57 protein-coding genes and 1 tRNA gene (1 of these 58 running past the window's edge) are annotated in these 56,759 nt (G+C 53.0%); 40 read left to right on the plus strand and 18 right to left on the minus strand.

Annotated features, from left to right (window positions below; all coding sequences use genetic code 11):
* Positions 1-262: 262 nt before the first annotated feature.
* Both B2U47_RS11125 and trxC read left to right on the plus strand, forming a co-directional pair.
* Positions 263-1,855 (plus strand): peptide chain release factor 3, encoded by a 1,593-nt coding sequence (locus B2U47_RS11125; protein WP_296675834.1) that lies wholly within the window; start codon positions 263-265, stop codon positions 1,853-1,855.
* A gap of 242 nt (positions 1,856-2,097) precedes the next feature.
* Positions 2,098-2,529: a thioredoxin TrxC gene (trxC, locus tag B2U47_RS11130; protein ID WP_296675837.1), complete on the plus strand. Its 432-nt coding sequence runs from the start codon at positions 2,098-2,100 to the stop codon at positions 2,527-2,529.
* On the opposite strand, the gene B2U47_RS11135 is transcribed toward trxC, so the two are convergent.
* Complete coding sequence (locus B2U47_RS11135; protein WP_296675841.1) at positions 2,526-3,305, minus strand: sulfite exporter TauE/SafE family protein; 780 nt, start codon at positions 3,303-3,305, stop codon at positions 2,526-2,528. The two genes, trxC and B2U47_RS11135, sit on opposite strands and share 4 nt — an antisense overlap.
* A 124-nt stretch (positions 3,306-3,429) precedes the next feature.
* On the opposite strand from B2U47_RS11135, the gene B2U47_RS11140 reads away from it, so the two are divergent.
* The 3 genes from B2U47_RS11140 (at position 3,430) to B2U47_RS11150 (ending at position 6,732) form a co-directional block, all read left to right on the plus strand.
* Entirely contained in the window at positions 3,430-4,173 is a 744-nt protein-coding gene (locus tag B2U47_RS11140; protein ID WP_296675844.1) for a Crp/Fnr family transcriptional regulator, read from the plus strand.
* Between the two features lie 370 nt (positions 4,174-4,543).
* A complete protein-coding gene (locus tag B2U47_RS11145) occupies positions 4,544-5,371 on the plus strand; it encodes a universal stress protein (RefSeq protein ID WP_296675846.1) in 828 nt (275 codons plus the stop codon).
* Positions 5,372-5,436: 65 nt separating this feature from the next.
* Positions 5,437-6,732 (plus strand): MFS transporter, encoded by a 1,296-nt coding sequence (locus tag B2U47_RS11150; protein WP_296675848.1) that lies wholly within the window; start codon positions 5,437-5,439, stop codon positions 6,730-6,732.
* Here the strand turns inward: B2U47_RS11150 and B2U47_RS11155 are convergent.
* The 3 genes from B2U47_RS11155 to B2U47_RS11165 form a co-directional block, all read right to left on the minus strand.
* Positions 6,713-7,594, minus strand: a complete 882-nt coding sequence (locus tag B2U47_RS11155; protein WP_296675851.1) for a glycosyltransferase family 2 protein — start codon at positions 7,592-7,594, stop codon at positions 6,713-6,715. The two genes, B2U47_RS11150 and B2U47_RS11155, sit on opposite strands and share 20 nt — an antisense overlap.
* Before the next feature lie 8 nt (positions 7,595-7,602).
* On the minus strand, positions 7,603-9,240 hold the full coding sequence (locus B2U47_RS11160) for a GMC oxidoreductase (protein WP_296675854.1): 1,638 nt from the start codon (positions 9,238-9,240) through the stop codon (positions 7,603-7,605).
* Positions 9,241-9,570: 330 nt separating this feature from the next.
* Positions 9,571-9,658: transfer RNA gene (locus B2U47_RS11165), tRNA-Ser, on the minus strand.
* A gap of 176 nt (positions 9,659-9,834) precedes the next feature.
* On the opposite strand from B2U47_RS11165, the gene B2U47_RS11170 reads away from it, so the two are divergent.
* From B2U47_RS11170 to B2U47_RS11295, 26 genes are all read left to right on the plus strand, one after another.
* The gene (locus B2U47_RS11170; RefSeq protein ID WP_296675857.1) at positions 9,835-10,893 is read left to right on the plus strand and encodes a PilN domain-containing protein; all 1,059 of its coding nucleotides are present in this window, start codon (positions 9,835-9,837) and stop codon (positions 10,891-10,893) included.
* Positions 10,883-11,488 (plus strand): type II secretion system protein GspM, encoded by a 606-nt coding sequence (gene gspM, locus B2U47_RS11175; RefSeq protein WP_296675859.1) that lies wholly within the window; start codon positions 10,883-10,885, stop codon positions 11,486-11,488. Before B2U47_RS11170 ends, gspM begins: the two co-directional genes overlap by 11 nt.
* Positions 11,472-12,311 (plus strand): hypothetical protein, encoded by an 840-nt coding sequence (locus tag B2U47_RS11180; protein ID WP_296675862.1) that lies wholly within the window; start codon positions 11,472-11,474, stop codon positions 12,309-12,311. Before gspM ends, B2U47_RS11180 begins: the two co-directional genes overlap by 17 nt.
* A gap of 122 nt (positions 12,312-12,433) precedes the next feature.
* Positions 12,434-14,665 carry a type II secretion system secretin GspD gene (gspD, locus tag B2U47_RS11185; protein WP_296675865.1) on the plus strand — a complete coding sequence of 744 codons (2,232 nt, stop codon included), beginning with the start codon at positions 12,434-12,436 and terminating at the stop codon, positions 14,663-14,665.
* Positions 14,655-15,065 (plus strand): hypothetical protein, encoded by a 411-nt coding sequence (locus B2U47_RS11190; RefSeq protein ID WP_296675867.1) that lies wholly within the window; start codon positions 14,655-14,657, stop codon positions 15,063-15,065. The genes gspD and B2U47_RS11190 overlap by 11 nt, the downstream gene beginning before the upstream one ends.
* Positions 15,066-15,213: 148 nt before the next feature.
* On the plus strand, positions 15,214-16,764 hold the full coding sequence (locus B2U47_RS11195; RefSeq protein WP_296675870.1) for a hypothetical protein: 1,551 nt from the start codon (positions 15,214-15,216) through the stop codon (positions 16,762-16,764).
* An 83-nt stretch (positions 16,765-16,847) separates the two neighbouring features.
* Positions 16,848-17,633, plus strand: a complete 786-nt coding sequence (locus tag B2U47_RS11200) for a peptidylprolyl isomerase (RefSeq protein ID WP_296675873.1) — start codon at positions 16,848-16,850, stop codon at positions 17,631-17,633.
* Positions 17,630-18,409, plus strand: a complete 780-nt coding sequence (locus B2U47_RS11205; protein ID WP_296675876.1) for an ABC transporter permease — start codon at positions 17,630-17,632, stop codon at positions 18,407-18,409. The genes B2U47_RS11200 and B2U47_RS11205 overlap by 4 nt, the downstream gene beginning before the upstream one ends.
* Positions 18,334-19,611 (plus strand): ABC transporter ATP-binding protein, encoded by a 1,278-nt coding sequence (locus tag B2U47_RS11210; protein WP_296675879.1) that lies wholly within the window; start codon positions 18,334-18,336, stop codon positions 19,609-19,611. Before B2U47_RS11205 ends, B2U47_RS11210 begins: the two co-directional genes overlap by 76 nt.
* Positions 19,595-20,503 carry a lysophospholipid acyltransferase family protein gene (locus B2U47_RS11215; protein WP_296675882.1) on the plus strand — a complete coding sequence of 303 codons (909 nt, stop codon included), beginning with the start codon at positions 19,595-19,597 and terminating at the stop codon, positions 20,501-20,503. The genes B2U47_RS11210 and B2U47_RS11215 overlap by 17 nt, the downstream gene beginning before the upstream one ends.
* Positions 20,496-21,392, plus strand: a complete 897-nt coding sequence (locus B2U47_RS11220) for a class I SAM-dependent methyltransferase (RefSeq protein ID WP_296675885.1) — start codon at positions 20,496-20,498, stop codon at positions 21,390-21,392. Before B2U47_RS11215 ends, B2U47_RS11220 begins: the two co-directional genes overlap by 8 nt.
* A gap of 52 nt (positions 21,393-21,444) precedes the next feature.
* Entirely contained in the window at positions 21,445-22,725 is a 1,281-nt protein-coding gene (locus B2U47_RS11225) for a glycosyltransferase family 2 protein (RefSeq protein ID WP_296675888.1), read from the plus strand.
* Positions 22,710-24,779 (plus strand): HAD family hydrolase, encoded by a 2,070-nt coding sequence (locus tag B2U47_RS11230; protein ID WP_296675891.1) that lies wholly within the window; start codon positions 22,710-22,712, stop codon positions 24,777-24,779. Before B2U47_RS11225 ends, B2U47_RS11230 begins: the two co-directional genes overlap by 16 nt.
* 13 nt (positions 24,780-24,792) lie before the next feature.
* Positions 24,793-24,975, plus strand: a complete 183-nt coding sequence (locus B2U47_RS11235; RefSeq protein WP_296675893.1) for a hypothetical protein — start codon at positions 24,793-24,795, stop codon at positions 24,973-24,975.
* Between the two features lie 2 nt (positions 24,976-24,977).
* Positions 24,978-25,883, plus strand: coding sequence for a glycosyltransferase family 2 protein (locus B2U47_RS11240; RefSeq protein ID WP_296675896.1), 906 nt, complete (start codon positions 24,978-24,980; stop codon positions 25,881-25,883).
* Positions 25,884-25,900: 17 nt separating this feature from the next.
* Positions 25,901-27,001, plus strand: a complete 1,101-nt coding sequence (locus tag B2U47_RS11245; RefSeq protein WP_296675899.1) for a glycosyltransferase family 2 protein — start codon at positions 25,901-25,903, stop codon at positions 26,999-27,001.
* Between the two features lie 295 nt (positions 27,002-27,296).
* Positions 27,297-27,725, plus strand: a complete 429-nt coding sequence (gene rplM / locus B2U47_RS11250) for a 50S ribosomal protein L13 (RefSeq protein WP_296675901.1) — start codon at positions 27,297-27,299, stop codon at positions 27,723-27,725.
* A gap of 16 nt (positions 27,726-27,741) precedes the next feature.
* A complete protein-coding gene (gene rpsI / locus B2U47_RS11255) occupies positions 27,742-28,134 on the plus strand; it encodes a 30S ribosomal protein S9 (RefSeq protein WP_296675904.1) in 393 nt (130 codons plus the stop codon).
* A gap of 121 nt (positions 28,135-28,255) precedes the next feature.
* The gene (locus tag B2U47_RS11260) at positions 28,256-28,654 is read left to right on the plus strand and encodes a nucleotidyltransferase domain-containing protein (RefSeq protein WP_296675906.1); all 399 of its coding nucleotides are present in this window, start codon (positions 28,256-28,258) and stop codon (positions 28,652-28,654) included.
* Positions 28,651-29,034 (plus strand): HEPN domain-containing protein, encoded by a 384-nt coding sequence (locus tag B2U47_RS11265; RefSeq protein WP_296675908.1) that lies wholly within the window; start codon positions 28,651-28,653, stop codon positions 29,032-29,034. Before B2U47_RS11260 ends, B2U47_RS11265 begins: the two co-directional genes overlap by 4 nt.
* A gap of 275 nt (positions 29,035-29,309) precedes the next feature.
* A complete protein-coding gene (locus B2U47_RS11270; RefSeq protein WP_296675911.1) occupies positions 29,310-30,365 on the plus strand; it encodes a porin in 1,056 nt (351 codons plus the stop codon).
* A 137-nt stretch (positions 30,366-30,502) separates the two neighbouring features.
* Positions 30,503-30,757 carry a type II toxin-antitoxin system prevent-host-death family antitoxin gene (locus B2U47_RS11275; RefSeq protein WP_296675924.1) on the plus strand — a complete coding sequence of 85 codons (255 nt, stop codon included), beginning with the start codon at positions 30,503-30,505 and terminating at the stop codon, positions 30,755-30,757.
* Between the two features lie 265 nt (positions 30,758-31,022).
* The gene (locus B2U47_RS11280; RefSeq protein WP_296675913.1) at positions 31,023-31,454 is read left to right on the plus strand and encodes a hypothetical protein; all 432 of its coding nucleotides are present in this window, start codon (positions 31,023-31,025) and stop codon (positions 31,452-31,454) included.
* 81 nt (positions 31,455-31,535) lie between these two features.
* Positions 31,536-31,772: an antitoxin gene (locus B2U47_RS11285; RefSeq protein ID WP_296675916.1), complete on the plus strand. Its 237-nt coding sequence runs from the start codon at positions 31,536-31,538 to the stop codon at positions 31,770-31,772.
* Between the two features lie 2 nt (positions 31,773-31,774).
* Complete coding sequence (locus B2U47_RS11290; RefSeq protein ID WP_296675918.1) at positions 31,775-32,182, plus strand: type II toxin-antitoxin system VapC family toxin; 408 nt, start codon at positions 31,775-31,777, stop codon at positions 32,180-32,182.
* Positions 32,183-32,262: 80 nt separating this feature from the next.
* Positions 32,263-36,108 carry a DUF3683 domain-containing protein gene (locus B2U47_RS11295; RefSeq protein WP_296688377.1) on the plus strand — a complete coding sequence of 1,282 codons (3,846 nt, stop codon included), beginning with the start codon at positions 32,263-32,265 and terminating at the stop codon, positions 36,106-36,108.
* 62 nt (positions 36,109-36,170) lie between these two features.
* On the opposite strand, the gene B2U47_RS11300 is transcribed toward B2U47_RS11295, so the two are convergent.
* Both B2U47_RS11300 and B2U47_RS11305 read right to left on the minus strand, forming a co-directional pair.
* Positions 36,171-36,614, minus strand: a complete 444-nt coding sequence (locus tag B2U47_RS11300) for a PGPGW domain-containing protein (protein ID WP_296674544.1) — start codon at positions 36,612-36,614, stop codon at positions 36,171-36,173.
* Between the two features lie 76 nt (positions 36,615-36,690).
* Positions 36,691-37,896 (minus strand): ammonium transporter, encoded by a 1,206-nt coding sequence (locus B2U47_RS11305; protein WP_296674542.1) that lies wholly within the window; start codon positions 37,894-37,896, stop codon positions 36,691-36,693.
* Positions 37,897-38,199: 303 nt separating this feature from the next.
* On the opposite strand from B2U47_RS11305, the gene B2U47_RS11310 reads away from it, so the two are divergent.
* Positions 38,200-38,646, plus strand: a complete 447-nt coding sequence (locus B2U47_RS11310; protein WP_296674541.1) for a hypothetical protein — start codon at positions 38,200-38,202, stop codon at positions 38,644-38,646.
* A 9-nt stretch (positions 38,647-38,655) separates the two neighbouring features.
* Here the strand turns inward: B2U47_RS11310 and B2U47_RS11315 are convergent, their stop codons facing one another.
* Both B2U47_RS11315 and B2U47_RS11320 read right to left on the minus strand, forming a co-directional pair.
* Positions 38,656-39,273 (minus strand): DUF302 domain-containing protein, encoded by a 618-nt coding sequence (locus B2U47_RS11315; protein WP_296674539.1) that lies wholly within the window; start codon positions 39,271-39,273, stop codon positions 38,656-38,658.
* Positions 39,274-39,360: 87 nt separating this feature from the next.
* On the minus strand, positions 39,361-39,765 hold the full coding sequence (locus B2U47_RS11320) for an SCP2 sterol-binding domain-containing protein (RefSeq protein ID WP_296674536.1): 405 nt from the start codon (positions 39,763-39,765) through the stop codon (positions 39,361-39,363).
* A gap of 448 nt (positions 39,766-40,213) precedes the next feature.
* On the opposite strand from B2U47_RS11320, the gene B2U47_RS11325 reads away from it, so the two are divergent.
* A complete protein-coding gene (locus tag B2U47_RS11325) occupies positions 40,214-41,395 on the plus strand; it encodes an acetyl-CoA C-acyltransferase family protein (RefSeq protein ID WP_296674535.1) in 1,182 nt (393 codons plus the stop codon).
* A gap of 62 nt (positions 41,396-41,457) precedes the next feature.
* Here the strand turns inward: B2U47_RS11325 and B2U47_RS11330 are convergent, their stop codons facing one another.
* From B2U47_RS11330 to lpxL, 4 genes are all read right to left on the minus strand, one after another.
* Entirely contained in the window at positions 41,458-41,946 is a 489-nt protein-coding gene (locus B2U47_RS11330) for a hypothetical protein (protein ID WP_296674533.1), read from the minus strand.
* 184 nt (positions 41,947-42,130) lie between these two features.
* Entirely contained in the window at positions 42,131-42,625 is a 495-nt protein-coding gene (tpx, locus tag B2U47_RS11335) for a thiol peroxidase (RefSeq protein ID WP_296674532.1), read from the minus strand.
* A gap of 33 nt (positions 42,626-42,658) precedes the next feature.
* Positions 42,659-43,156 carry an FKBP-type peptidyl-prolyl cis-trans isomerase gene (locus B2U47_RS11340; protein WP_296674530.1) on the minus strand — a complete coding sequence of 166 codons (498 nt, stop codon included), beginning with the start codon at positions 43,154-43,156 and terminating at the stop codon, positions 42,659-42,661.
* The gene (gene lpxL / locus B2U47_RS11345) at positions 43,147-44,076 is read right to left on the minus strand and encodes an LpxL/LpxP family Kdo(2)-lipid IV(A) lauroyl/palmitoleoyl acyltransferase (RefSeq protein ID WP_296674528.1); all 930 of its coding nucleotides are present in this window, start codon (positions 44,074-44,076) and stop codon (positions 43,147-43,149) included. The genes B2U47_RS11340 and lpxL overlap by 10 nt, the downstream gene beginning before the upstream one ends.
* A gap of 78 nt (positions 44,077-44,154) precedes the next feature.
* On the opposite strand from lpxL, the gene hldE reads away from it, so the two are divergent.
* The 4 genes from hldE to B2U47_RS11365 are packed head-to-tail and all read left to right on the plus strand — an operon-like array spanning position 44,155 to position 48,410.
* Positions 44,155-45,594 carry a bifunctional D-glycero-beta-D-manno-heptose-7-phosphate kinase/D-glycero-beta-D-manno-heptose 1-phosphate adenylyltransferase HldE gene (gene hldE, locus B2U47_RS11350; RefSeq protein WP_296674527.1) on the plus strand — a complete coding sequence of 480 codons (1,440 nt, stop codon included), beginning with the start codon at positions 44,155-44,157 and terminating at the stop codon, positions 45,592-45,594.
* Entirely contained in the window at positions 45,591-46,781 is a 1,191-nt protein-coding gene (locus B2U47_RS11355) for an FAD-dependent oxidoreductase (RefSeq protein ID WP_296674525.1), read from the plus strand. Before hldE ends, B2U47_RS11355 begins: the two co-directional genes overlap by 4 nt.
* A gap of 49 nt (positions 46,782-46,830) precedes the next feature.
* A complete protein-coding gene (locus tag B2U47_RS11360) occupies positions 46,831-47,625 on the plus strand; it encodes a hypothetical protein (RefSeq protein WP_296674523.1) in 795 nt (264 codons plus the stop codon).
* A complete protein-coding gene (locus tag B2U47_RS11365) occupies positions 47,622-48,410 on the plus strand; it encodes an aldo/keto reductase (RefSeq protein WP_296674521.1) in 789 nt (262 codons plus the stop codon). Before B2U47_RS11360 ends, B2U47_RS11365 begins: the two co-directional genes overlap by 4 nt.
* Here the strand turns inward: B2U47_RS11365 and B2U47_RS11370 are convergent.
* The 5 genes from B2U47_RS11370 to B2U47_RS11390 are packed head-to-tail and all read right to left on the minus strand — an operon-like array spanning position 48,407 to position 52,643.
* Positions 48,407-49,213: a glycosyltransferase family 2 protein gene (locus B2U47_RS11370; RefSeq protein WP_296674520.1), complete on the minus strand. Its 807-nt coding sequence runs from the start codon at positions 49,211-49,213 to the stop codon at positions 48,407-48,409. The genes B2U47_RS11365 and B2U47_RS11370 overlap by 4 nt on opposite strands.
* Entirely contained in the window at positions 49,210-50,415 is a 1,206-nt protein-coding gene (locus B2U47_RS11375; RefSeq protein ID WP_296674518.1) for an O-antigen ligase family protein, read from the minus strand. The genes B2U47_RS11370 and B2U47_RS11375 overlap by 4 nt, the downstream gene beginning before the upstream one ends.
* Positions 50,416-50,423: 8 nt before the next feature.
* Entirely contained in the window at positions 50,424-51,137 is a 714-nt protein-coding gene (locus B2U47_RS11380) for an FkbM family methyltransferase (RefSeq protein ID WP_296674516.1), read from the minus strand.
* A 16-nt stretch (positions 51,138-51,153) separates the two neighbouring features.
* Positions 51,154-51,861: a class I SAM-dependent methyltransferase gene (locus tag B2U47_RS11385; protein WP_296674515.1), complete on the minus strand. Its 708-nt coding sequence runs from the start codon at positions 51,859-51,861 to the stop codon at positions 51,154-51,156.
* Positions 51,858-52,643, minus strand: coding sequence for a glycosyltransferase family 2 protein (locus B2U47_RS11390; RefSeq protein WP_296674514.1), 786 nt, complete (start codon positions 52,641-52,643; stop codon positions 51,858-51,860). Before B2U47_RS11390 ends, B2U47_RS11385 begins: the two co-directional genes overlap by 4 nt.
* A gap of 99 nt (positions 52,644-52,742) precedes the next feature.
* Between B2U47_RS11390 and waaA the strand changes: the two genes are divergently transcribed.
* A complete protein-coding gene (gene waaA, locus B2U47_RS11395; protein WP_296674512.1) occupies positions 52,743-54,023 on the plus strand; it encodes a lipid IV(A) 3-deoxy-D-manno-octulosonic acid transferase in 1,281 nt (426 codons plus the stop codon).
* Here the strand turns inward: waaA and B2U47_RS11400 are convergent.
* Complete coding sequence (locus B2U47_RS11400; protein WP_296674510.1) at positions 53,996-54,715, minus strand: 3-deoxy-D-manno-octulosonic acid kinase; 720 nt, start codon at positions 54,713-54,715, stop codon at positions 53,996-53,998. The two genes, waaA and B2U47_RS11400, sit on opposite strands and share 28 nt — an antisense overlap.
* Positions 54,716-54,803: 88 nt before the next feature.
* Between B2U47_RS11400 and B2U47_RS11405 the strand changes: the two genes are divergently transcribed.
* Both B2U47_RS11405 and B2U47_RS11410 read left to right on the plus strand, forming a co-directional pair.
* Positions 54,804-55,862 carry a glycosyltransferase family 9 protein gene (locus B2U47_RS11405; RefSeq protein WP_296674508.1) on the plus strand — a complete coding sequence of 353 codons (1,059 nt, stop codon included), beginning with the start codon at positions 54,804-54,806 and terminating at the stop codon, positions 55,860-55,862.
* 1 nt (position 55,863) lies between these two features.
* Positions 55,864-56,759 carry the 5' end (the start) of an LTA synthase family protein gene (locus B2U47_RS11410; RefSeq protein WP_296674506.1) on the plus strand. It continues 940 nt past the right edge of the window, so only the first 896 of its 1,836 coding nucleotides appear in the window; the start codon lies at positions 55,864-55,866; the stop codon falls past the right edge of the window.

Below are 56,759 nucleotides of genomic sequence, written 5' to 3' on the forward strand. Positions count from 1 at the left end.
ATTATATTTTTACATATTATATAAAGAAGAAAACAGAGACAACGGGAGCAGGTGCACTGTGTCTTTCTTTTTTTTTTTTTCTTCCTCCCTCCACGAAAACCCCCCAAAAACACATAATGCGCCTTGATTTTTTGTAACTAGTTTTAAACTAAAGACCGAATGGTTTGTATAGAAGGCTCTCCCGCGAATTGTTCGAGTGTGTTTGCCGTCGATGTTTCCGCTATAATCTGCCCCTTTCCAACCATGTGCACAACCCGATACCATGACTGACCGCCTGCAAGAAACCGCCCGCCGCCGCACTTTCGCCATCATTTCCCACCCGGACGCGGGTAAGACCACCATGACCGAAAAGGTGCTGCTGTTCGGGGGGGCAATCCAGCTTGCGGGGACGGTCAAAGGCCGCAAGGCCGCCCGCCATGCCACCTCTGACTGGATGGCGATGGAAAAGGAGCGCGGGATTTCCGTCACCTCCTCGGTGATGCAGTTCCCCTACAACGGGCGCATCGTCAACCTGCTCGATACGCCGGGGCACGAGGATTTCTCGGAAGATACCTACCGCGTACTGACAGCGGTTGACTCCGCGCTGATGGTGATCGACGTAGCGAAAGGGGTCGAGGAACGCACCATCAACCTGATGGAAGTCTGCCGCCTGCGTGACACGCCGATCATGACCTTCATCAACAAGCTCGACCGCGAGGGCAAAGAGCCGATTGAACTGCTGGATGAGGTCGAAACCGTCCTCAAGATCAAATGCGCCCCGATCACCTGGCCGATTGGCATGGGCAAGCGCCTGAAAGGTATCTACCACCTGTATCAGGACAAGGTGATCCTCTACAAGCCGGACACCGAACGCCGTCAGGAATACGACGAAATCCACGGGCTGGACAACCCAGAACTGGATGAGAAACTCGGCACGCAGGCACAGGAATTACGCGACGAAATCGAGTTGGTACAAGGTGCCAGCCACGAATTCAACTTGCAGGAATACCTCGACGGTAAACTCACACCCGTCTATTTCGGCACAGCGTTAAACAGCTTCGGCATCCGCGAGTTGCTGGATGATTTCGTGGAAAATGCCCCCGCTCCGCAAGCTCGCCCGACTACCACTCGCAAGGTCGAAGCGGGTGAAGAAGCCTTTACCGGTTTCGTTTTCAAAATCCAGGCCAATATGGACCCGCAACACCGTGACCGTATGGCATTTATGCGCATCTGTTCCGGCAAGTTTGAAAAGGGTATGAAAGCCAAGCATGTGCGCATCGGCAAAGATGTGAAAATCCCTGACGCGCTTACCTTTATGGCATCCGACCGCGAACATGTGGAAGATGCTTACCCCGGCGACATTATCGGCATCCATAACCACGGCAGCATCCGCATTGGGGATACTTTCACCCAAGGCGAAAACCTGCAATTTACTGGCATCCCTAACTTCGCCCCGGAACTGTTCCGTCGGGCGCAACTGCGTGACCCGCTGAAAATGAAGCAGTTGCAAAAAGGTTTGGCAGAATTGTGTGAAGAAGGTGCAACCCAGTTGTTTAAACCGCTCAATAACAACGACTTGATCCTTGGTGCAGTCGGGGTGTTGCAGTTTGATGTGGTGGCACAGCGTCTGAAAGACGAATACAAGGTCGATGCCATTTTTGAAGGCGTGAATGTGCAGACGGCACGTTGGGTGACATCTGGCAACGAAAAAAAGCTGGAAGAGTTCAAGACCAAGGCAGCGCAGAATCTGGCTTACGATCATTCCGGTGAACTGGTTTATATCGCCCCGACCCGCATCAATCTGCAAATGGCGCAGGAAAAATGGCCGGACATCCAGTTCCATTCCACCCGTGAGCATGGCATCAATATTGCCTGAAAAGAAAAAGGCTACCCAGGGGAGCCGGATAGCCTGAACTTGCGAGGGTTAGTGTGATTTTTTAAGATTGACTATGTATTTATGGTAGTGTTGCGTGAATCACCATGAAGAATTGTAGTGCAACCTTGACGTAGCAGAGGGTATCTGTTTCCTGTTGTTTACCCTAGGCTTGTCAGGAGCTTTGAAATTCTGCCAGCAAGCCCCATATTGGTTGGGATGAAAAACAGCTTTGAGGACATCCCATGAGTAATCCGATCAATCTGGTGTGCCCGTCTTGTGGTGTCACCAACCGCGTGCCTGCCGAGCGGTCTGCCGAGGCCAAATGCGGCAAGTGCCACAGTCCCCTGTTCAATGCGCATCCTGTTGAACTGACGGGTGATAATTTCAGTAAACACCTCAGCCGCAATGACATCCCTGTCGTTGTGGATTTCTGGGCACCTTGGTGTGGGCCGTGCCGCATGATGGCTCCGGCATTTGCACAAGCGGCAGCGCAAATGGAACCGCAAGTGCGTTTCGCCAAGCTCAATACTGAAGACCATCAGATGATTGGGGCGCAGTACGGTATCCGCAGTATCCCTACCATGGCGGTATTCCGGGGTGGCAAGGAAATCGGGCGTATTTCCGGGGCAATGGGCGCGGCGGATATTGTGCGCTGGGTCAGCAGCCTGCTTTAGGTGGGTGTAATCTGTAGCGCCTTGTATATCAATACCAGCCCTGACAGTACTGCGGACAGCAGGAATATGTGCTTGAGGGGTTTGTTGCCTGCTTTGATACCTAGCGATGCACCCAAATAGGAACCTGTGACCGCGCCGAAGATCAGTCCTGGCGCAATTTCCCAGTGAATATGCCCCAAGGTTAGATGGGCAACCGCACCGATGGCATTCCAAACTAGCCCGTTGGCTGCCAGTGTCATGGCGGTGGAGTGCAACTGGTCGAAACGTAGCAGGTAGACATACAGCAGGGTAGTGAATACGCCGCTGGCTACCGAAATCCAGCCGGAATAAAATGCAATTGGGATCAGCAACAGGCTGCCAATGAGCACCTGCCTGCGCTGGATTTGTGGTGTGTGTTGCAGCCCGCTGGATTTTTTCAGCCATGAAACTGCCGCCATCAGCAGGATAAACACTCCTGCCAGCAATAGCATCAGGTTCTGGTCAAGTGCTGTCGCAAACAGCGTACCGGCTACCACGAATGGTGCACCCAGCAGCGCATTCCACCAGAAAACCTTCCAGTCGATCAGGTTTTCACGCGCATAGCGAAAAGTGCTGCCAATGCCGATGAAACCCACTGCCAGTTTGTGTGATGCCAGCGCGTTGATGAAGGGCAAACCGCTAAGGATCAGGATCGGCAGCAGGATCAAACCCGCCCCACCGCCTGCCAGTGCTGAAAAAAAGCACGCCACGAAACTGGCAATGGCACTGACTAGTATCACACCCCATGAAATGTCCAATATCCTGCTCCTGTCCATCAGATCGGGGCATATTGTGGCAGTTTGCCTGTCAAACGGACAAGCAATCAAATTTGTCGAAATATCTGCTAAAGTTAACAACATAAGTAGTGTTAGGGTTTGACAGATGCAGAATCATTCCGAGAGCAAGTGTTTGAATGTCCGCTGGGAAGGCAGGGCAAATTGCTTGCAATGTGCTATCCGCAAACAAACCCTGTTTGCCGATCTGAATGTGCAGGCAATGGAGCCATTGCTGCGCCCCATCCAGCAATACCGTTACCCGGCAGGCAAGCTGGTGTATGCCGAAGGTGTGGTGGCGCAACATGTTTTTGTGGTGCGTAAGGGCTTGCTCAAGCTGGAAGAAACCCTGCATGACGGCAACCTGCGGATTGTGCGGCTGGTCGAGCCGGGGCAGGTGGCCGGTATTGAAGCCCTGCTAGACCATTCCCACCGTTATGACCATAACGCAACAGCCTTGCAAGCGGCGGAAGTTTGCGAGATTCCCTATGTTATCTTGCACCGGTTGGCTGAACAGCATCCGGTATTTTTTGAAACACTGATGGAACACTGGCATCACCAGCTTCATGCAGCGGAGCAAGTGATCGTTGAGTTTTCAACCGGTACAGTACGGGAACGGGTCGCCAGAGCGTTACTCAAGCTGATTGCCTTGGCTGAAGCGGCAGGGGAGCAGCAAATACACTTACTGGGTGTGCGTGACATGTCGGCGCTGACAGGTGTTACCCGTGAATCCATCAGCCGGGTCATGGCAGAATTCAAGCGGACAAACATGCTGGTCAAACAGGATGATACTGGTATCAGCTATAACCGCGCAGGCTTGCAACGCTTTGCCTGGCAGGAAGACATTATCTGACTGATGATTTAATATTTTTATTAATTAATAATTTTAATTTACGAAATATATTTATCAGTATTATTTTCTGTAAATTCGCTGATAAGTGATAATTGTCAACATTGAATAATCTTGTTGCTATAAGCTGGTCTTGTTCTTAAGGGAAACGGATCAAGCGGTTTGGAAAGTGTTCCCCTGAAAGTGACGTACTAACACTACTTTAAGCAACTGACTAAGCAATGTTTAACAATAATCCCCATAGAACCCTCTGATCCGCCCTTTTCCAAGGGCGGATTTCTGTTTTTCAGGCTAAAACCTGATTTCTGTCAGGGAAAATGGATGGTGTAGCACGCAAAATGCCTGTACCAGCCAATATCGTAGAGGGTATTCAATGTCTGCACTGAAACGGATCTTTCATCCCACCGATTTGTCAGCCGCGAGCGAAACAGCGTTTTATCATGCTTTACGGATAGCCATGTCAGGGCACTCCGGCCTGACCATCATGCATGTGGCGGGTACTCATGGCAGTATCCACCGGGACGATTTTCCCAGTGTCAGTCACACCTTGGAGCAATGGGGCGTGATCCAGCCAGGTGGTGGGCGTGAGGCAGTCGACAAGCTGGATATGGCAGTCCGCAAGATTGTTTCACACAGCAAGAACCCGGCACATGCCTGCGAACATTATTTGCAATCCCATGCGGCTGATCTGGTGGTGCTGGCGGTGCATCAACATGCAGGTGTGATGCGCTGGCTGCATCACGCAGTGGGCACGCCGGTGGTCAGGAATTCCGGTGAGAAAGCCTTGATGATCCCGCATGGCATCAAGGGTTTTGTCAACCCGCAGGATGGCAGCATGGTATTGCGCAACATCCTGTTACCCATGACTCAGCATCCTCATCCGCAGGAAGCAGTTGGTGTGCTGCATTCCTTGCTGAACCAATTGGGGTTGGACGGTGGCACGGTGATATTGCTGCATGTCGGCAACGAGGCTGACGTACCCGTTGTGCACTTGCCTGCGGATAGCCGCTGGCAATGGCAGACGCAGGTCAGGCAGGGCAGTGTGGTCGACGTGATCCTGCAAACAGCCAGGGATACTGATTGTGATTTGCTGGTCATGCCAACTGAAGGGCGCAACGGCTTTCTGGATGCTTTGCGCGGTAGTACCACTGAGCAGGTTTTGCAAAAAACGGCATGTCCGTTGCTGACCGTACCTCTCTGATTTTCACTTTGCACAGCTAAACCGGGTATGATGTTGCTTTCAGAATAAAGACAGGAAGCCGCGTCGTGTCCAACACCACCCCCTACAGCAATACGCGCCAACGTTGGGCGTGGGCCTTTTATGACTGGGCCAATTCGGCGTTTGTGATGACGGTGATGGTGGTGTTTTTCCCTATCTTTTTCCGCGATTACTGGGCCAAGGGGCTGCCTTCCGAAGAAATTACCCTGAATCTGGGGATCGCAACTTCAGGGGCAAGCCTGCTGGTCATGTTGATGGCTCCCTTTCTGGGTGCGCTGGCGGATCAGGGCAACTTGAAAAGGCGTCTGCTGATAGGCTTTGCTACTTTGGGGATGCTGGCAACCTCCGGTTTGTACTGGCTGGCGGAAGGGCAATGGCAGTTGGCAATGCTGGTGTATGTGCTGGGTGCTATCGGTTTTCTGGGCGGGAACATTTTCTATGACTCGCTGCTGGTGGATGTGGCGAGTGAAAAGGAACTCAACCGTACTTCTGCGCTGGGCTACAGCCTGGGGTATTTGGGGGGCGGTTTGCTGTTTGCCCTGTGTGTTTGGATGACTTTGCAGCCAGAACTGTTCGGGTTGGCATCCAAGACGGATGCGGTGAAAGTGTCTTTCCTGCTGACAGCGTTATGGTGGGCACTGTTTGCCATTCCCTTGTGGTTATGGGTGGGGAAACAGCCGCAGAATGCCGTGCCACCAACGCGGGCGTTACCGTTGGGGCAACTGTTCCGCAATGCGCTGGCTGAGTTGCGCGATACCTTCCGGCATATCCGCCAGCAGCGGGTGGTGTGGTTGTTTTTGCTGGCCTACTGGTTCTACATCGACGGGGTGGATACGGTGGCTTTCATGGCGGTGGATTTTGGTAAGACGATGGGGTTTGATACTTCCAGCCTGATTACTGCTTTGCTGATTACCCAGTTTGTGTCTTTCCCGGCGGCGTTGGCCTTTGGCTGGATTGGCAACTGGCTGGGGGCAAAAAATGGCATTCTGTTGGCATTGGGCGGGTATGTGCTGATCATTGTTGGGGCAACTTTCATGCAGGATGTGGATGATTTTTACAAACTGGCACTGTCAGTTGGTCTGGTGCAGGGTGGGGTGCAGGCGTTGAGCCGTTCGCTGTATGCCAGCCTGATTCCGCCAGAACGTGCTGCCGAGTTTTTCGGTTTCTACAACATGCTGGGCAAGTTTGCGGCGGTGCTGGGGCCGTTGCTGGTCGGTTGGGTTGGCCTGATGACAGGATCGCCACGTATGGGGCTGTTGGCGATCCTGTTGCTGATCGGGCTTGGTGGTCTGCTGTTATGGCTGATGCCAAGCAGCAAACAGCCTAACCGGGCAGGGCAGTAACACTTTTGCCGTGCAGGAAGTTGCTCAGTGACCATACGGACGAGCTGAAAATTCTGCTGAACAGCTTAATCCTGACCCGCCAAGGTAAATCATTAAACAAAGTTGCCTTGCTCAGCAGCCAGCGTATTTCCAGCCCGCGCATCACTTTGTCAAACAGGCGTCTGTTGCTCATTTCCTTGACGTAGGTTGAGCCGCTATGTGAGCGGTAAATCTTGAGGGGAGGGGTTGGCAAGGTGGCAATGGAGCCTTTGGTTGCGACTTGTGCCAAAAAGGGGACTTCCAGATCAGCGACCATGTTTTTCCATGCCTTGGCCGGAAATTCGCAGCGTTTGGCAACATCGGTGCGGTACAGGCCGAAAATACAGTGATACAGGTGATTGGGGTCGCCGTAGTTAAAAAACAGCAGGCGGTTTTCCGCTTGTTTGCCCAGTACTTTGGGCAGGCGAATGGCATCCATACGGTCAACATGAATGACTTCCTGACGGTCGTTTATGGTTTTGACATCCGTCATGACCAATGCCAGTTCGGGGTTGGCTTCAAGGCATTCGACCATGCTGGCGATGAACTCGGGTTCACACAGGTCGTCAGAGGCTGTCCACATGAAATATGTGCCACGGGCTTCATCCTTGACGAAGCGGAAGTTACCGAAAACGCCCAGATTGCGTTGCTGGCGTATGTAACGGATGCGGGTATCCTTGCGGGCATATTCCTGGCAAATGGCTGCTGTGCCATCGGTGGAGCCGTTGTCTGAAATGATGATTTCAAAGTCTGTAAATGTTTGTGCCAACAGCGAATCCAGGGTTGTGGGGAGCAGTTTTTCGCGATTGTAAACAGGAAGGCCAATACTGACAGTTGGGTTCATGTTATTCCTCAACTTTGCGTAAAAGAGGATTTAAGATGGTCAGCCAAGCGTAAACACAAGGCTAACATGGTCATGGTTGGGTTTGCATAACCACCGGATGGAAAAACAGCGCTACTGGCAATGTAGCAGTTGTTAACGCCATGAATCTTACAATTGCTGTCAACCACCGAAGTGGTTGGATCATTGCCCATACGTGCGGTACCCATCAGGTGGTGGCAAGTGTGAGAGTAATAATTAAGTTTGTTGCCATTATGTTCATGGTAGGAATGAAATTCGCCAAAGCCTTGGGCTTGCAAACCTTCAACCAGCTTTTTTTCAGTCTTGATAATGGATTGGGTGTCTGTTTCATCCCAGTCCATATGCACGGCAATACGTGGCATACCCAGTGCATCCCGCGTATTGCTGAGCGTTACCCGGTTGGTCTTTTTGGGGCGTTGTTCTGCCAGCCCCATCAATTCAATAATCTGGTAACGTTTGTCCAGTTCTTTGGGGGAGAGCTTCGACCAGCCGCCAGTGGCAAGACCGGGCATTAGAACCATGCCATTGAAATACTTCTGGTAAGCGATGTGTATCAAATAAGGCAAGCCTTTGACAAGGTTAACCGTGTTTCGCCATAAAGAGTGTTCCATTGGTTTGGTTTGTTTTATTGCCCAGGCAAATTCCTGGACACTTTTGAAAGCGTTATAGTTCTTCTCATTGGGTTTGGGAAATAACATGGCTTCAAGGTTTTGCAGGTTTTCTTGCTTTTTCAATGCTTCAGGCAAGCCGATACTGCCAATAACCGATACGCCGTTAATGTCCCGCATGTCGTAAAATTTCAGTTTTTCATGCATATTGGGACTGATTTTGAAATAGCCGTGGAATATCAAACTATGGTCAATGTAGTAGCGCCCAACCACGTCGTTGTTGTTGCCAAGCCCGTCAGGATGGCACTGGCTTTTTGAATTAAGCAGGATTTGTGGTACGCCAAAGCCACTTGCGGCAAGGATGAACTGGTCAGCTTCAACGGTCATGGTATTGCCATTCGGCGCAAGTACTTTGGCGGCAAGCACGTTGCTGCCATCGGTACTGGTGATCAATTCACTGACTGTGGCGTTACGGTACAGGTGATGGGTAGGGCTGTTTTGCAGTTTGGCAGGAAATGTTTTGGTGAAATAATCTGTGCCGCAGAAAGAGAAAATACCGGAATTGATCGACTGATTGGTCAGGGTTGCTCCCTGGGTGTTGCCTTTCCATATAGCCAGATTGTCATAGGCGAAAGGGCCAAGGTTGAGCAGATGGTGCAAACGCTCGTAGTATGGATCAATTTCCTCTCTGGATAATGGCCAAGTGGCAAAATCCAGCGGTTGCAAGGGTACAAAACGGAAACCATTGGCATTGTTGCCTGCCATTTTGACGATCCAGTGATTGGCAGTTCCACCGACCTGTCTGGCTCTGACTTCGTGTGTTGCCTGATTCAACATGCCTGAAAGGAAACCTTTGTTCAGGTCATCGCCATAGCGGCTTGCCTTGTCATCGCCGCTTTCAAGCACAACAACACTTTGTTTGCCATCACTAAACTCATTGGCGAGTGTCATGCCTGCTGGGCCGCTACCAATAATGCATACGTTGGTTTTGATGATTTGGTTGTTGGTAACTGATTGCATATTGTAATGCATAAAATATAGACACCATATTTTTTAAATATTTTTAACGGATTATGGCGAATCGCTACAAATGAAAACGCTGGTCAGTGTTTCTATGATGCTCGCCCATCACTTACTGTGAAGTATAGTGGGTTACATGAGAAATGCAGCAACCGCTCATTCAATTTTACGGAAATTTTACGGGTTTTCTTGCTTGAAGTTAGCAACAGTGCAAATGTCGGTATGAATCAGCAGACGAGCGGTTGGCAGGGTATGTGTGACCGATGTAGTGAGGTTTTGTTTGTATTTTGCGCATAAAAAAGCCCGCTTTTCGCAGGCTTTTGATAATAATGGCGGAAAGGGAGGGATTCGAACCCTCGATACGTTGCCGTATACACACTTTCCAGGCGTGCTCCTTCGACCACTCGGACACCTTTCCGCAGAGACTTGCCATCAGGCAAAATCAAGGGCGCAATCGTAGCGCAGGAAACGTGGCTTGTAAACCGCTGCGTGACTTGACCGTCAGGAAATTTACACTTGGTCGGGTCAGGTTCGACAAAAGGTCAGTTGGTGCGCTAGTCTCACCAGTGGGCTTAACAATAAAAAAACACACACATGGCATTCATTCCAAAACTTCAAGCATTCATGCGCTGGTGGGGCGAGGGCTTATATGCCAGTCTGCCGGATGGCTTGCGTAAACTGTTCCGTCGGGATTTGCCGCGTCTGGTGTTGCACATGCAGGACGAGCAAAGTGCCCGCATTTTCTGGGAAGACGACGGCAAGCAACAAGAGCGTGGTGAGTGGTCGCTGGCTGATGCGGATCGTGCTTCCCTGTCAGGTTGGATCCCAGCCAAGGCAGCCCACAAGCCTTGGCAGATCGAGTTGCGTTTGTGCAAGGCACAAGTGTTGCGGATGCAGCGCCATTTCCCGGAAGCGGTCAAGGACAGCCTGCGTCAGGTTGTGGGCTACCAGCTTGACCGTCTGACCCCATTTGCCCCCGACAATGCCCTGTATGATGCGCGGGTGGTGCAACACGACAAGGTGCGCAAGGAATTGCTGGCAGATATTTATGTCGCACCACGCCATCTGGTCGAGCGTTTACTGCGGCAATTGGCAGACAGTGGCATTACCCAGGTTCACACGATTTCCACGGTAGATGCACCCGGTAAAGTCAATCTGGCGCATGAGCAGCAAGCCGGTGAAGCCAGTTCTTGGTCCATGATTCCGCTTTATCTGTTTCTGGGAGCGCTGGTGGTGTCTCTGTTGGCACCGCTGGCGTACAAATACCGCCGTCTGGAACAGATTGAAACTGCTGTGGCGGAGTTGCGCCAGTCTTCCGCCGAACAACTGGCGATCCGCGACAAGCTGACCCAAGCCGAAGAAGCCTTGCGCTTTCTGGAAGAAAAACGCCGTACTTCGCCTGTCGCACTGGATGTGGTGGAAAAAATTTCCGCTGACATTCCTGCCCACACCTGGCTGGAACGCCTGAGTCTGGATGGCAAAACGCTGGAAGTGCGGGGCGAATCCGAAAAGGCATTGACCCTGATTGATACGCTGGAAGAGGCGCAGGAATTTGCCAATGTGCGCTTCAAGTCGCCCGTCACCCGCAATAAAGATAACGGGCGTGACCGTTTCCACATCGAAGCCAGTGTGGAGGTCGCTCATGCTGAATAATCCTGCCCTGAAAAAACACCAGACCCTGTTGTCGTGGGGGATGCTGGTAGTCGTGCTGCTGGCGCTGGTTTTCCTGCTGGTCTTGCCAGTATTGCAACTATCGCTGGACTACGGGCAGCGGATTGAAACCGGCTACCAGCAGTTGTCCCGTTTCCGCCAGATTGCCAATGCCACCCCTGAATTCATGGCGGAATACGAGCGGGTACAGCAGCAAGGGCTGGACAAACTGTTTTATCCGGCAGGTATGACTTCAGCACAAGTGGCGAAAGAGTTGCAGAAACATCTGGCGACTGTCATTACCCGCGACAACGGGGTGTTGATCAGTTCCGAGGTAGTGGAAGAGCAGCCGCAAACGGAAGGGGAAGCCAGTTCGGTATACGAGCGGGTCATGGTCAAGGCGGTGTTTCAAGCTAGCCCGGCCTTGTTGCGCGAAGTTTTGCATCAGGCTTACCGGGCACGTCCGCTGATGTTTGTGGAAAGCCTCGACATCAAACCGCTGGAAGGCTTGGGGGCAGACAAGCAGGTAGTCAAGGCTGAAGTGCGAATTTCCACTTACTGGCGCGGTGGTGAGGTGAAACATGAAGAAACTGATTGATCCGCCCATTCAGGCATTCTTGTTGCTGACGGGCTTGTTATTGCTGGCAGCTACCGGCTGGAGCCTATTCAACCTGAAAATGCAGGATGAAAACCAGTCGGGTGCGGCTGGTGGGGTCAGCGTGCAGATTCCTGATGCCAGCGTGCTGGATGTGCCTGATTTGAATGCTTATCCGCAAATGGTGGCAACCCCGTTGTTCTGGGAAGCACGCAAAGCGCCCGAGGCGCCCAAGGTGGAGCTTGCCGAGCAGCCTGTTGCCCTACCGGTTGATACGGCTTTGCCGGAAGGTCGACTGATCGGCATTATTGATGTAGGCGACCATTTGTTTGGGGTTATGCAGAATGCCACCGGGGTCAGTAGCCATTTACGTAAGGGTGATATGTGGGGTGCGTGGAAGGTCAGTGGTATTGATCCCGACCGTTTGATCCTGAAGCTGGGTGATCAGGAGAAAGACCTGCCGCTGGTAGGAGACTTTACCGCACCGCAGGAAAACCCCAAGGTGGCGGAAGCACGGCAATTGCGTGAGCAACAGGCTGCCCAGCAAGCACAACAAGCCCAGCAGGCACGTCAGCAGCAACAGGCAGCAGTACCAGCAGTGCCGCTTGTACCTCCACCACAAACTATGCCAACAGGTGATCCGGCAGCGCAGAATGCAGGCTTGCCATTTCCGGCTGATACCAGCAAGCAACCTCCCGCCTTGTCGGTCAAGGATGCCCTGGAAGCCCGTCAGCGCCTGATGGCATCACGCTGGGGGGCATTGGGTGGCAATGAGGCAGAGGCAGTGCCTGCACCGGCAGGAAACACCGCTGGTCAGCAACGGTAAAGCGATTATCCGATAAACTGTACTTTTTATCGGCTGGTAAACCGATTAACATGATGAGTACCGAGCACTCCTGAACGCCAGTTCGGGATGCTGCAATAATAAAAACAAATGGGGTTAGCTTTGTGAATTACAGGGGCAGCATGATGGGGCTGGTCGGTGTTGCGGTGCTTATGTCCGCTTGCACGTCGATCAAAAACAGCCCAGGCTATCGTGACAACATGAAATCCGGCGGTTTTCAACGCAGCGCAGCCATCAAGGAACTCAACGATGGCGTTTACTCCTATCCAAAACTCAGACCTGCCAGCCACGTTACTACTGAGCAGCCAGCCAGTCAGCGTGAAGAAGGCGGTTCTACGCCTGCGTGGGATGCGATGAAGCCATCCGGCACGACGGCCGACAAGAAAACGGGTGATGTGGAACTGATTCTGGGCGATCGGGAATATTACCGCTCCGATGTCAAGCGCCCACAAATCGGCGGCAAAAGCACAGATGACGGGGTGGCACTGAATTTTGAACGTGCCAGCATTCGCGAAGTGGTGAAAGTGGTGCTGGGGGATATCCTCAAGCAAACCTATACTGTCGAGCCGGGGGTGGAGGGTGAAGTGACCATCAATTCCAGCGAACCCATTCCGCGTGATGCCCTGATTCCTACCCTGGAATCCCTGCTGCAAACGCAGGGAGCCGCGCTGTACAAGGATGATACCGGCAATTATCGGGTGGCGGCGCGAGCCAACCTCAAGGGGCGCGGTTTCATGCCATCTGCAGGCAAGATTGCGCCGGGATACGGTATCCAGGTTGTACCCTTGCGTTACATTCCAGCCGCCGAAATGCAAAAGATTCTGGAGCCACTGGCAAACCCGGAAGCCTTTGTGCGGGTTGATCCGAACCGTAACCTGCTGGTGCTGGCGGGAACCAGTTCCGAACTTGCTAACCTGATGGCGACCGTCAAGACGTTCGACGTGGATGTGCTGAAAGGCATGTCGGTAGGTTTGTACCGGGTCAAAAGCGTGGAAGCGGCTGTGGTAGCGAAAAATCTGGATGCCCTGTTCGGTGAAAGTGGCAACAGCCCGATGGCTGGTATGATCAAGATCATGCCCATCGAGCATATGAACAGCATCATGATCATTTCAGCCAACCCCGATTACCTCAAGGACATGAAGGACTGGGTTGACCGTTTTGATCAGGTCAGCCCGACCGCAGGCCAGCAACTGTTTGTTTACCATGTGCAAAACGGCTCTGCTGAACATCTGGCGGAAATGCTCAACCAGATTTTTGGTGGCAAGAAAAGCAGTGGCGGTAAAAGCGCATTGGCAGGCAGTAGCACTTCCAGCCTTGCCCCAGGTTTGCAACCGGCAACCGTAGGTGGGGATGGTCAGGCTGTCAAAACAGGCGTGGAATCTGCCAAAACCATGCTGGGCGATAGTGGTACGGGTGGTATGAACATTGACCCGGATGCTGAAGTGCGGATCGTGGCAGACAAGACCAACAACTCGTTGATGATCATGTCTACCAATGATACTTACCAGCAGATTCTGGAAGCGCTCAAGCGCATTGACGTGATGCCGATGCAGGTACAGGTGGAAGCCTCCATCATGGAAGTGACCCTGACCGACGGGCTGGAGTATGGCTTGCAGTGGTATTTCAAGAACAATGGCAATGCTTTTGGAGCCAAGGGACTGGGTGACTTGGCGACTGAACCGGGCGGTTTCTCGTTCTCAACCACGCTAGGGTCTGACCGCGTGCTGGGCGCCATCAATGCGCTGGCACGGGAATCGAAGGTGCGTGTTTTGTCGTCGCCCTCCATTCTGGTGCTGGATAATCAGACAGCTTCCATCCGGGTGGGCGATCAGCAACCCATTTTTACTGGCAAGTTGAATGATGCTAATGGTGGAACTTCCACCACCGTACAATACAAGGACACCGGGGTTTCCCTGCAAGTCACGCCACACGTGAATTCCAACGGGTTGGTGAAAATGGACATCCAGCAGGATATTACTGATGTGGGTGAAATTGACGCAGCGACCAACAACCGCAGCTTCCTGCAACGCAACATCAAGAGCAACGTGGCAGTCAAGAGTGGTGAAACCATCGTGCTGGGTGGCCTGATCCGCGATAACAGTTCGGAAGGCCGTAACGGTGTGCCGGGTCTTTCCAAGTTGCCAGTAGTCGGTGGTGTGTTCAGTGGCAGCAGCAGTGGCGGCAAACGCACCGAATTGCTGGTGCTGATTACGCCGACTGCTATCAAGGATCAGCGCGATCTGGTCAAGACTGGCGAGGAGATGCGTGATCGTATGCAACGTTTGATGGATGGGGACAAGTTCCTGCCGCAATTGAAGGGGCAATATGTTAACTAAGGTTCATGGTTATCTCTGGGGTGTTTACCTGTCAGTGTTGCTGGCAGGCTGTGGGGGCATGACGGCGGAAAAGGATGTGGCTGAGGCCGCGCAGAAACGCTGGGAATACCTGATTGCCGGAAATTTGGAACAGGCTTACCACTACTACACGGATGCTTTCAAACAGGCTACCCCTTACGAGCATTTCAGGAACAATGTGCGTGGAACAGGTTTGTGGAACAGGGCGACGGTGGAAACAGTGAAGTGTGATGATTCCGCCAGCCGTTGTACCGTGACGCTTGATGTGACGGTCAGCATGAAAATGCGTGGTTTGTCCAAGCCTGTCGAGAGCTCTGACCGCGTAGCAGAGGTTTGGGTGAAGGAAGGCTGGTTTTCAGACTGGCGGTATATAAAAGAGTAATGTCTGGTATAAGAACAATGGATAGACTGGCTTATAATGGACGCATAACGCTCTAGGGCCGGTTTGGGTTCAAGAACAAGAAAAACGATTTAAAAGATCAGTTTACACTCCGTCAATAATATAAAAGATAGAACGAGGAGGCACGCAAGTGTTCAAAAAGCATAAAATCGCCCTGGGCGTTTCGGCTGGTATCCTGGGGGTAGTGGGAGCCTTGACGAGCGCACAGGCAGTCCACTTGAACCCGGATGGCACAGGTCAGGTACTGCTTTTCCCTTACTTCAATGCCCAACAGGGTTATCAGACCAACATCAATCTGGTGAACTCCACTGACCAGACCAAGGCTGTCAAAATCCGTTTCCGTGAAGGCAAGTACAGTAATGACATTCTTGACTTCAATATCTACATGTCGCCAGAAGACGTGTGGGTGGGTACGGTCAAGGCCGGGGATGATGGCAAAGGCAATCTGATCGGTCATCTGCGCACGACCGACAAGTCGTGTACCCTGCCGATGGAGGCTGCGGCTGACTGTGATTCTACAGGGGCTGACGGGAAAAACCGCTGTGAGGCGGTCGTGCCGTTTACCGGGCACAACCTGTACAAAAATGTGACGGCTGATGATACCCGTGAAGGTTATATCGAAGTCATCGAAATGGGCGTGGTGGAAGATGCCGCTGTCCAGACCGGTGTGTTGCACAATAAGGGTAAGCCAAACGACTGTAAAACGGTTGAGGAAGCCTGGAAGAAAGGCAGCTTCACGCAGGGTGCTGGTTCAGCCGCCAAAGGGTTGAGTGCTCCAACGGGTGGCTTGTTTGGTTCCTCTGCAGTGCTTAACGTGTCTGCCGGTGCTGCCTTTACCCTGGATCCTGTCGCTATCGACAACTACAGTACCCAGGCTCAGCATTACCTCTCCCACGATCCTGACAAGTTCCTGTTGCCATCGCTGGCATCCGGTAACGTTGACAGCAGTAGCCTGATGGTCAAGAAGCCATCCGGTGAAGCCGAGCTGGTTGTCACCACCTGGAACCAGACACAGGATACCTGCCTGAATGACGGCGATGCCCTGACTCCGGCTTGCGGAACCAACCCGTATCCGATCGCGCATGTCTTGTTAGCGCCTCACCTGATGAACGAATACTACCTCGACCCGTCATTCGGGTATGACGGGCATACTGACTGGGTAGTGACCTTCCCGATGAAGAAACACGGTATCCACGCTACCAAGAAGGACGTGCTGGCGAACTTTGAAAAAGGCATTTATGACCGTGAAGAAGGGCGTGCCAACTGGACAGCGACACCGGGTGGTCAGGTCACTGACAGTTTCGGCTTCTCACCGCCGGTCGGTATCAATGCTACCGTGGATGATTCCAGTATGCTGTTGCGTGAAGTTAACGTCATCAGCTTCAAGTCTACGGATCTGTCTTACGATGCCAGCCGTACAGTATTGTCCAGCTCATCCAAGCAGACACTCAGTGTAGGGCCGTTTATCAGTGGTTGGGCGCGTTTGTCCTTCCCAGGGTATGACTTGTCCAGTGGCTTCAAGTCAGCAGCGGCCTACAGCGCGACCCCGAGTGCTTATGCGGCGACCAGTGGTATCTATAAAGGTGTGCCAGCCACAGGTGCATCCTTCATCGAAGGTACCACCGGGAAAGGTGGTCAACGTGTGGGTGATGCATTGCCACACAAAATCCAGCGTGATTAATTCCTGACTGGTGACAGGGGTGGTGTACCTCCACCCCTGTCTGTTTGTATTTGTTTTTGGCTTGCTAACTGGTAATGATGCTTATGCTGCGTAACGTTGTTTTAGCGCTGTTATGCGCATGTTCCCTGACGGCTTATGCCGCTGATACACCCTCGCCTGATACGTCTGTTCCGCCCGCTGAAAGTCTGTTTATCCGGGATGCTCTGGTGGAAAAAGGGCTGGCAACAGGGCTGGACAAAGACCCTGAACTTGCGCGTTTGGTGGAAGAATTCCGCAAGGAACAGCTTGCCCGTTTGGCATTGAATGCCATACTCACGGAAAACATGCCTGACTTTAATTCGCGGGCGGAAGAACTCTATCAGGTACGCAAGGACAAGGCTTATTCCCTGCCACTGCGTTTGCGTGTACGGGTACTGGAAATGGATGCCAATGGCGACAAGGAAGCCGCGACAATCAAGAAACTGGAAGAATTGCGCGAACAAATTGCTAGTGGCAAGCTGGATTTCAAGATTGCCGTCCTTCAGCACAGTGAAGCGGCTGACCGCAAACTGACCGAGGGTGACAGCCAGTGGTTTTACAAGGGGCAAAAGCCGGATGTTTTCTACGAAGCTGCCGAGCAATTGACGCCAGAGCAACCGCTCAGCAAGGTGGTCGTCCATCGTGGCAGTGCCTGGCTATTGTACTTGCTGGAACGCAAGGCTCCAGAAGTCCGCCCGCTGGATGAAGTCAAACCGGAAATCATTGCCGAGTTGCAGCGTGAATACCGTGAATCCCAGGAAAAAACCTTGCTGGATGGTTTGCGCGAACAGTTCCGGCAAAAAAATGCCAGTAATACGGCTCCTGATCCGGCCGCTGGCACAAACAGGTGAATCGGGCGAACCTGACACTGTTCCGACAACTGTTACAACGTGATCTGCGCGAACGTTATACCGGAACAGCACTGGGCGTATTCTGGTTACTGGCGCAACCATTATTCATGCTGTTGGTGTACGCTCTGGTATTTGGGGAAATCCTGCAAGTGCGTTCCGGCGGTCAGGCTATGGCATCGACCGCAACATTTGCCGCCTGGCTGTTTGCCGGGTTGGGTATGTTCAATGCACTGGCGGAAGTGTTGGTACGTTCGCCTGCCATCCTTGCCGAGCGGCGCGATATATTACTGAATTCCCCCTTGCCTGCCGGGCTGTTGCCGCTGTTGCCGGTTGGTGCTTCTGTTTGGCTGGAATTGCTGTCGGTAGGTTTGCTGCTGCTGTGGCTGTGCTTGCAAGGGCAGTGCTACTGGCAGGCGTTTTTCTGTTACCCGCCTTTCCTGTTGTTGCGTATCCTGTTGTCAGTGGCGCTGGCGTATGCACTGGCGGTATTGGGTGTGTTCCTGCGTGACTTGCGCCAAATGATGCCGCCTTTGCTGACGGTGTTGCTTTTGTTGTCCCCCATCGTTTATCCACTGGATGCCGTGCCGGAACGTTTCCACGGCTGGTTTGGGTGGAATCCGCTGGCACAACTGGTGCAAGGCTACCGTGCCGCTTTGCTGGAAGGTATCTTCCTGTGGGAAAGTTTTGCCTTGCTGTTGGTATGGGTAGTGATGTTGCTGCCATTGGCGCTGCTGTTGTTCCGGCAGTTGATGCCTCGGGCGAGGTATGTGCTATGAATCCGGGGCTGGCGATCAGGCTGGTGCAAGCGGGTATTGCTTACCGGCGTTATGCGCATCCGCGTGATGCCTTGCTGGAATGGCTGTTGCGCCGCCCGCGTCATGCCTGTTTCCATGCTTTGCAGGACATTAGCCTGGATGTAGCGGCTGGTGATTCGCTGGGCATTGTCGGTGACAATGGGGCAGGCAAGAGTACTTTTCTGAAAATGCTGGCGGGAAATTTGCCACCAACCAGTGGGAGCTGCGTCGTTCAGGGCAGGCGTTCCGCCTTGCTGGAACTGGGGAGCGGCTTGCACCCCGACTTCAGTGGTGTGGATAATGCCCGCATGGGGTTGGCACTGCGCGGGCTTACCCATGCTGACATCGAGCGCAAGCTGCCGGAGGTGCTGGCGTTTGCCGAACTGGGCGAATTTGTCCACCAGCCGGTCAAAACCTGGTCCAGCGGCATGGTGGTCAGGCTGGTATTTGCCATCGCTGCCGTGATTGAGCCGCAGGTGTTGATTGTGGATGAAGCCTTGTCGGTGGGCGACCAGTATTTCCAGAAAAAGTCACTCGACCGGATGCGGGCGATTCTGGAGGGGGGGGCGACGCTGGTATTCTGCTCCCACAACCTGTATCAGGTGCGGGAAATGTGCCGTCAGGCAATCTGGCTGGAACACGGCAGGGTACGGATGCAAGGCCCGGCACAAGCGGTGGTGGATGCCTATCAGGATGACGTGCGCGGAAGAACACTCCCTTCCCCCCTCGTGGGGGAAGGGTTGGGGATGGGGGGGAATCCCCGGCTTCTTTCCGTTACCCTCGAACGCAACACTTACCAAACCCTCGACCCTTTCACCATCACCATTCATGCCAGTCACGCTCAACACCCCCTGCACGACATCCACGTCGGTATTGTCATCCGCCGTAACGATGACATCCAGTGTTATGGCATCAGCACCGTGCACGATGGCGTGACCATGCAGCCGCTGGCTGAGGGTGTGGCTGCAACCAGGTTTGTGATTGATTCCCTGCCGTTGCTGTCGGGCGAATATTGTCTGGAAGTGTGGCTGATCGACGCCAGCGGCGTGCATGTGTACGACTCGCGCGAACGTTGTTGCCATTTCCGGGTACAACAGGCTTCGCAGGCGCAAGGCATTGGCATGGCATGGTTGCCACATCGCTGGGAAACGGTGGGGGTGGAAACCAATGCGCTGGCGGCCTGATACGTTTTCCTTGCGTTATAACCTGTTGTTTCCGGCTTATGCTCGCTTGCCACCGTCGCTGGGCTACCGGCTGGCTGCACAACAGGCATCTGTTTTCCGGCAACGCAGGCCGGAAGAGGAACAGGCCATCCGCACCCCGATGCAAGCCGCCTTTCCCCGTGCGAGTGCTGCGCAACTGTCCGGCTGGCTGGCTGATTACTACCGGATGGTGGAACAGGAAGCGCTGGACACCTGGTATCTGCATCAGCCGCCCATTCAGCAGGTGGTGGAGCTGCAAGGTTTTGCAGCGGTGGAACAGGCTCGCAGGCAAGGCAAACGGGTGTTGTTGACTGGTGGGCATTTCGGGCGCTTCTGGCTGGCTGGCCCGGCGATGCGTGCGGCGGGGCACACGACCGGCACGATTACCCGTGATGGCGGGCAGGAAAACAGCCACGGCCTGCATCCGGCAGAATACCGTTATCGCCTGTTCAAGCTGCAACGTTTGCAACAGGTACTGGGTGGGCCGTTTCTGGTGGAGGGTGATGACTTGCGCCCTTTGTATCGCGCACTGGATAAACACCTGATTGCGCTGATTTTTGATGTTCCTTACCCTCAAGTACACATGGGTAGCGTGACAGTTCCTTTCCTTGGGAGTAGGATAAGCCTACCTGCCGGTATTTATCGAATTGCAACAAAAACGAAGGCAGTGGTCGCGCCTTTTTTCATGCGCGATCTGGGGGATGGACGGGTAATCGCGGAATTTTCTGCGCTACTTGATCCGCCCGATTACGATGAATCAGCGATGATGAGCCAGCTCGCCAGCCAGCTTGAGGCAAGAATCACGGAAAGCCCCGGACACTGGTGGTTGTGGCCTGCATTGCCGCTGTTACAACGGGATAACAACTATGAATAAGGCCGCTTCCAAACTACCTTTGCATGACAACCATTCCCACAGCCAGATTGTGCGCCGTGTGCCGCGTTACGCGCATGTGCTGGAACTGGGCTGTGCCACCGGCAGCATGTCGAAACTGCTGAAAGAGCATTGCGATGCCACCATCATCGGCGTGGACAACAACCCGCGTACTGCTTGGCAGGCTCGTTGTTTCTGCGATTACGTTCTGACCGAGGATCTGGATGACCCGCACAGCCTGGATGCGCTGGAAGACGAGAAATTCGACGTCATTACCTTGGTCGATGTGCTGGAACATCTGCGAGATCCTGCCGGATTGTTACGCCGGGTCAAGCCCTTGTTGCTGGACGAAGGTCAGTTGTTACTGTCAGTGCCCAATATTGCCCATGCATCGGTACGGCTGGAATTGTTGCGCGGCAGTTTCCAGTATGAAGACAGCGGCATTCTGGACGCTTCCCACCTGAAATTTTTTACAGTTACCAGTCTGCAAGCCCTGCTGGCTGAAGCCGGTTTTGTGTTGCAAGCGCTGGAATACACCTGGCACGATCTGGCAGATGATGTCATCAGTGAATACCTGCAAGCCGCCGGTTTGGCAGTGACGCCGGAAGCCCTGGCAGCTTTCCACACGCCCGAAGCGATGGCTTACCAATTCATTGTGGCGGCTCAGCCAATGCAGGCTGCCACCCACCAGACCTTTGCCTTGCCATTGAAACCACTGACAGCCTCACAGGATACCTGGGCGGGCTTGCAGCAGGATTTGGCACAAACCCGGCAGGCGCTGGCAGATGCACAAGCAGAATTAGGCAGGGTGTACGCAACCCGTAGCTGGCAGATGCTGCGGCGAGGTGCGAATGCCTGGCGGGGTATTCAGTCGCGGTTCACGCACCATTGATACACTCGAAAACAGGCTAAATCGCAATAATAATAACAAGTTGGAGGGATGCGTGGAGCAGGCGACAGGTGGGGAAATCAAGGTCAGCGTTATCATGCCAGCCTTTAACCATGCCCGCTGGGTGCGTTCGGCCATCGAATCCGTGCTGGCACAGTCGCTGACTGCACTGGAGCTGATCGTGATTGATGATGCTTCCACGGATGCTAGCTGGGAAACCATCCAGGCGGTACGTACCGACCATGCCGATACCCGGCTGCAATGCCTGCGCCATGCCAGCAACCAGGGTGCGCCTGCCACCATTAATGAGGGTTTGCGCCATGCACAAGGCGAATACCTTGCCATTATCAATTCCGATGACATCTGGGAACCCAATCGGCTCGAACGCTTGCTGCATGTTGCCGAAACCACCCGGCAGGATTTTTTGTGCAGTGATGTATTTTTGCTGGATGCCGACTCCTTACCATGTGAAACCACAGAACATCACTGGGTAGCCTGGTTTGAAAACCTGAAACAGGATTACGCCAGCCATGCCGATGTGCTGGCAACTTTGCTGCGCGGCAATTTCCTGATTACCACCTCCAATTTCCTGTTTCACCGGCGGGTGTATGCACGGGTAGGGGAGTTTGCCGACCTGCGTTATGTGCATGATTACGACTATGCCTTGCGGGTACTGGTCGCCGGGTTCGGGATGCGTTTCCTGTCGGGGGAAAAACTGCTGGGCTATCGTTTGCACGGTTCCAATACCATCCGTGAGCAACCATTGGCAGCGATTGAGGAAAATACCCGCTTGTTGCTGGGCTGGTTGCCTTGCCTGCATGAGTGGCTGGATGAACAGCGTTTGCAGGGTCTACAGTTCCAGTTGCAAAGCCTGTACCGCTATACCGGGGAAGAGTGGCAAACCACTATCCATAACCGGCTGGTTGCCAAGGAACAGGAATTGTTCCCGCTGATTGCAGACCGTGACCGCTGGATTGCCGAGCGCGACCATAGTATTACCGGTTTGCAGCAACATTTACAGCAGCAACAGGGTTGGTTGGTTGAGCGTGACCAGTGGATCAGCGAACGTGACACGATCATCCGGCAGCAGGCACTGGCCTTGCAGGAACATGCCCACTGGGTGGCTGAACGTGACCTGTGGGTAGCACAGCGTGATGGCTGGATTGCCGAGCGTGACCAATGGATAGCTGAACGTGATGCCCTGATCCGGCAATTACAGCAACAACAACAACAACTACGCAACAGCCGTGCTTTCCGTTTGGGGGAAAGCCTGCTTGCACCGCTGCGCTATGTGCAGCAGCTTCTCAGGGGGAATGTGTTATGCCTGAAAAACTGATCCTGCGGGATTGGCAGAAAATCCGTACATGGCTGGAGCCGCGCATTCAGGCGGGGGAAATCCGGCTGATTTCACTGGATATTTTCGATACCTTGCTGGCGCGTTGTGTGGAGCCGCCGGAAATTGTCCAGCACGCGGTTTGTCGTGCTGTCGGTAAAAAAGTGGGTATTGCCCCCAGTCTGGTCTGGCAGGCTCGCCAGCAAGCGGAACAGACATTGCGGGTGGAAGCGGTGGCAGCCGGGTTTGACCATGAATGCCGTTACATCGACCTGTTGCCGCGCTGGATGGAAAATCTGTTCCAAGAGCAGGATCAGGCTCTGGGGCATTTCATGTGCCAGACCGAATTATCGCTGGAAGACGCCAGCTTGCACGTCAAGCCGGATGCACGGGTATTCATGGACTGGGTACGTGAGCAGGGCGTGAAAATGGTGGCAGTGTCTGACATGTACCTCAACCGTGACTTGCTGAGTGAGCTGTTGGGGCGCAAGGGGCTGCTGCATTACTTTGAGCATGTGTATGTCTCTGCCGATTATCAGGAAGGCAAATACAGTGGGCGCTTGTACCGCCGTATGTTGCAGCGCCAGTTGGTGACAGCAGGGCAGGTGGTGCATATCGGTGACAACCCGGTATCTGACCGGCGCATGGCCTGCAAGGAAGGTATCCAGGGGGTGTGGCTGTACGAGAAAAAGGAACTGCGCCGCCGTGAACGGTTGGCCTTGTCTGCCCGCATGTCACAGCGTGGCAGTATCTGGGTGGGGCGGCACTTTTTCGAGACCGTGCAAACCCGTATCCATCAGGATGACAGCCTGAACCCGCGCAATTTCTTCTTCCGTTATGGGCGTGATGTGCTGGGGCCTGCTTTCAGCGTATTCATGCAAGGTTTGCAGGAGCGTTTGCAGCGTCAGCAGCAACAGGGGCAGTCAGTGGAAAAGCTGCTGTTTGTGGCACGCGATGGCTTCCTGTTCGAGCGCATGTACCGCGATCTGGAAGAGCAGTTACCAGCAGAATACGTTTACCTGTCTCGCAAGGTGATTACTGCGGCATCAGTGGCGGATGGCTTGAGCCATGAGCAAGCCGTCGTTGCTTTCTATAACCCCAAACAACAGGGGCTGGAGTCAGTCTGCAAGGTCTACGGCTTGCCGGAAGCCGAGTTGCAACCGCTGGCGAAGGATCACGGTTTCGCCGATTTCACCGCGCCGATTCACAACTGGCAGGATACCCGTCTGCACAATTTTCTGCGTGACCACAAGGTACAGGCCATTGTCCGCCGGGTAGGCGGCAAGCATCGTGACTTGTTGCAACGCTATCTGCAACAGATCGGTTTCTTTGCCCACAAGCGAGTGGCATTGGTGGATATTGGCTGGAATGGCACAGTGCAGAAATTCCTCAAACAAGCCTTTGGCAAGCGGGCAGATTTTCCGGTGCTGCATGGCTATTACTTTGCCTTTGTCCCCAAGCTGTATGCCGATTTCGGTGACAACAATGTGTGTGAAGGCATTGTGCATGATTCACGGCGGGGCAATGCCTGTGAGCGCATTCCGGCAGAGTTTGAGGAAATTTTCGAGCAAGGGGCGCGTTCCTATGAGGCGACCACGATCGGCTACCGTGATTGTGAAGGCCGTATTGAACCCGTGCTGAAACCGGACAGTGCCCCAGACCGGCTGGCAGAATTGCGTTGCAATGCCTCTGTGGCGCGGATGCAGGAAGGTATCCTCTGCCACTGGCAGCATTATCAGGCAGTGCAACGCTTGACCGGTTACAGCAGCCAGCAGTTATTGCCCTATGTGCATGGCGTGCTGGAACGGGCGGTGGTGTATCCCACCCGTGAAGAAACCCGTGAGCTGACCCGGCTGGTGCATACCGAAGATTTCGGGCATGACCATGTGCTGGAGCTGGGCAAGCGGGCGCTGGGGCTGGGAGATTTGCTGCGCCCACGCAAGGTGTTGCAACACATGCGGGTAGCCGCATGGCGCTATGCCTTGCTGGACAAGATTCCGACCGGCTTGCCGAATTTCGCTTGCCGCATGATGTATTTACATACTGTGGAAAAATAAGGGGCAGGCAAGAATGGTCTTACATCCGGCAAAACTGTTTGTTTACGCGCTGGCGTTCCGCTTCTCTTCGGGGCGCGGGCGCTGTTTCAGCCCCGGTTTCAAGGCGTTGTCAGGCTGGTATGCCAGCCGTGTGCAGCAATGGCTGTTTGACCGCGCTGCTGCCAAATGGTGGCGGGCTTATCTGGAAAGGGATTGAACATGAGCGCAGTTCCCGTCCAGATTTTACTGTCTACCTGGAATGGGGAACACTGGCTGCCTGAATTGCTGGATTCGCTCGTCAAGCAGTCTTGTCAGGATTGGCAACTGCTGGTGAGGGATGACGGTTCTACCGACCAAACCTTGCGCATTCTGGTGGAATGGGAAATGCAGCACCCCGGCAAGCTGGCACAGTTACTGACAGATGGTACACGGCTGGGCAGCAAGCACAGTTTTAGCCGTCTGGTGGAAACCAGCACTGCACCGTATCTGCTGTTCTGTGATCAGGATGATGTCTGGTTCCCGGAAAAAGTGGAGCTGCAATATCAGGCGTTGCGGCGACTGGAAGGGGAATACGGGGCGGAAACTGCCTTGCTGGTGCATTCCGATCTGGCGGTGGTAGATCAGCAGCGCAACCTGTTGTCGGCTTCCTTGTGGGAACTCCGGGGTTTTGATGTGGAACAGCGCAAGCAGGCATACCTGTTGACCAATGTGGTGAGCGGCTGCGCTACCGCTTTCAACCGAGTCGCAGCACAACAGGCATTTCCCTTGCCACAGGATGCTATCGAACACGACCGCTGGCTGGCACTGGTGTGTGCCTGGTTTGGGCATATCCATACCTTGCCGCATCCCCTGTTGCTGTATCGGCAACATGCGGGCAATCAGATTGGGGCGGCAGCGGCGTATTCCCTGCGTTCGCTGGAGGGGCGTATCCAGGCATGGAGCAGGCAGGCTGAAGTTTTTCTGCACCGTTTCGGCGATGAGCTGAACGCTGAAGATTACCGGCTGGTGGCTGCATTGGCAGAATTACGGCACTTGCAGGGCTGGGCACGGCGTCAGCATATCCTGCGCCATCGCCTGTTCAAACAGGGTTTGTTAGGCAATTTGGCGTTGTTGCTGTTTGCCTGAATATTCACGGGGTTTGTATGCTGAAGAATAAAATCAACCGCACGGACGTGGCGGTCATTGTCCTGACCCTCAATGCAGGCAAGCTGTGGGTGGAATGGATTCAGGCCATCCAGCAGCAGACAGTGCTGGCCGGACGTTATCTGGTGATTGATTCCACTTCGGAAGACCACACGGCAGAACTCGCCAGTGCAGCGGGGCTAGATGTGTTGCGTATCAACCCGACAGAATTCAACCACGGTGGAACCCGCCAACTGGCAGCCGAGTTGTGCCCCGATGCCGACTTGCTGGTTTACCTGACCCAGGATGCCATCCTCAAACAGACCGATTCTCTGGAACGCATTCTCCGTTGGTTTGATGCTGACCCGCAGGTCGGGCTGGCTTACGGGAGGCACTTGCCAAGGGCTGAGGCCGATTTACTGGAATGTCATGCCCGCAGCTTTACTTACCCGGCGGAAAGTTCCATCCGTGACCGGCACAGTTTCCGGCAGATGGGTTATCGTGCTGCGTTTTCTTCTGATGTTTATGCGGTCTACCGGGCGCGGGCATTACGCAGCATTGGTGGTTTCCCACACAATATCATCGTCAGTGAAGATAGTTATGTGGCTGCCCGGTTGTTACTGGCAGGCTGGAAAACCGTTTATGCGGCTGATAGCACCGTGGAGCATTCCCACCATTATTCCTTGCGGCAAATCTTCCGGCGCTATTTCGATGTGGGTGTGTTTCATACCACGGAACAGGCACTGATGCAGACAGTGGGAGCGCCAGATCAGGAAGCAGGGACGTATGTCCGTTCCCTGATCGCTTATTTGGGGGCAAGGCGCAAGCGTCTGTTGCCACTGGCTGCCTTACAGACATTCATCAAACTGATCGGCTTTCGACTGGGTAGGCATTATCAACGCTTGCCACATGGGGCGTGCCGCCTGATCAGTGTGCAAAAGTCATACTGGCAACAGCCCATGTTTACGCCAAGCAGTCGTTGGCGCAGTTTTTCATCTGTTTCGCTGGCAGTGGCAGGCATATTGCCGGTTTTCTCGCCTTCTGCCGAAGTTGGCACGGATTTTGACAACTTGAAAGAAAATTTATTACAGGATGTTGACAGTAAAGAGTTAGAATATTAGAATAATCTCATATTGTTTGACACCGGACTAACACTCCTCCATCCTCCTTTGGTGGTAATTGCGCGACTCTTTAAGGGTCGCGTTTTTTTTGCCCACCATCCGGTATTCAGGTTTTTTCATGCGTCTGGCAAGAGTTATTGCCTTCCCTTGGTGGAAGGCATTTTTTTCTGCGCACCAGACGGAAAGACTTGAGAAAACGCGGTGTTTCCCCTAGAATCCCGCGTTTCTTTGTTCCCCCATCTTTCTCAAGACGGGGTGGATCGACAAAACAGACTATAGAAGTGGATTGAGCAAGATGAAAACATTCAGTGCAAAGCCAGCCGAGGTAAAACGCGACTGGTACGTCGTGGACGCTGAAGGCAAGGCGCTTGGCCGTCTGGCCACCGAAGTTGCCCGGCGTTTGCGTGGCAAGCACAAGCCGGAATACACCCCGCACGTTGATACGGGCGACTACATCGTCATCGTCAATGCTGACAAGGTTGCAGTTACCGGCAACAAGGCAAAAGACAAGACTTACTACCATCACACCGGCTACATCGGCAACATGCGTGCTTTCACGTTTGAAAAGATGCAGCAACGCGCCCCAGGCCGTGTCATCGAGATCGCAGTCAAGGGCATGTTGCCAAAAAATCCACTGGGTCGCGCCATGTTCCGCAAACTGAAAGTTTACGCAGGCGCAGAACACAACCACCACGCACAGCAGCCGCAGGCGCTGGAACTCTGATTGGGCAGGAACCAACATGGCTGAAACACAATACTACGGCACTGGTCGTCGCAAATCCTCATCTGCCCGCGTTTTCCTGCGTGCAGGTAGTGGCAATATCACGGTTAACGGCAAAGCACTGAACGAGTTCTTCGGTCGCGAAACCGGCAGCATGATCGTTCGCCAACCACTGAACACTGTTGACATGACTGAAAAGTTTGATGTGAATGTCACGGTAACAGGCGGTGGCATTACTGGTCAGGCTGGTGCTATCCGTTTGGGTATCGCCCGCGCATTGCTGCAATATGACGAGGGTCTGCGCGGCTCCCTGAAGTCTGAAGGCTTCCTGACCCGTGACGCCCGCGAAGTTGAACGTAAGAAAGTCGGTTTGCACAAAGCACGTCGCGCTACACAGTTCTCCAAGCGTTAATTTTCGCCCGAACTGTCTGCAAAAAGCCGCCCTGGTTTGCCGGGCGGCTTTTTGCGTTATACTCACTGCCAGGTAGTACCGCTATTCCAGTGGTTGTACGTTTGTTGGGAGTAGTGTGGTTATGGAAAATCTTTTTTTGGCTTCTCAGGTTCACTCTGTGGTCGATGTGGCTGGCATTGATGCAGATACCCGAAATGCGGCAGCGATGTTCCTTGGCAGGATTAGTCAGATGTTTCCGGTGGCGGCGGCATTCCTGTTTGGCAGTCGTGCGCGGCATACTCACCGGCTTGACAGTGACGCAGATATTGCTGTTGTGTTATCTGGTCAACGTGGCAAGCGGGTGGATGCAACCGTGGAGATGGCCGGAGTTGCTTTTGATGTGATGCTGGATACAGGGGTTCTGGTGCAGGCTTTACCACTCTGGGAAAGTGAACTGGAGCATCCTGAGATGTTCAGTAATCCAGAGCTGCTGGCTAATATTCGTCGTGAAGGCATTCCTCTCATGGGTCTGGCTGCATGACCTTTGATAATTATATGCAGAAGGCTGAGCGGGCGCTTTCGTCTGCAAACTTGCTGTTGACCAGTGGGGATGTGGAGGGGGCATGTAACCGTGCTTATTACGCCATGTATGATGCAGCTCACGCAGCCTTGCTGGCATCAGGTATTGATGTTTCGGGCAGTATTACAAAGACCCACCGTGGGTTGATTGGTGCATTCGGGTTGCACATTGTGCAAGGTGGTTATCTGCCCCGAGAGTTTGGTCGATTGCTTAATGAAGTTGAGCAGGTAAGGTTGTTGGCTGATTATACTGGGGAAGAGGTGAGTATTGATCGTGCAGTTTGGGTAGTTGAGCAGGCAACAGGATTTGTTGGCACAATTCGCCAAACGTTTGCACAGTGACTGACAATCTGCTTTCTGCAATACACCCGCTGCCCAGCATTTTGTCCGGTACAGTAATCCATTGAATTGCCTAATAGTTTGCCGTTCATCACTTTTTCATCATTCCGTCACTCAATCCATGTGGCATTTCCGCAACATCTGAGCTAAACTTTGTAGCGTATTTGCAAAAAAGCTGTTGCAAGACGCTGGCAAGGGATGTATAAATACATCCGTCAGATTGAACAAATCGAATTTCAACTTTAATGACAGGACAACCCTTAAATAGGAGTCGACTCATGAAAAAATTGCTCGTAATCGCAGTTGCTGCTGGCCTGATTGCCCCTGCTGCTGCTATGGCCGATACTACTCTGTACGGCAAACTGCACGCTTCCGTAGGTTCCGTTAAAAATGACAACGGTGCTGGTGTAACTAGTACTGAGACTGGCGTAGAAAGCCATTCTTCCCGTTTTGGCATTAAGGGTTCTACTGCTCTGGACAACGGTATGTCAGCCACTTACGGCTTGGAGTACGGCGTTGATCTGGATGGTGACAACGGTGGCTCTGCTATTGCTGGTGGTAACGTGGGTACTGCTGCAAGCAACCCTGGTTTAAGCTCTCGTAACCAGTTTGTTGGTTTGAAAGGTGGTTTTGGTGAAGTTCGTGTTGGTAAGCACGATACTCCAGCCAAGCTGGCTACTGCTGGTCAAGACATCTTCGCTGACAGCTATGCTGACATGGCAAACATCATTACTTCTGATGCCGACCGCGTAAACAACGCAGTTGCTTACATCAACAAGTTTGGCCCTGTAGGTGTTGCTGTTGCTCACTCAACTGGTATTACTGCGGGTGACATCGACGTTGCAGCGGGTGTTAATGCTGGTACTGTATCAGCAGCAGGTGTTGCTCAAGCCGGTGCAGCAGTTGTTTCTAAAGAAGCTAACACTGCAATGGTTAACTACAGCAATGGTCCTTGGTATGCTGGTTTGGGTCACACTGCTGTTTCCAAAACTGCTAAGAAAACCAACTTGGGCTTGGGCTGGAAAGCAGAAGCAGGTCATCAAGCTAACTTGGTTTATGAAAAAGTTGACTTTGCCAATACCCAAAATGACGGCACTAATGTGCTGTTGAATGGTGCTTACAAAATGGGCAACGTTACTTTGAAAGGTCAGGTTGGCGAAGCCAAGATTAAAAACGCAGGCAAAGAAAAGCTGACTTCTGTTGCGGCTGACTACAGCTTGGGCAAAAAGACATCTGTCTACTTGTTGCACTCTATCAACAAGAACCCAACAGCCGTTTTGAACGGTCAAGCTAAAAACACTGCTACTGCGGTTGGTTTGGTTACTGAATTCTAATCCTTCGGGTTTGGTTTACAGTTAAAGAAAAGGCTCCTTCGGGAGCCTTTTCTCGTTGTGGTATATGTTGAGTATTATAGCTAAGATAGCTACAATGCAACTGTTAATTATCTCATCGGCAGGGTATCGCTGTGAAAATGTTGGCTTCGCGTGAAGTACAAAACAGTTTTGGTCAAGTGGCAAACATGGTGTTGCGCGGGGAGGATGTGGTTGTTACCCAATATGGTCGACCTACGCTGGCTATCGTTCCCTATGACGTCTGGAAAGAAGCGATGCATCTGTATAAGGTTGCACAAATGAAGCAATACATGGATGCGCTCAAAACCAATCCAGAAGCGGAAAAATTGACACTTGATGACATCAATAAGCTCGTCCATGAACTTCGTCCGTAAGTTTGTTGTTTTCGATACCAGCACTATGATAGGGGTGTTCCTGAAGCCGCATCAGCTTCCCTATCAGGTCTTTTTCCACGCCGCTGAACATTACAAGCTGCTTGCATCCACAGAAACTGTGTCCTTATCAAGGCATTAGGGTTCTGACCGTCAGGCAGTATGCAGAAGAAAATGGGTTAGTCCTGCCCGGTAATGAGAGGTAATCCCGTTGAAACCTTCCCGCCAATGCCAACCTTGCACCGCTTGTTGCGATGGTTGGGTGCAAATGAATATCCGTGGTGCAGATGTGTACCCCGGTTGCCCTTGCCCGCATAGTACCGGTAAAGGTTGCAATGACTACGCTAACCGCCCGCTTGACCCCTGCGACAATTTCAACTGCGGCTGGATCATCCCCAACAGCCCCTTGCCGGACTGGATGAAACCAAACGAAGCCAAGGTGATGGTGCTGTTCAACAAGCTCCAGTGGCGCGGTCTGCCCGTTGATGTGGCTGTGCCGGTTGGCAAGCGGATTCCGCCCCGCGCCCTTAACTGGCTGAAACAGTTTGCCGAGCAGCAGGGCAGGCCGTTGTTGTACACAGAGCAGATGCTGGTCAATGGTAAATTGCAGCGGGAGCAGCAAACCATTGCTTACGGCCCGCCGGAATTCCAGCAGGAAGTTTCTGCCAAAATTGCCCAGAGCCGCAGGTTGTGGCGATAAGCCCGAAAACTTGACAGTTGCTTGTCAGTAATACACCAATGATTTAGCATAGGCTGTGGCATAGGCTTTGAGGGAATTTGTATGTTGGCAGAGCGTCATGTTCGTTTGTTTCGTAATGGGCGTAATCAGGCTATCCGTATTCCACGTGAATACGAGTTGCCAGGGAATGAAGTCATTATTCGTCGGGAAGGTAATTGTTTGGTGATTGAGCCGTTACAGCGCCTTTCCTTGCTGGCATTTTTAGCTGCTAGTTCACCGGCATCAGAAGATTTTCCACGTTTTGATGATCAGTTACCGATCGACGATGTGGTGTTTTGAGTATGACCAATTATCGTTACTTGCTGGACACCAATATCATTTCCAGTTTGTACCGTCAGCCACACGGTTCGGTATACCAGTATTTGCAGCAAGTAGGGGAAAGCGCCGTTTGTACGAGTATTGTGGTGGCTGCCGAATTGCGTTTCGGAGCTCAGAAAAAGAACTCGGCAAATTTAACGATGTGGGTAGAGCAAATTCTTGCCAGTCTCGATGTGTTGCCGCTGGATGCACCTGCTGACCATGCCTATGCAGAAGTACGTACCTGTCTTGAGCGTACAGGGCAGATGATTGGTGCTAATGACTTGTTGATTGCTGCTCATGCGCTGAGTCTTGGTTTGGTTATTGTGACGGATAACACGGGTGAGTTTGAGCGTGTGCCCGGTCTGTCTGTTGAAAACTGGTTGGCCTAATAATTCCCGTCTAATCCACTGGTTTTTTTCAATGCTGCACCGCGCTACACTACGCATCTTTGCAAAACCGTGTGAACGCGATGACTGCCATACACCCGATCCGGGAAATTCCTTACAACTACACCTCTTTCTCTGACAAGGAAATCGTCCAGCGCCTGTTGGGGACGCGGGCGTGGGAAATCCTGCAAACCCTGCGTGAAAAGCGCGAAACCGGCATTTCCTCACACATGCTGCTGGAAATCCTCGGCGATATGTGGATTGTGCAGCGCAACCCCTACATCCACGACGACCTGCTGGAAAACCGTGAACGTCGCCAGTCCTTGCTTGATACCCTCAACGGGCGGGTAGCAACGATCGAAGAACGTGCCAAAGGCAATGTCAACACGCTGGAAATGGTGCAGATTGCGCGTGCCGCCTTGGACAAGTTTTCTGCCGACTTCCGTGCCGAATACGATTTGCGCGAAAAAACCCGCAAGCGCTTGTGCAAAATTACCCGCAAGGACAATGTGCAGTTCGATGGCCTTGCCCGCGTCTCGCATGTCACCGATGCCACCGACTGGCGCGTGGAACTGCCGTTCGTGGTGTTGACCCCGGATACCGAAGAGGAAATGGCGGCACTGGTGGGTGAGTGTATCGCGCTCGGTCTGACCGTGATCCCACGCGGCGGCGGCACGGGCTATACTGGCGGCGCTGTCCCGCTGGATGCCCGCAGTGCTGTCATCAATACCGAAAAGCTCGAATTCATCAGCGAAGTCCAGTACCGTAACGATTTGCCGGGTGTCGACAAGACCGTGGCGGTGGTGCGAACTGGCGCAGGCGTGATTACCCGCCGCGTTTCGGATCTGGCAGGCAAGCACGGGCTGGTGTTTGCGGTCGACCCGACTTCGCAGGATGCTTCCACCATCGGCGGCAATATCGCCATGAATGCGGGTGGCAAGAAAGCGGTATTGTGGGGGACGACCCTCGACAACCTGCTGTCCTGGCGCATGGTCACGCCGGATGCCAACTGGTTGGAAGTTACCCGCCTCAACCACAACCTTGGCAAAATCCACGACCAGCCCACCGTGCAATTCTCGGTGCAACGTTTCCAGCCGGATGGCAAAACCCGCAAAGGTGAGGCGCAAGTCCTCAGCTTTGAAGGCCGCTATTTCCGCAAGGAAGGGCTGGGTAAGGATGTGACCAACAAGTTCCTCGGCGGCTTGCCGGGTGTACAAAAGGAAGGTTGCGATGGCTTGATCACCTCCGGCGAATTCATCCTGCACCGGATGCCCGACCAAATCCGCACCGTTTGCCTTGAATTCTATGGCACGGATTTGCACGAAGCTGTTCCCGCCATCGTCGAGGTGAAAAACTACCTCGACGGGCGCAATGACGTGCTGCTGTCTGGCCTTGAGCATCTCGACGAACGCTATGTCAAGGCGGTGAAATACACTCCGAAAGGCGCACGCGGCATGTTGCCGAAAATGGTGCTGATTGCTGATATTGTGAGCGATGACGAAAAGGCGGTGGCCGAATCGGCTGCCGAAGTGGTGCGGCTGGCCAATGCCCGCAATGCCGAAGGTTTCGTTGCCATCAGCCCGGAAGCGCGTCGCCAGTTCTGGGCTGACCGTTCGCGCACCGCCGCGATTGCTGCCCACACCAACGCCTTCAAGGTCAACGAAGACGTGGTAATCCCGCTGCATAACCTTGCCCGTTACACCGAAGGCATCGAAACCATCAATATCCGCCAGTCAATGCAGAACAAGCTGCGCATGATTGACGCCTTGCTGGAACATCTGGCGGGCGATTTGCCGGAATTACGCACGGTGGTGGATTACGAGGCCAGCGAGGAACGCAGCGCCATCCTCGCCAACAAGGTTGCCCACGCCACCGCGTTCCTGCGCCAGCGCAAAGCCCGCTGGGAACAGATTCTGGCGAATTTCAACGCGCCTGCTGCCGACCATCAGGATTTGCTGGATGACACCGCCAAAGCTGCCCAGCGCCCGACCGACCGGGTGATTGACCTGCTGTTGCGGCGTGAGTTGCGCATTTCCTACCGGGCGGAAATCCTCAAACCGTTGCAGGAAATGTTTGCCGGGCGCGAACTGGAACCGCTGATGCAGGCATTGGAAAAAGTCCACCGTCGTATCCGTACCAGCCGGTTGTTCGTGGCGCTGCACATGCACGCCGGTGACGGCAATGTGCATACCAACATCCCGGTCAACTCCAACGATTACCAGATGTTGCACGAAGCTGAGGGCATGGTGGATGAGATCATGCTGCTGGCACGCTCGCTGGATGGGGTGATTTCCGGTGAACACGGCATCGGCATTACCAAATACCAGTATCTGGATGAGCGCGAAATCAACGAGTTTGCCGATTACAAGCAGCAGGTTGACCCGCAGGGCAATTTCAACAAGGGCAAGCTGTTGCCCGGTTCCGGTTTGCAGAATGCCTACACCCCGTCGCTACGGCTGGTGGAACGCGAAGCCCTGCTGCTGGAACACAACGAACTCGGGGCGCTCAACAAGGACATCAAGGACTGCCTGCGCTGCGGCAAGTGCAAGCCGGTGTGTAATACGCACATCCCGCGTGCCAACCTGCTGTATTCGCCGCGCAACAAGATTCTGGCCACCGGCCTGATGATCGAGGCATTCCTGTACGAGGAACAGACCCGGCGCGGCATTTCCATCCGCCATTTCGACGAGATGAATGATGTGGCCGACCATTGCACCGTGTGCCACAAGTGCGTCAACCCTTGTCCGGTCAATATCGACTTCGGCGAGGTCAGCGTGCGGATGCGCAGCATCCTGCGCGAACGTGGCAAGAAAAAGACCAGCCCGGTGACGTGGGCGTCGATGCAGTTCCTCAACCTGAAAGACCCGACTCAGATCAACCTGATGCGTAAGGGCATGATCGAGTTCGGCTACAAGGCGCAACGTTTTGCCCACAAGCTGGCGAAAAATGCCGGGCTGGTGGGTAATGGCAAACCACCTGCCGCCACTTTGGGCAAGCCGCCGATCAAGGAACAGGTGATCCAGTTCGTCAAAAAGCCGCTGCCCAAGGGGCTTCCGGCCAAGACCACCCGCGCGATGCTGGGTCTGGAAGATAATCAGGTGATCCCGATTTTGCGTGATGCCAGCAAGGAGCGCGGTGATGCGGTGTTCTATTTCCCCGGCTGTGGTTCCGAACGCTTGTTCAGCCAGGTCGGGTTGGCAACGCTGGCGATGTTGTATGAAACCGGCGCGACCACCGTGTTGCCACCGGGCTATCTGTGCTGCGGCTACCCGCAGAATGCCGGGGGTGACTTGAAGAAGGGCACGCAGATTTCTACCGAAAACCGCGTGCTGTTCCATCGTGTTGCCAATGCCTTGAGTTACCTCGACATCAAGACCGTGATCGTGTCGTGTGGGACGTGCATGGATCAGTTGCTCAAATACGAATTCGAGCGTATTTTCCCCGGTTGCCGCTTGCTCGACATCCACGAATACTTGCTAGAAAAGGGCATGAAAATGGAAGGGGTTAGCGGTATCCAGTATGTTTATCATGACCCGTGCCATACGCCGATGAAGCAGGTCAACCCGTTGAAAGCTGTCAAAGAACTGACAGGTTCCAACGTGGTGCTGAGCGAACGCTGCTGTGGGGAGGCAGGTACATTTGCCATCAGCCGCCCTGACATCGCCAGCCAGTTACGCTTCCGCAAAACCGAAAGCCTTAAAATGGGTGTCAAGGAACTGACTGGTAGTGAGATGGCGCAGGATGGCAAGGTGAAAATCCTCACCTCCTGCCCGGCCTGCCAGCAGGGGCTGTCACGCTATGTGGATGATACTGGCATGGAAACCGATTACATTGTGGTGGAAATGACCAACCATTTGCTGGGTAAGGATTGGCAGCAAGGGTTTGTGGAAAAGGTGACACACGGGGGTATTGAGAAAGTGCTGTTGTAGGAACCCCTCACCCCAACCCCTCTCCCTCAAGGGGAGAAGGGCTATAAAGAATGATGAATGGGTTATTTTTTGTTCCCCCTCTCCCCTTGAGGGACGACGCCAAAGGTGGCTGGGTGCGGGGGGTAGGGGGTGAGGGGTTCTTCAACCGGTGGATGACCGTTCTTTTGCCGCAGCCAATTGGTTGCGTACAACACGCCCTTGCGGGTGATTACCCACTTTTCCAGCTCGAATTTGCCGGGGAAATTCATGATTCCCAGTCCCACCATGATGGTGAGCAGACCTTGCCCCGGCAAAACCAGCATGGCGATACCCGCCAGTACTACCGGTAGCCCCAGCAGGTTGCGAAGAATGGCATGGGGTTGCAGCAAGACATGCCAGCGATGCGGGTCACGCGGACGGGTGAAATAGTCGACTGGAACCTTGCCTAGTAGCCACGGTAATGCCAGCAGCGAAAACACAAAGGTTACGGCAGAGAATATACCCAACCAGACAAATAATTGTTCCAAAGAAAACCCCCGTGGGTGTGAATCACGGGGGTTGATTCTACGCAGATGTTTGAGGGGCTAAAAGAAACCTTGTTGATCAGGTATCCGGGTTGGCCTTGATCTTGTGGATGCTTAAATCCGCCCCGTTGTATTCCTCTTCCTGCGACAAACGTAGCCCCATCGTTGCCTTGAGGATGCCGTAAACAATAAAGCCTCCCGCTGTTGCAATGCCTACGCCAATCAGTGTGCCGACCAGTTGTGCCCCGAAGCTGACGCCACCGATGCCACCTAGCGCTTCCAGTCCGAAAATACCCGCAGCAATACCGCCCCATGCACCGCATAAGCCATGCAGTGGCCACACACCCAGCACATCGTCGATTTTCAATTTATTTTGGGTCATGGTGAAAGCCCATACGAACAGTGCCCCTGCGACTACGCCGACCGCCAGTGCACCCAGCGGGTGCATCAGGTCAGAGCCAGCACAGACCGCGACCAGACCTGCCAGTGGGCCGTTATGGACGAAACCAGGGTCATTTTTGCCTACGAACAGGGCTGCCAGGATGCCTCCGACCATTGCCATCAGCGAGTTGATCGCCACCAGCCCACTGATGCCACCGATTTTCTGTGCTGACATCACGTTAAAGCCAAACCAGCCGACTGCCAGAATCCACGCACCGATGGCTAAAAACGGGATGCTGGAAGGTGGGTGCGCCGACATCGGTTGTCCGTGCTTGTTGTAGCGGCCTTGCCGATGCCCCAGCAGGATCACTGCGCCCAGAGCCAGCCAGCCACCCATCGCGTGTACCACTACGGAACCGGCAAAGTCATGGAACGTGACACCAAACATGCTTTTGATCCAGCCTTGCACGCCTTGCGGATTGGCGGGGTCAACGTTCCAGATCATGCCTTCAAAGAAGGGGTAAATGAAAGCCACAATCACAAAAGTGGCAATCAGTTGCGGGTAAAACTTTGCCCGTTCTGCAATTCCGCCGGAAATGATGGCTGGAATTGCTGCTGCAAATGTCAACAGGAAGAAAAACTTGACCAGATCGTAACCGTTATTGGCAGCCAGTGTTCCGGCAGGCGAGAAGAAGCCGGTTTGATAAGCCACCATATAGCCGATAAAGAAATACGCGATGGTCGAAACGGCGAAATCGACAATAATCTTGACCAGTGCATTGACCTGGTTTTTATGGCGTACCGTGCCGACTTCCAGAAAGGCAAAGCCTGCGTGCATGGCTAATACCATGACTGCGCCCATCAGTACGAACAACGTATCCAGTGCGGGTACAAGTTCTTCCATTCCAGTGACCTCCAAAAACACAAACAAGGGGAAAGTGGCTCCATCATAAACACCCTTGAGAGGCTTTCCAGACGTAAAATGCACAAAGGTGGTGATTTCCAATGATTTTTTTGTACTATTGCCGATGTGATCATGAAAATTTCACAGTATTGGTGCAAAAGATTGTATTGGCTCTAAAATAGTGCATTGGCCGCACCAAAAATGGAATTTGCGCTTTATCATGCAGCTTGTACCGGCTGTTTCTATACTTGTTGGCTAAACGGCTTTTTAACGTAGAGACTGGATGCTCGCGAGGAACAGGAAATGGATGCAGTGTTATTGCGCATAATGAAACCGGGTTGGTTGTCTTTGCCGGAAGCAGGATTGTTTCTGGGTGGTTTGTTGTGGGTGTTGTCACTGACTCAGGTGGCATTTCATACCACACATGGGGTGGTGATGGGCTATTGGGTATTGACAACCGGTTGGATGGGTTTTGCTCTGTTCCAGTTTGGCTGGTATGCAAACTTGCTGGAATTGTTGGCAGTGTTGCTGATGTACCGTTACCCTAACCGGGCAATGGTGCTGGCAGTCATGGGGGTGTTATTGGCTGGGCAGTCCTTCTGGTTTGATGACATTCCCGGTGGTGAAACCGCTATGCATGTGGTGCAGTTGGGGGCGGGTTTCTGGCTGTGGTATGCCAGCATGGTGCTGGTGACGCTGGGCGTGGTGTTTGGAGCGGATGAAGGGAAGGTCGCTTCACCTTCATCCTGAGTCGGCTGCTTAGAAATCGCCTGCTGCACCGCGTTTCATGATGTCAGTGATGATGTCTTGCACTTTCTTGGCTTCGGCATGAAGATCAGGTGGCAGGGTTTTGCCGCCGTGGATCATCATATCCATATCCAGTGACATCAGCTTGTATTTGCCATCTTTGCCCTGAATCATGGCAATCCGGCAGGGCAGGTAAGCGGAGAATGCATCGCTGTATTCGACCATTTTCATCGCAGTCTGCGGGTTACAGAACTGATAGATTTTCAGGAAACGCTGGTCTTGCCCTGTTTCCAGCTTGACCTGTTCAGACAGCGGCAGTTCACCAACCGCTTTGATGTTGTGCTCATTGGCAACCATTTTCATGGTTTCTTCGGCGTCTTGCGGGGAAAGGCCATCAGCCAGCGGATAGCTGACAACAGTCGCATCTGCTGAGTTGCCGGTTTCCTTGAGCTTTTTCCACATGTTCATGTAGACATCTTTGGCTTTGGGGTCGAGCTGATCAAGGGCTGCTTTTTCGGCAGCAATGTCCATTTCGCCCATTTGTGCCATCATGCCGCTAAATTTGCTGTAGGCAAAGCCACCACCAATGATGGCGATCAGGCCGATGATGGCAAGAAGGTTACGGATCATGTTCATAAGGGTTCCTGCGGTTCTTTGTGTTAAAAAAGCCATCAATAGACGGCTTTTTATCAAGGATTATTCCATTAAAAAAGAAAGTTACTGGGTGTCGATCTTGGCCATCAAACCGAAAGATTTGATGAATGGGCCAGCCATCGCCGGATTCTTGATCATTGCACCGTAGTCACCAACCAGGAACTTCAGTTTTCCAAAGGTGTAGGCAGTGCCCAAACCGACCATGCCCAGCGGGTCTTTGGTCCATTTCAGCCAGTCCTTGCGATCAGCACGCATGTCCCAGTCTGGGGTTTCGCCGTTGTAGTCGCCAGCACGGACACATTCGCCGTCAACGACCACGAATACACCCAGTGGTTTAGCTTCACCCTTCAGGCCGCAGGTAATGACAGAATTAAAGCCAATGGCAGCCAGTTTGTCTTTGACATCGGGGTCTGCGTTCCACAGATCCTTGAGTTCGTTCATCCATTCAGCAGAAAACAATTGTGGCATGGTTCCTCTCCTAATGCGTATTTGTGAAGTAACTGTTGTTTAATATGAAAGTTGCAAAATCCTGTATATCCTGCATTCTTGCGTTGCGCAATCCACAAGAAGTGATAATTTGGTGCTTTGTGTCAATTTTTACATTGTACTGGCTGTTTGTGCACAGTTGAACAACTTGACAACGTAGCAGCAAACCACCGCATCTAGTGTAGCAGCAAGCCCGCTAAGTTTGAACGATAGTACGGCTTTACGGCTGGACTCCGTAGCAACTGCGGCGGCAGGGGGTGCTTCTTGTGGGTTGGATGCGGTATGATGTGGCGTACTGTGCGTGGCGTTAGTCTTGCCAGTTCAAAAATAAGCATTACATCGCAGTTGGCATCACTTGTTTTTAAGTAGTTATCCATGTGTTCACAGAGGTTTAGTGTAGACGTGGTTTTGTTATCCTGGGAGAAAAATGATGAGTAGAGATGTTGTTGTATTAAGTGCGGTGCGTTCTGCGATTGGTGCGTTCGGTGGTTCACTAGCGGATATGGATCCTTGCGATCTGGCTGGTTCCGTCATGAAGGAAGCCGTAACACGTTCTGGTGTTGACCCGGAAGCAATCAGCTATGTCACCGTCGGTAACTGTATTCCTACCGATTCCCGTTATGCTTACGTTTCGCGGGTTGCCTCGATTCAAGCCGGTTTGTCGAAAGAGTCCGTTGCGATGCAGCTCAATCGCCTGTGCTCATCTGGTTTGCAGGGAATTGTGACCACCGCGCAAAACATCATGCTGGGCGATGCTGACTACGGCGTCGGTGGTGGTGTGGAAGTGATGTCCAAAGGTGTCTACATGCTGCCAGCCCTGCGCTCAGGTGCACGCATGGGCGATACCAGTGCCATTGATGCGATGGTTGCCGTCCTGACTGACCCGTTCGGCGTGGGCCACATGGGCATTACGGCTGAAAATCTGGCGACCAAGTGGAATATCAGCCGTGAAGAGCAAGATGCGTTTGCGGTGGAATCCCAGCAGCGTGCAGCCGCAGCACAAGCTGATGGTCGTTTCAAATCGCAAATCGTACCCATTGTGAAAAAGACCCGTAAGGGCGACGTGGTATTCGATACCGACGAACACCTCAAGCCCGGCACAACGCTGGAATCTCTGGCCAAAATGCGCCCGGCTTTCAAGAAAGACGGCACAGTGACCGCCGGTAACGCTTCCGGTATCAACGACGGTGCAGCATTCTTTGTTCTGGCCGCCGCTGATGTTGCCCTGAATGCAGGCCACAAGCCGATGGCGCGTCTGGTGTCTTACGCCGTTGCTGGTGTAGGGAACGAAATCATGGGTGAAGGCCCAATTCCAGCTTCCAAACTGGCACTGAAAAAGGCGGGTTTGTCACTGGATCAGATGGATGTCATCGAATCCAACGAAGCCTTTGCTGCACAGGCTCTGGCTGTTGCTAAAGGTCTGGAACTGGATATGTGCAAAACCAACCCTAACGGTGGCGCGATTGCATTGGGTCATCCGGTAGGCTGTTCCGGTGCATTCATCGCGACCAAAGCACTGTATGAACTGCAACGTACCAACGGTAAGTACGCTTTGGTCACAATGTGTATCGGTGGCGGTCAAGGTATTGCTGCGATCTTCGAGCGTCTGTAAGCCTTAGCTACAAACGCAACAAGCCACAGGTGTTCACGCATCTGTGGCTTTTTTTATGGTGTTTAGCGGCAACTTATCCGCTGTGCATCCGCCCTCATTTTGCCCGCATCACGGAACAGGACGATGGAACGCTGTTGCTGCCCGTCTCTGGATGCTAGCACTGCCTGGCTTTCCAGTCCTGCTGCCCGTTTCAGTAAGCCTTGTCTGGCTTCTTCACAGCCCGCCCGATTGACGGGGGGAGGGCGGTTAGCGAACGTGTTAATTGTCGCCGGAGCAGGTGCAGGTTGACGTAACACTACAGGCGCACGCACGACTGCTGTCGGGGCGGGGCTGTTGTTGGTGCGAGCCGCCAGTTGTGCCCGATTGCGTTGACGCATGTGGTTGGCGTTGGGGGGCGGAATAGGTGGCGGTCGGGTTGCCGTATGTACGACACTGACAGCAGAGCTGCCATAACAGTAGAAGGAGCCTGTGCAGGTGTCAGCACTAACAGGCGTAACCAACGCCCCTGCTACCCATGTGGCGGCAAGCGCGGCAAGAGTTCTGTTTTGCATGTTTTTTTCCTGAAACACTCAAGTCGATATACCCTGAACGCTCAACGGGTTGTTATACATAAGGGTGTTAACAGGAGTGTAGCAGAGGTTGGATATTTTGCTGTTATCTGTATGATTTTTATGCCATAAACAAGAAAGCCCGCAACCTGCGGGCTTTCTGTTCTGTTTTGGCAGAGGGCGGAACTTACAGGGCAGCGAGGGCTGCGTCGTAGTTTGGCTCTTGCACGATTTCAGGTACTTGCTCGGTATAAGCAACCTTGCCGTCCTTGATGACCACGACAGCGCGGGACATCAGACCAGCCAGTGGGCCATTGGCGATGGTGACGCCATAATCCTTGCCGAAATCCGCACTGCGGAACGTGGACAGGGAAACCACGTTTTCCAGACCTTCTGCGCCACAGAAACGGCTGTGGGCAAATGGCAGGTCAGCCGAAACGCACAGAACGGCTACGTCAGGGTTGCTGCTGGCGACTTCGTTGAAACGGCGGGTGGATGCAGCACAGATACCGGTATCCACGCTGGGGTAAATGTTCAGAACGACAGTTCTGCCTGCGAAATCGCCCATACCCACTTCAGACAGGTCGGTTTTGACTAGGGTGAATGCCGGAGCGTCGCTGCCGACGGCTGGCAGGTTGCCAACGGTTTCAAAGGGGTTGCCTTGCAAGGTAATGGTTGCCATATTGTGTTTCCTTCCGTTTGTTGCTCAGTGAAATCAGTGATGGTGATGCCCGCAACCGCCAGCAGCGTGGACGTGTCCGTGGGCTATTTCATCCGCCGTGGCTGCACGTACATCCAGAATGGTCAGGTCAAAAGTCAGGGCAACACCTGCCAGCGGGTGGTTGGCGTCGATGGTGATAGTATCGCCATCCACCGCCGTGATGGTAATAACCTCAACACCGCCGTTGGTCTGAGCCTGGAACTGTGCGCCCGGAAACAGATGGTCAGTCGGGGTATCGCCGAACATGTGGCGGGGTACTTGCTGGGTCAGACGGTCATCACGTTCGCCATAAGCATCTTCTGGCGCGATGGTGACAATCATGCTGTCCTGTGCCTGTTTGCCGGTGAGGGCGTTTTCCAGACCGGGGATGATGTTTTCAGCGCCATGCAGGTAGGTTAAGGGATGGCTCGTATCGGCCTGATCCAGCACATTGCCCTGCCCGTCGGTCAGGGTGTAGGTCATGGTGACGACAGCATGGTCAGTTATTTGCATGATGATTCCTTGGAATAAAGTTCGTAACGGTTGCCGCCTTCCGGCAGATCCTTGAAGCGGCGGTGGGTCCACAAATATTGGGCGGGGAACTCGCGTACCTGTTGCTCAATGATCTGGTTGATGCGGAGGGTATCCGCCAAAAGGCTTTCGCCGGGGAAATCGTCCAGGGCAGGCAAAAAGCGCAGCAAATAGCCGCGTGCCGTGCGCACCGTGAAAAACGGTACAACCTGCGCTTTGCCCAGTTTCGCCAGACGGCTGGTTGCCGTGTTGGTGGCGGCTTCCACGCCGAAAAACGGGGCAAACAGGCTGTTTTTGCGGTTGAAATGCTGGTCTTGTGCATACCAGACTGCGTGCCCTTGTTGCAGGCTGCGCAGCATGTCACGGATGTTGTCGCGTGAAATCGCTTTACCGTAGCGTTCAGCGCGTAACCGGGTGGTACGCCATTCGATCAGCGGGTTCTGGTGGGGGCGGTAAACCACATGCAGGGGATGATATTGCGCCAGTAAACGCCCGCCCAGTTCCAGACTGGTGAAATGGGCGCTGAGCAAGACCACACCACCGTATTGCAGGGCAGCTTGCAGGTGTTCCATGCCTTCGATGCCGGTCTGGCGGTTAAGGCGTTCAAGGTTGCCCCACCAGCTCAAACCCAGTTCAAACACACCTTGCCCCAGCGATACGAAATGTTCGCGGTTGAGCCGGATGCGTTCCTCGTTGCTCAGGTGCGGGAATGCCAGTTCCAGATTGACGCAGCAGATGAAACGGCGGCGTGCCAACGTGTAAAACATCAGCAAACCAAACAGCTTGCCCAGCCACATCTGAGTGCGCCACGGCAGCTTGACCAGCAACCACAACAAGCCCAAACCCAACCAGGTTAGCCAATGGCGCGGATGTGCAAAATTTTTTCCTGACAGTTTTTCCACGTGTTGATTCGTACCCAGACAAGCCGCTTATGGTAAACTTTCCGACCTGATTTTGCCTGTTTTTCTGTGAAAATAACGATGAGCCTACAAATTCCTGCCTTTGAACGGGCGCGTGTACTGGTGGTTGGTGACGTGATGCTGGATCGTTACTGGTCTGGGCAGACTTCCCGCATTTCGCCTGAAGCACCTGTCCCGGTGGTGCATGTGAAAGCCAGCGAGGAACGCCCCGGTGGAGCTGCCAACGTGGCACTGAACATTGCCAGCCTTGGTGGGCAGGCTATCCTGCTGGGTTATGTTGGCAATGACGAAGCCGGTGTTTCACTGGAAAAAACCTTGCAGGCGCGTGGGGTGCAGACCCGTTTCGTGGCGCTGGATCATGCTCCGACCATTACCAAGCTGCGTGTTTTGAGCCGCCATCAGCAACTGATCCGGCTGGATTTCGAGGAAGGTTTTGCCGGGCAGGATCATGCCGGGTTGCTGGCCGCTTTCAGTACCTTGTTGGCGGAAGCGGATGTGGTGGTACTGTCCGATTACCGCAAGGGCACGCTGGAACGGGCGCAGGAACTGATCACGCTGGCACGAGCAGCAGGCAAGTCAGTGGTGGTTGATCCCAAGGCGCAGGATTTCGCCACTTATCAGGGGGCGACGGTCATTACCCCCAATCTGGCGGAGTTCCGTGACGCAGCGGGTGAGTGGATGGATGAGGCTGATCTGGTCAGACGCGGGCAGGCATTGCTGGCACGCTGTGAACTTGACAACCTGCTGATTACCCGCAGTGAACACGGCATGACGCTGTTACGACAGGAGCTGGAGCCTTTCAACCTGCCGACTCGCGCCCGCGAAGTCTATGATGTGACCGGGGCAGGGGATACGGTGGTGGCAGTGCTGGCTGCTTGCATGGCTGCCGGTTTGCCAGTCGAACAGGCGATGGCTCTTGCCAACCTCGCTGCCGGGATCGTGGTTGGCAAGGTCGGTACGGCCACCGTCAGCGTCCCCGAATTGCATAAAGCCTTGCAGCAGCATCATGCGCAGGTCAGGGGCGTGGTCAGCGAGGAACAATTGCTGGCAGCGGTGCAGGAAGCCCGCATCCACGGCGAAAGGATCGTCATGACCAACGGCTGCTTCGACATCCTGCACGTTGGGCATGTCACTTATTTGCAGGAAGCCCGCAAGCTCGGCGACCGCCTGATCGTGGCGGTCAATACCGATGCATCGGTGCGCGAACTCAAGGGGCCAACCCGACCGATCAATAGCATGGGCAACCGCATGAAAATGCTGGCAGCACTGTCCTGTGTTGATTGGGTGGTGGATTTCAGCGAAGACACCCCGGAACGGCTGATCTGCGCGGTCAAACCCGATTTGCTGGTCAAAGGTGGCGATAACGACCCGCAAAAAATTCCTGGCAACCGCTGCGTGTGGGAGAACGGCGGTGATGTGGTGGTACTGAGTTTTGTCGATGGGGTTTCCACCACCAACACCATTGCCAAAATCCAGAATATGGAAAAAGAGAGCCGATGAACGTTGATGTCCTGATCGTGGGTGGCGGAATTGCCGGTTTGTGGTTGCTGGCAGAATTGCGGGCGCAAGGCGTCAATGCCCTGCTGGTCAGTGATGAGCTGGGCAAGGGGCAAACCATTGCATCCCAGGGCATCATTCACGGTGGTACGAAATACGCCCTCACTGGCAAGCTGACCGGGGCAGCACTGGCGATTGGTGATATGCCGGGTATCTGGCGAGCAGCCCTCAACGGTACTGGTCTGGTGGATTTGCGGCAGGTCAGGGTGTTGGCGGAATCACAATTGTTGTGGACTTCCGGCGGCCTTGGCTCGCGCATGACCGGCTTTTTTGCTAGCAAGGCGATGAAAAGCCGTATGGATGCCGTGCCACATGAGCAATATCCATCCTTGTTCCTGCATTCACAATTTCATGGCGGCCTTTATCGGCTGGATGAACCAGTGCTGGATGTGCCTTCCCTGCTGGCCTGTTTGCAGGCGCAACTGGCGGGTGCGTTGATGCAGGTGGATGTACAACGTTCCGGCTTGCAACAGGCCGGGGATCGTTACCGTTACAATGCCGTGCTGGGCGATGGCAGGGAGCTGGAAATCATTGCCGGGCAAATCGTCCTGACTGCCGGGGCGGGGAATGAGGCGTTGCTGGCTGCTACGGGGCTTGATCAGCGGGAATGGCCTGCCATGCAGCGTCGCCCGCTCCAGATGGTAATGTTGCGCGGGAATTTGCCCATGCTGTATGCCCATGCCCTGGGCATGAGCGACAAACCTCGGGCAACCATTACTTCGCACCGGGATGCGCAAGGCCGGGTCGTCTGGTATATCGGCGGGCAACCCGCAGAGCAAGGTGTTGGTAAACCCGCTACCGAGGTTATTGCGGCTACCCGTCACGAACTGGCAGACTTGCTGCCTTGGATCGATTTTAGTCAGGTGGAATGGGCAACATGGAACGTTGACCGTGCGGAAGGTTGTCAGCCGGATGGTAGCCGCCCTGACCAGCCGGTGTTGTTCCGCAAGGCAAATGTGACCGTGGCCTGGCCCACCAAACTGGCATTTGCACCGATGTTGGCCAAGGCATTGCTGGAAACCTTGCCAGTGATGGAAAAATCCGGGCAGAATGCGCCGATGCCGGTTCGCACGTTATTACCACCTGTGACAACCCCGGTGTGGGAGCTGGCTGTATTCACAAAAAATTAAATAGTGCTCATTAATAAAAGCAAGTTTTGACATTCAAAGGAGATGGATTATGCAAATCAACACTATTCCGGCTGGTCGTGCGCTTGACTGGTTTAAACAGGGCTGGGCAATTTTTTCCAAAGACATGGTGACATGGGTGCTGATGACGCTGGTAATGGGGGTTGGGGCATTCATTTTGAATTTCTTGCCCATTATTGGGCAAATTGTGTTATGCCTGATCATGCCAGCCTTGCTGGGGGGGATGTTGTATGCAGCCCAGCAAGCGGACAAAGGTCAGCCCATCAAGCTGGAATACCTGTGGATGGTGTTGCTGGATGGGCAAAAGCGTATTCCGTTCATTGCCTTGGGTGGGATTCTGTTTGGTGCGGTGATTCTGGTGGGGGTCGTGAGCGTGGCTTTCATTGGTGACAGCCTGCTGCGTGGGGCGAACGCCGGGTTGCTGAGCTTTGGGCTGGGCGGGATGCTGTTCATGCTGATTGTTGGTTTCAGTGTCTTTGTGCTGTTCAACTATACCGCTGCCCTGATGATGTTGCGTGACATGCCGCTGGTGGATGCGCTCAAGGCATGTGCGGGTGTTGCCAGTACCCAGGTTGTGCCTTTGCTGGTGTTTTTCATTTTTTCTTTGTTTTTGACTATATTGATAAATGCACCAATTAGTCTCTTCTTTTCAATCCTTGATAACTTCACTAACGATGTTGAGTTGTCGTTTCTTTTTTTCGTTTTTAGTAGTTCTAGTTTGGTAAGTTCATTAGATAGTTTATTTGGTTTTTTTGGAGGTTTCATTTTGGTTCCCGTAACTATAGGTGCTGTTTTCATTAGTCAGCAGGAAGTGTTTGCTGCATGAAGCGCCGCTTGATTGCCCAAACCGGTATTGAAATCAGCCCGCTCGGACTTGGCACGGTCAAATTCGGGCGTAATCAGGGCGTCAAGTACCCGCAGGGGTTTGAATTGCCTGCCGACAAGGAAGTCCGCGAATTATTGGCGCTGGCGTTTGATCTGGGTATCAATCTGCTGGACACGGCTCCGGCTTATGGGTTGGCAGAGGAACGGTTGGGCAAATTGCTGCCCAATTCCCGCCACGACTGGGTGATTGAAACCAAGGTGGGCGAAAGTTTCCTCGATGGTGAATCCCGTTTTGATTTCACTGCCACCGGTACACGCAGGAGTGTGGAAAACAGCCTGCGTCTGCTAAAAACCGATTACCTCGATATGGTGTTGATTCATTCCGACGGGGATGATGTGCGGATTCTGCGTAAGGAAGCAGTGCTGGATACTCTATTACAGATGCAGCAGCAAGGCTGGGTACGGACGGTGGGCATTTCCTCCAAAACGGTGGAGGGCGGTTTGCTGGCCTTTGAGCTGGGTTGCGATGTGGTGATGGCCGCTTACAACCCGACGTATACGGATGAGTTACCGGTACTTGAAGCTGCGGCGCAGCAAAACAAGGCTGTACTGGTCAAGAAAGCCTTTGCCAGTGGTCATCTGGACAAGCTGGGCGGCGAGAATCCGGTGGAACAGGCGCTGGCGTTTGCTTTCGCCCAGCCGGGGGTGACGGGTGTAGTGCTGGGGACGATTAATCCCCGGCATTTGCGGGAGAATGTGGCGATTGCAAAGGGGATTCTGGTTTAACCGTCCCGATGTTCACGTAATCCGGTGTGTGCTTCTACCCTATCTGCTGACAGGATACTGGCGAGGCGTTGCTCGTTTTCCTTCAGTTTGCTGCGGTCGTTTTCGGGATGCCACAAATGCAGAACTGTTGTGGCAAAACGACCATCCTTACGCTTAATACCTGCTCTTAGCAAACGGATTGCCAAATCTGCATCTTCGTGTCCCCAGCCAGTATAGGTTTCATCGAAACCATTGATGGTTTGCAGGTCTTTCTTCCATACTCCCAGGTTGCAAGTACGGACACCTTGCCAGTTTTGGGATGCGTATTTACGCCAGAATTGTCCTGGAAACTGATGCAGCGCAAACGAACGACGGAAATCTTTTTGTCTGGCGGCTTGCTGATATTGGGGTAATGACCATAAATGTAGTGGTTCATGTACTGCCAGATAACGTTGTGTGGCTGACTCACTGATCAATACACGATTGCCTGCAACAAAATAACCTGTTTCTGCCAAAGTTTCATGTTGTGCAATGAAGTCTGGACGAGGGATGCAATCGCCATCCAGAAACACAATGTATTCCCCCTGACTTTGCAGGATGGCCTTGTTACGGATGGCTGCGGCACGGAACCCGTTGTCTTCGTGCCATACATGCGTCAATGTCAGGTTATGCTGGTATTGCTCAATAATGGCAGCAGTGGCAGAAGTTGAACCATCATCAGCAATAACGACTTCAAATGAGTGGTTTCGCTGTGCAGCCAGCCCCGTCAGGGCTGCTTGCAGGGCATCCGGGCGATTGTAGGTTGTAAGGATAACGGAAATCATGTTGATACCCACGATTTGTTGTCAGCCCATAATGCCACGCTCATCAGGGCATAGAAGTGCCCTTCAACATTGTCCATGATGGATGAATTCAGAAAACTGTGGAGAATGAATGCTATCAGGAAGCCGTAAGCAATGTATTGGTTGGGAATAGGCAGGTGCCGACTCGTTTTCCATTGGGTATATAACAGGTAACATAATAAAAATAGTCCACCAATTCCCAGTTCTACCCAGGTCAGCAGAAACTGTTGATGTGGATTTTTGCTTTCCGCCCCAGAAATACGTTTGTATTCATGCAGGAAACTGCCAGTACCAAAGCCTGTAAGCGGATTTTCCTGGATAATCAGTAATGCATTTTTCCATAATGTTGGTCTGAGGTGGTAATCTCCCATGTTGCTGTTAACTTCAGCCAGTTCGATTTCTTGAGTGGTTTCCTGAATGAGACGTTTCTTGAATGTGGGGGAATATTGATAAAGAAGACCAAATGCAAGTGTTGCAATGACAAGATATGCAATTAATCCCTTGCCTTTCCATTGAGTGATCATAAACGTTAATGCCAATAATGCCAGTACAAGAAAGCCTGTGCGTCCGGTATTGATGAATAACAGGTTGAACAACATGATTGCAGATAACAAGAAAAACAGGTTGCGTCTGGTTTTGTCATAGAATCCCAGAAACAAACAGGCATAGATCAGGAATGCCTCAAAGGTGGCAAAAGGTATGTGTGAATGAAAACCTGACGGCATCACACCTTTTGAGAGTGGTGCATAGCCTATCCATTGAAAATAAGATAGCAGCATCGCAATGATGTGACCGACAAGAAAACCATAAAAAACCCGTTTTCCCCATCCTTCGGTTAGCAAGCTAGCCATCAAGGGGAGGAGTAAAAGTTCACGGTATTTCCCAAAACCATTCCATGCTTCTTGCCATGTGGTTGATGACCATGACATGCCCAAGGCAATGGCAAACCACAGTAATAAAGATACCTTGGTAACGGGATTACCCCATATTTTCTTGAATAACTCACCGAAGTTGTGTCCTGTCAAACCGATCAGTAGCCAGACAACCAGAAATAATCCAGTGGTCAGGCTTAGCAATGGAGTTGGCAGGGAGATACTGGCTGAGCTGGCGACAATCAGCCATAAGGCTAGAGTTTGCAGCTTTCCTGTCTCATTTGCGGTGTTTGTTATTGAAGTGAGTGGCATAAATTTTATCAACGACTATAACGCAGTTTTCTGGGGAAAATGGCTAACCAGTATTTTCGGAAAAACTGTAAATTAGCTAGCCATGACAATTTGAAGTTTTCTTCTCGTCTTATATACCAACTATTCAACCCGGTACGCAATAATATTTGATACCCATGCGTGGTCAAGTGATTGTGCTTGAGGTGGTTGGTAACGTGGTCTTCGATTAAAATCAGGCGTGGTTTCCATCTTTCTAGGCTAAAACCTTTAAACATTTCCATTTCGTGGCCTTCAATGTCAATAGAAATGAAATCAAAGTTTGTGGGTACATTGTTTTCTTCGAGTACAGAGTCCAGTGTTTTACATTCAACTTCAATATATTCTGTGCTTTCTGTACCAACTGCAATAGGCGTGCTGTTGAGTGTTGAGTGTCCACCTGCGACTAGTAATTTTAGCTTTTTTTGGTGATTCTCGGGGCTGGAACAGGCTACTTGTATAACCTTGCCTTGGCGTTGTTTGTTCAGCATTGTGACAAATTCGGGTAAGGGCTCCAACATCAATCCAGTCCATCCCAACTGTTCCAGATGGTATGTTTGGGATTCATGGGTAGGGTGGTTTGCACCAACATCCACGTAGAAACCGTCTGGTTTGTTACTAAAAAACTCTCGTACCAGAGCTTGTTCGCCTTCAGGGCGGTTTTTGAAAAGCTTGATTGTTCTTTCTTTAAAATTAATAGGGTTCATAAGTTGCTCTGGAAAATTACTCTTTTTCAAAGACGATGATTAATGATCGACTGAAAAGAAGCTCCTTTTTAAAGAAAAAAGCCTCTTTCATGCTGCCTTCATTTTTTGTTGTCTTCGACCATAGATAACCAATACTAATAAAAGGGAGGAGAAACGGCAGTAAAGCTTTTCTTTTATATTTGTCACCTGATACGTGGATGACTCGTGCTCCAAAGTATTGGAATAAATACCGTAGTTGTGTGTAACTTAATGATGAAATGTGACCAAGGTCGATTTTTTCTTGTTTAACTTGAGGAGATGGAAGGATAGGGGGGAATTGATAAAAAGTCCCGGTGCACATAAATTGAAAGCGTGAATACATGTTTTGAATGTTAGGCAGGGAAATTATTATTCTTCCTCCTTGTTTGCAAACACGACACAATTCTGAAACAAGAGAAGATGGTTGAATCAAATGCTCCAGTCCTTCTAGACATGTAACTGTGTCGAACGTATTGTTTGCGAAGGGCAAATTTTCTGACATATCTGCATAAACAAAATCTGGTTTCTCACGGTTAATGTCAGCAGCAACTACATCGTGCCCAATACTGCGGAGTTTCTCAGCTAGTAATCCATTGCCTGCGGGGATGTCCAAGATTTTTTGTTTTTCTTTTTTAACAGTAATTAGATCGAAAACGACCTGCATATATCCGGTAAAATTGGCTACGTGACTGAATTTTCTGGTCATTTGTGATCCTTTGTTTCTGAGGTTATACCCAGCATCCATAAATCAGCATACTTGATGAAGGTGGTATATGCTCCCACGGTTGCTAAAACGAATCCCTGTGCTCCATCCAGAATGCCTGCCTTGAAAATATACATACGGATGAAACAGGCGATTGCATGTCCGATTCCTTGCAGCAAAGATGTTCGTTTACCGCGTGCATGTTGCTGTTGTGCCCATGAGGCTGTGTAACCAGCTACTTTTAATACATAGTGTTGCATATCCCGGTAAGGATAATGCAGCAAATCCCCTCTCAACCGCTGCACCTTCACCCCTTGCGGCACGAGTACCTTCTCATGCACCAGTGCTGCGTCATACCCGGTCAAACGGGTTGGATACAAACGCACTACGTAACCGGGATACCAGCCGGAGTGCCGGATAAATCGCCCAAACGCCCACGATAGACGCGGCATGGCGAACACGGTTTGGGTGGGGGGATCACGTAACAACGTCTGTATTTCGTCACGCAATTCCGCAGTTACCCGTTCGTCTGCATCCAGCCACAATACCCAGTCTGACTGGATGTAAGTTTGTGCAAGTTGGCGCTGTTTGCCAAAGCCAGGCCAGTTGATATTGCTGAATACCTTGGCGTTGAATGATTCGGCAATTGCTACGGTATCATCGGTACTGCCGGAATCCAGCACCACGATTTCGTCTACCCAGCCAGCAACGCTCGCTAGGCATTGGCGCAGGTTGTCGGCTTCATTCTTGACAATCAGGGCAGCAGCCAAGGTCGGCTTGTTCATACAGGTTCCGGTCAATGTCATTCAATCTGTCAGCGGATGGTAAGGATATGCCGATCACGTTACCATTTGCACGTAAATTTTCAGTTTCAGGACTCCTTGATGCATTACTTGCTGCCACTAACCCGCTGGATGCTGCGTTTTATCTACAATCTGGCGCTGTGTGTGCTGTTGCCGTTTGCCTTGTTCAAACTGCACAAAACGGGCGGTCAGGTGCTGGCAGAGCGTTGGCGGGAGCGTCTGGGTTGGGGGGAGTCCCTCCAACTTGCGCGTGTTGTCTGGCTTCACGCTGCCAGCGTTGGCGAAGTCATGCTTGCCAAACCCTTGATTCAGGAACTGAAAAGCTGTCACCAGGACATGACAATCCTTCTGACCACCACCACTGTGACGGGTGCAGAGCAAGCTGCTTCCCTAGGAAATCTGGTCATACACCGTTCCGCACCGCTGGATTGCCCGTCGATGGTAAGACGCTTTCTGGAACGCACCCGTCCGCAGGCGCTGCTGGTGATTGAGACGGAACGCTGGTTGAATTACATGCTGGCTTGCCAGCAACACAGCGTCCCCGTGGTGGTGGTCAACGGGCGTTTGTCGCCACGTTCTTTCCGTCGCTACCAATACTTCCGCAGTTTTTTTCGTTTGTGGGCAGAGCCGCTCAGCAAGTTGCTGGTGCAACATGAGGATGATGCCCAACGGTTTGCCGCGCTGGGCGTGGCGGCAGACAAGATGGTGATAACCGGTTCCATCAAGTTTGACATCACCTTCCCACCCAATGTGCAGGCGGGTGGGGAGACGTTGCGGGCAAGCTGGGGAAAGCGCCCGGTGTGGATCGCTGCCAGTACCCACAAGGGTGAGGACGAACAGGTATTACAGGCATTTCGGCAGGTGCTGAGCAGTGTGCCGGATGCCTTGCTGATGCTGGTTCCGCGTCATCCGCAGCGTTTTGATGCGGTGGCGGCCTTGTGTACCAGCGAGTTTGTGACGGTGCGACGCAGTAGCGGGGTTGACGTAACGCCGGATACGCAAGTGTACTTGGGTGACACCATGGGAGAATTGCCGTTGATGCTGGCGGCAGCGGATGTGGCATTCGTCGGTGGCAGTCTGGTGGAGATTGGTGGGCATAACCTGCTGGAACCCGCAGCCCTAGGCAAGCCCTGCCTAAGCGGGCCGCATTATTTCAATTTCGCCGATATTACCCGCCAACTGGTGGCTCAGGGGGGAGCGCAAGTGGTGCAGGATGCGCAGGAACTGGCAGCACTCGTCAGTGACCTGTTGCAGAATGAGGCAAAGCGTGCGCAGATGGGCAAAGCCGCCAATGCTGTGGTGCTTGCCAACCGGGGCGCATTGCAGAAAACCCTTCAGGAACTGGAGCCGTTCCTGTCATAGCCTGCCAGCAAGGCTTGCCAGTCGCTTGCCTGCCAGTGTAGTGCCGGATTCAAGCCGGTTTCCTTGCGGAACGAGCGTAACAGCCGGTCGAGATTGGCCTGTTTCCAGTCGCCATCTGCCTGTTGTTTGCCTTTGTCGAAATCAATCAGCCAGGCTTTGCCCGCAGCATCGAACAGGATGTTGTGGCTGTTCAGGTCGGCATGGTGGATATTGGCATCATGCAGTCGGCGGATGGTGTGCCCGATGGTATGCCATTCCTGCTCAGTCAAAGGGCGTGTTTGCAACAGGTGTATCAGGTCGTGGGCGTGGGGAATGCGTTCCAGCAGGATGTCAAAACGGTAAAAAAGACCGTGGCGGATCAGGCGCACGGCACAGGGTTGTGGTACGGGCAAATCCTGTTTGCGCATCATTTCCAGCAAACGAAATTCGGCCACCGCACGGCTGCGCAGGAAACCGTCGAACAAATAACGGTCGTGCAGCAAGCGCCCTAGCATTCCACCCCGGTAATAGTGGCGCAGTACCAGCTCCTGTGTATTCAGCCGCACGAACCATGTCACGCCACGTCCGTGTGATTGCCCGATAACCGCTTGTTGCTCCTGCCACCAGCGTGGCTCGAAATGTTCCGGCTGGAAACGGTTAGCATAAGCGGGATGGATACCGTAAGTGATATTGTTATCAGTGATAATGTCCATAATGGCTGGCGTAACTGCGAAGCGGTGAATTTTACAATCTTGTGACAGCTTTGCATAATGGCGGCTTCATGGTTATCCGGTGACAGTTTTGGCTTTGTTTTCTTCAGCTCCCCGCTCTCTGTGTGTGTTGCGTTTGTCAGCGATTGGTGATGTTTGCCATACCGTGGCAATGGTGCAGGCTATCCAGCGGCAATGGCCCACTACCCGCATTACCTGGATCATGGGTAAGGTGGAAGCCAGCCTGTTGGGGGATTTACCCGGTATTGAAACGCTAGTGTTCGATAAAAAGCAGGGCTGGCGGGCTTACCGGAACATTTGGCAGCAACTGCGCGGCAGGCAGTTTGATGCGCTGTTACACGTACAGGCGGCCTTGCGTGCCAGTATCCTGTCGTTGGGGATCAAGGCACAGTACAAGCTTGGCTTTGATCGTCAGCGAGCCAATGATGCGCAATGGCTGTTCACCAATGTCAAGGTTCCATCCCCGGCTGCCCCGCATGTGGTAGATGGCTTGATGGCATTCGCTGCTGCCTTGGGGGTGGAAGATGTAACCCCGCGCTGGGATGTGCCGATTGCTCCCGCTGATGTCGCATGGGCAGAGAAGGTGCTGGGCGGCAAGCCAACCCTGTTGATTGTGCCCGGTTCCAGCAAGCCTTACAAAAACTGGACAGCAGCAGGTTATACCGCCGTTGCTGACCACGCCTTGCAAACCGGTTTGCAGGTGGTGTTGTGTGGCAGCCCCACCCCGATGGAACAGGTGCTGGCAGCACAGGTGGTACAGGCTTGTCAGGGGGCTGTACTGAATCTGGCGGGCAAAACCAGTCTCAAACAGATGCTGGCGTTAATCCAGCAAGCGCAACTGCTGCTAGCCCCGGATTCCGGCCCGGTACACATGGCAACGCTGGTGGGTACACCCGTGATTGCCTTGTATGCTCATCACAATCCGGCACGGGTGGGACCTTACTTCAGTCAGGACAATGCCGTCAGCATTTACCAGACCCTGGCGGAAGCCGAACACGCCAAACCGCTGGACAACTTGCCGTGGCGCACGCGGGTCAAAGATCAGGCTGCAATGGAACTGATCAGCACTGGTATGGTGATCCAGGCGTTTGACCGCGTGTGGGAACGTTTGCAAGGGCAGGCAGCGTAGGATGTCAGCATTCAGCAAATCCTTGCGTCTGTTCCTGCTGGTACTGGCAGTATTTAGCCTGTTCCGGCTGGGGTTTGTGCTGGTTTACCCGGATTATTTTCTGGAAGCCGGTTTCGCCGATACGCTGTGGGCGTTGTTGCATGGAATCCGCTTCGATGCTTCGGTGGCAATGACTTTCCTGCTGCCATTCCTATTGTTGCTGAATTTGCCGTTCCGCTGGGTGACGAATCGCTGGTGGCAGCAAGCGTTGGGCTGGGGTATTTTCGCGGTGTTGCTGGTTTATGTCGGTATCCTGACCGGCGATCTGGTGTATTTCAATCACGTCAAACGGCATCTGGCGGGTGAGTTACTGTTATTGGGAAACGATTATACGCTGCTGTTCGACATGACTCTGACCTATTGGCGTTGGGTGTTGTTGGCGGGTGTGGTGGTCGTGTTGCTGGCTTGGTTCTGGCGGCAATGGGTGCGTCTGCCGGTAACGCCTAACCGTTATGGTTGGCTGGTGCTGTTGCTGGTGTTCCTGCTGGGGGCGGTGATTATCCGTGGTAGTTTCGAGCGCAAACCCATCAATCTGATTCATGCCTATACCAGTGGTAGTTCCAAAGTAGCGAATCTGACCCTCAATGGGGTGTTTACCGCTTGGCATTCCGGTAATCAGGGTGATAAATGGGCAAATTTCTTCAGCGATAAAGAAGCTCTGGCAATTCTTGGGTTGCCTGACCAGTCTTATCCTTTACGCAAAAGCTATCCGGCAACGGGTAACAGCCGTCCCAATGTAGTGTTTGTGCTGCTGGAAAGCTGGACACCCCAGTACATTGATGCCTTCGCAGGCAAAGGGTATGGGGTTACGCCCAACTTCGATGCATTGGCGCGTGATGGCATCATGTTCACCAACTT

This window comes from Thiothrix sp. UBA5583 (assembly GCA_002425225.1).
GTDB lineage: Bacteria > Pseudomonadota > Gammaproteobacteria > Thiotrichales > Thiotrichaceae > Thiothrix > Thiothrix moscowensis.

Excerpts from the sequence above, each read along its gene's own strand:
- B2U47_RS11125 (WP_296675834.1), top strand. The coding sequence starts at position 263 with ATGACTGACCGCCTGCAAGAAACCGCCCGCCGCCGCACTTTCGCCATC.
- trxC (WP_296675837.1), top strand. The coding sequence starts at position 2,098 with ATGAGTAATCCGATCAATCTGGTGTGCCCGTCTTGTGGTGTCACCAAC.
- B2U47_RS11140 (WP_296675844.1), top strand. The coding sequence starts at position 3,430 with ATGCAGAATCATTCCGAGAGCAAGTGTTTGAATGTCCGCTGGGAAGGC.
- B2U47_RS11145 (WP_296675846.1), top strand. The coding sequence starts at position 4,544 with ATGTCTGCACTGAAACGGATCTTTCATCCCACCGATTTGTCAGCCGCG.
- B2U47_RS11155 (WP_296675851.1), bottom strand. The coding sequence starts at position 7,594 with ATGAACCCAACTGTCAGTATTGGCCTTCCTGTTTACAATCGCGAAAAA.
- B2U47_RS11160 (WP_296675854.1), bottom strand. The coding sequence starts at position 9,240 with ATGCAATCAGTTACCAACAACCAAATCATCAAAACCAACGTATGCATT.
- B2U47_RS11170 (WP_296675857.1), top strand. The coding sequence starts at position 9,835 with ATGGCATTCATTCCAAAACTTCAAGCATTCATGCGCTGGTGGGGCGAG.
- gspM (WP_296675859.1), top strand. The coding sequence starts at position 10,883 with ATGCTGAATAATCCTGCCCTGAAAAAACACCAGACCCTGTTGTCGTGG.
- B2U47_RS11180 (WP_296675862.1), top strand. The coding sequence starts at position 11,472 with ATGAAGAAACTGATTGATCCGCCCATTCAGGCATTCTTGTTGCTGACG.
- B2U47_RS11190 (WP_296675867.1), top strand. The coding sequence starts at position 14,655 with ATGTTAACTAAGGTTCATGGTTATCTCTGGGGTGTTTACCTGTCAGTG.
- B2U47_RS11200 (WP_296675873.1), top strand. The coding sequence starts at position 16,848 with ATGCTGCGTAACGTTGTTTTAGCGCTGTTATGCGCATGTTCCCTGACG.
- B2U47_RS11210 (WP_296675879.1), top strand. The coding sequence starts at position 18,334 with ATGGGTAGTGATGTTGCTGCCATTGGCGCTGCTGTTGTTCCGGCAGTT.
- B2U47_RS11215 (WP_296675882.1), top strand. The coding sequence starts at position 19,595 with ATGCGCTGGCGGCCTGATACGTTTTCCTTGCGTTATAACCTGTTGTTT.
- B2U47_RS11220 (WP_296675885.1), top strand. The coding sequence starts at position 20,496 with ATGAATAAGGCCGCTTCCAAACTACCTTTGCATGACAACCATTCCCAC.
- B2U47_RS11230 (WP_296675891.1), top strand. The coding sequence starts at position 22,710 with ATGCCTGAAAAACTGATCCTGCGGGATTGGCAGAAAATCCGTACATGG.
- B2U47_RS11235 (WP_296675893.1), top strand. The coding sequence starts at position 24,793 with ATGGTCTTACATCCGGCAAAACTGTTTGTTTACGCGCTGGCGTTCCGC.
- B2U47_RS11240 (WP_296675896.1), top strand. The coding sequence starts at position 24,978 with ATGAGCGCAGTTCCCGTCCAGATTTTACTGTCTACCTGGAATGGGGAA.
- B2U47_RS11245 (WP_296675899.1), top strand. The coding sequence starts at position 25,901 with ATGCTGAAGAATAAAATCAACCGCACGGACGTGGCGGTCATTGTCCTG.
- rplM (WP_296675901.1), top strand. The coding sequence starts at position 27,297 with ATGAAAACATTCAGTGCAAAGCCAGCCGAGGTAAAACGCGACTGGTAC.
- rpsI (WP_296675904.1), top strand. The coding sequence starts at position 27,742 with ATGGCTGAAACACAATACTACGGCACTGGTCGTCGCAAATCCTCATCT.
- B2U47_RS11260 (WP_296675906.1), top strand. The coding sequence starts at position 28,256 with ATGGAAAATCTTTTTTTGGCTTCTCAGGTTCACTCTGTGGTCGATGTG.
- B2U47_RS11265 (WP_296675908.1), top strand. The coding sequence starts at position 28,651 with ATGACCTTTGATAATTATATGCAGAAGGCTGAGCGGGCGCTTTCGTCT.
- B2U47_RS11270 (WP_296675911.1), top strand. The coding sequence starts at position 29,310 with ATGAAAAAATTGCTCGTAATCGCAGTTGCTGCTGGCCTGATTGCCCCT.
- B2U47_RS11275 (WP_296675924.1), top strand. The coding sequence starts at position 30,503 with ATGTTGGCTTCGCGTGAAGTACAAAACAGTTTTGGTCAAGTGGCAAAC.
- B2U47_RS11280 (WP_296675913.1), top strand. The coding sequence starts at position 31,023 with ATGAATATCCGTGGTGCAGATGTGTACCCCGGTTGCCCTTGCCCGCAT.
- B2U47_RS11285 (WP_296675916.1), top strand. The coding sequence starts at position 31,536 with ATGTTGGCAGAGCGTCATGTTCGTTTGTTTCGTAATGGGCGTAATCAG.
- B2U47_RS11290 (WP_296675918.1), top strand. The coding sequence starts at position 31,775 with ATGACCAATTATCGTTACTTGCTGGACACCAATATCATTTCCAGTTTG.
- B2U47_RS11295 (WP_296688377.1), top strand. The coding sequence starts at position 32,263 with ATGACTGCCATACACCCGATCCGGGAAATTCCTTACAACTACACCTCT.
- B2U47_RS11305 (WP_296674542.1), bottom strand. The coding sequence starts at position 37,896 with ATGGAAGAACTTGTACCCGCACTGGATACGTTGTTCGTACTGATGGGC.
- B2U47_RS11310 (WP_296674541.1), top strand. The coding sequence starts at position 38,200 with ATGGATGCAGTGTTATTGCGCATAATGAAACCGGGTTGGTTGTCTTTG.
- B2U47_RS11315 (WP_296674539.1), bottom strand. The coding sequence starts at position 39,273 with ATGATCCGTAACCTTCTTGCCATCATCGGCCTGATCGCCATCATTGGT.
- B2U47_RS11320 (WP_296674536.1), bottom strand. The coding sequence starts at position 39,765 with ATGCCACAATTGTTTTCTGCTGAATGGATGAACGAACTCAAGGATCTG.
- B2U47_RS11325 (WP_296674535.1), top strand. The coding sequence starts at position 40,214 with ATGAGTAGAGATGTTGTTGTATTAAGTGCGGTGCGTTCTGCGATTGGT.
- B2U47_RS11330 (WP_296674533.1), bottom strand. The coding sequence starts at position 41,946 with ATGCAAAACAGAACTCTTGCCGCGCTTGCCGCCACATGGGTAGCAGGG.
- tpx (WP_296674532.1), bottom strand. The coding sequence starts at position 42,625 with ATGGCAACCATTACCTTGCAAGGCAACCCCTTTGAAACCGTTGGCAAC.
- B2U47_RS11340 (WP_296674530.1), bottom strand. The coding sequence starts at position 43,156 with ATGCAAATAACTGACCATGCTGTCGTCACCATGACCTACACCCTGACC.
- hldE (WP_296674527.1), top strand. The coding sequence starts at position 44,155 with ATGAGCCTACAAATTCCTGCCTTTGAACGGGCGCGTGTACTGGTGGTT.
- B2U47_RS11355 (WP_296674525.1), top strand. The coding sequence starts at position 45,591 with ATGAACGTTGATGTCCTGATCGTGGGTGGCGGAATTGCCGGTTTGTGG.
- B2U47_RS11360 (WP_296674523.1), top strand. The coding sequence starts at position 46,831 with ATGCAAATCAACACTATTCCGGCTGGTCGTGCGCTTGACTGGTTTAAA.
- B2U47_RS11365 (WP_296674521.1), top strand. The coding sequence starts at position 47,622 with ATGAAGCGCCGCTTGATTGCCCAAACCGGTATTGAAATCAGCCCGCTC.
- B2U47_RS11370 (WP_296674520.1), bottom strand. The coding sequence starts at position 49,213 with ATGATTTCCGTTATCCTTACAACCTACAATCGCCCGGATGCCCTGCAA.
- B2U47_RS11375 (WP_296674518.1), bottom strand. The coding sequence starts at position 50,415 with ATGCCACTCACTTCAATAACAAACACCGCAAATGAGACAGGAAAGCTG.
- B2U47_RS11380 (WP_296674516.1), bottom strand. The coding sequence starts at position 51,137 with ATGAACCCTATTAATTTTAAAGAAAGAACAATCAAGCTTTTCAAAAAC.
- B2U47_RS11385 (WP_296674515.1), bottom strand. The coding sequence starts at position 51,861 with ATGACCAGAAAATTCAGTCACGTAGCCAATTTTACCGGATATATGCAG.
- B2U47_RS11390 (WP_296674514.1), bottom strand. The coding sequence starts at position 52,643 with ATGAACAAGCCGACCTTGGCTGCTGCCCTGATTGTCAAGAATGAAGCC.
- waaA (WP_296674512.1), top strand. The coding sequence starts at position 52,743 with ATGCATTACTTGCTGCCACTAACCCGCTGGATGCTGCGTTTTATCTAC.
- B2U47_RS11400 (WP_296674510.1), bottom strand. The coding sequence starts at position 54,715 with ATGGACATTATCACTGATAACAATATCACTTACGGTATCCATCCCGCT.